Consider the following 57,671-nt stretch of genomic DNA (forward strand, 5'->3'; position numbering starts at 1 on the left):
ACACAGATTTGGCTAAATCGATGCCAATTGCTTTAATTAGTGACATATGGACTCTCCTCAATTGAAGCTCTTTATCAACTTCACTATGGCACATTGATGCCGAGTGGGGAGTCCATATCATTCGTTAGGCATTTAGGTTTAGGCTTTGAATCCACGAATAAAAAGAATTCTCATCGGTTTTGCTTTACCACCATTTATTGGTGCTAGTTGCGTTATTTTGTATTGGATGCTGAAACCAAGCAAAGCCGGCTTCGAGTTTAGTGATCTAATCGAATCTGGCGGTTGGATAATTGCTGTGTCATATTTGTTTATGGGCATACACTCACTTATTTATTCTTTGAGTATGGAGTTTGTGGTAAAGAGGCTTTGCACTGTAAAAATAACATATCTATTAGCAAGCATTTTATTGGGGTTAATATCATCCTTGCTAATACCCATTCCAATGTATTTTCTGAATATCATGACACCAATACCTATAATCGGTTCGTTAACTGGCTTGGTTACTGGTTTGTTTTTGTTTAGGCTTATATACGACAAAATGCCTAAAAAGGCATTTAAAAATCGGACACCGTAACGCTTGCTCGGTTCCGCTTCGCTTCACATTTTAGCAAGCATTACTAATCCGTTTAATGCGGCGTTATGTAGCTTTGGAGAGTTTCTTGATTTTAGAACTCTGATGCAATTCGACAAATAGTAGGTTTTATGAAAAAAGAATTACAAATCGCGATAGTCTTTATCTTTGCTGGAGCTTGGTTCTTAGGTTACGAAATGGCTAAATCTGCAAACCTCGATGAGTATGACTTCTCTTGGTTTTTCGGTACAGTGATAGTTGGTAGTTTTATGTTTGCAATCAAAAATCTGCATAAATATATAAAAAACCTTAATGTGGACACCCATCGTTAATTCGTTAAAATCTGTGTACAGTGAAAAAATAAACAGGGACGGACAACGATTTAATTGCTCTATTTTTTATTTATCGTAAGCTTTGGTATTTAATTGTGGTCTGTCCCCTATTACAGTGGTCTGCCCCCTATTACACAACTACATACGTTTCCCAGCTTTTACAACCTTAACGGGGACATCCATCGTTAACCATTGCATGTGCAACAGTATACATATAGCCTATTGATAGGTTTTAGATCGATTATGCAAAGGAGTTTTTCAGCATAACAAAAAGGAGTTAATTCGATTATGGATAGCAGTAGAGATGAACAATCTAAGTTAATAACTGATTTAAACAGTTTAAAAGAAAACCCCAATAGTCATTTGGTGTTAGTTGTATTTGTCATTGGATTCTTTTTATTGAATTTCTTATATTTTGAGACAGAAATGGATTCAAATTATATCGGGATTTTTTTCGCAATGCTCTTGGTACAGTTAAGTAGGCTGTACAAAGAATCTATAGAACGAAACAAATTGATAGTACGAATTATCGATGAAATAAATTCGAACTACAAAGAACAAGAGTCAAGTGGACACCCATAGTCAACCCACATCAAGCTATAAGTGTATACAGCTAATTATTTGATCTTGTTTACTACAACAAACAGACATTAGATCTCACTTTCCCTAGTGTTAGCGAGAACATACAAAAATAAGCCGTTGAAAGCCTTAAGGTTCAGAAATACTATCGATACAGCTGTTTGAAGGTGTAAGTCTGGTGATAGAAAGACTTTGATTTTTTTAATTACGCTGTTATATGACTAGCAGCATTGGAGGTAATATTAAAATATTGAACAAAATAATAGTTATCTTATGGGTATTGAGCCTTTCGATTGGTTGTAAAGCTTCTAATTTGGAGCTAGACAATAAAAACCAAATCGAAGCCGAAGTAAACAAAGCATTCGAGGGTTTAGTCGAAGCGGCTAAATCTTTAGATTCATCAAGATACTTTGAGTTTTTTGACCGAGAAAATTTTACTGGATTAAATGCAGATGGAAAGGTTTGGCACTCAATTAAGAGCCTAGAGTCAATAATCTTACCTGGATTTCAAATGGTAGAGAAAACTATTTCTCTAGACTTTAGAAACGTAAAAATTACAGTGATAAATCAAACAACGGCGATATTAGTTAATGAGTACGATCAAACTATTCTTTTAAAAAGTGGTGAAATTATTAAACAATCAGGTGGCGGTACTCAAGTTTGGCATCAAATTGACAGTTCTTGGAAGTTGGTAAGTGTTTCATCAAGTAATTCAGCTCATAGTGGCACATAAACACATATGAACCTTATTCCCGTTAATTAACAACATTATTAACGGGGGACACCATCAGTTAACTACCGCTATTGCAGTAACAGAGCATTTAAGAGACATAGAATAAACAGGGACGGACAACGATTTAATTGCTCTATTTTTTATTTATCGTAAGCTTTGGTATTTAATTGTGGTCTGTCCCCTATTACATGTGTTTGGAAGCGTTGTTAACGGTGATGGCATTGAAATCCAAGGAACTTGGAAGCACTTTTATTTTAGTGCAGTCACTCTTACTACTCTAGGTTATGGTAACCTCGTACCTAATGATATATTTGCTGAAGTTATTGCCACTATACAATCAATAATTGGGTTTATGGGGTTTGCTATTTTGGCAGGTGTTGTTGCATCTATTGCTTTAAAAAGAGTTGAGTTGCAAAACAAAAACTAACAAGGCAATTATAAATGGGACGTCTAAAGCTGCTATTAATGTGGACACCCATAGTTAAATATTAAATCAAAAAGAGAAGGAACATCTTAAATGCGAATACTATTTATCTTGTCGTGGCTAGCATTGCTACTAATCCCACTAGGGTTTTATGTAGATTCAACCTATCTCATTTGGTTTTCAGGTATTATTGCAATAATACTCATCATTAAAATTGGACTCACTCCTTGTAACCATTGTGGTGAGCGAGTTCATTTATATATACGAGGTGGTATGTTTGCTAAGTTTAAAATAGGCCTGCCTTTAGGGCGTTGTGATCATTGTGGCGAGTCCTATATTTAGAATAAACGACCCTTATTCCAGAATTCACGCAGAGTTAACAAGAACACCCAACGTTAGTTAACGTTAATAAGGTTGGTTACCTATTATCTTCAATCAAGGAATGTCTATGCAGTTTTCCGTAGTTCAAGCAACAGGAGAACTTTCAGAAGAAATAGCCCAATTGACAAAAGAATTGGGCTATCAAGTTAGTGCCACAGAAACCCAAAATTGGCTAATTGATTTAATCAACTCCCCTTTTCACTTTGTTTTTGTTGCAGTGTCAGATACAAATGTCTGTGGCTGGATAGTAGTCGAGAAGCGTTTATTACTTGAATCAGGCTTAAAAGCTGAAATTACAGGGCTAGTTGTAGGCTCAAAATTTCGCCGTCATGGCATTGCACAAGCATTAGTAAAAGCCGCTGAACTATGGGCGAACGAACAAGGTTTAAAACAAATCTTGGTTAGGTCTAACATATCCCGAAAGGAGTCTCATGTGTTTTACTCATCGATAGGCTTTAATCAGTCAAAAACATCACACGTTTACGTGAAACGCATCATAAATTCGAACTAATTTGGACTGCCTTACTTGGTTTTTAATTAGCGAAATCGATGTTAAACACGAACACATTACTTGCTATCGAGTTTTACTATTAAACGCTAAAAGCAGTGTTAATTTAAAAAGGGTAAAACCCGCTTTCTCACGGCATTTCTCTGCCGTTTTTTGTATTCAGCGTGTGACGCTAATCCATCCCTAGACGCCATGTAGCTGGTACGGTCGAGTAGTTGAATTTCAAAAGGAAAAAAGAAACATAAGTACTTGCCATTAGGTTGTAAAATTTTGATACGTTGTCGACAGGTAATTTGCACTGAATGATAGGAAATTTCGCTAAACTGATTGACCGTTTGATTTTGCTCTTTAGTTGGGTAGGCACTGTGTTGCATCATCTCTTTTATCTGCTCAACAGACATGCCTTGCTGAAAACATTCATCTACCCATTTTAAGTCAATTAACGTGTTTCTAGAGCGTGATGGTTTTAGGTTAGCAAAGGTTAATATGTGCATTTGTCTTAAATAAGACAAAACATCAATGACATCAGAGCGAGTATGGGTGACCAAACGAATACCTATCCAGTCAAAAATATCTGCAGCTACGTTTTCAGCCTTGTGTAATAATTTCATAGCTACCGAGCGCCTGGATTTTACCGTACGAAATTCAACTTCCACAAGGTTAATATCACCGAGAAAACATTCATTACTTGTGTGGTGAATATGTTCTTTAAAACGGCCAAATATTTGCTGACGGATATCGTCATGATATAGATCATTTAAATATGAATGACTATGCGCTAGTGTATGTAACACCCTTAAAATGGCACCACACCATGGGGATAAACGTCTTTCACCATGACCTGATGCACAAAGGATGTAATAAATAACATCATGATGTTCTTTAAGAATTTGCGGAATAACTTCTCCGTCGTTTAGCAACTCCTGCTCAATTAATTCTATGGCCTCCTGACGTAGCTGTTCTATTTCCGCAATATCGGCGGGATCATTAAGATCAAAGCCATAACAAGCTAAAAAAGCATTAGCTTCTTGTTCAGAATGAATATGAATACGTTTAGCATCAATAAAAGAACGCCCTTCTAAAGCGGTACGAATTGATGTACTTCGCCAAGGATTAATATTCATAAAATATCACTTTGGTTTGCTTCCTAAATAAATATTCTTGTTGTTAACTATAGGGCATAAAAAGATAAACTTGTGCAAAATATGACTTGCTTCAGTTATTTTTTACCCAAAAAATATTTTCAAAATAAACTATTCGATCTAGAAACTAATTTCGAAGAATTAACTAAACCCCCAATGTTGTGTTAACTATTTATTTAGAGCGTTATTCACTCACCGTTGACGACTAGGTCTTTAAAGGCTAGATTTGTAAAGTCTAAACGCTTTTTAACAAAGGAATGGTTAATGAAAAAAGTACTTTTATTTGCATTGTGGTTTGCCGTGTTTGCTTTCTCTTTCACATTTATTGGTGGATTAATGAGTGGCCTTTCAAATGGTATGTTATTTACCAATGCAACTATCACAATTTCCATTTCTCTTGTTTTGGCTTTCACAATCGCCCTATTAGGTGTGAATAAACAATTGTTACCTGGCTCAGCAGCTTAAATCAATAATGTGCGAATTAGTTACTTTGCTATGGTAGTTTGTTCGCACAATAATTACCCTGCACCTCTCTATAATCACTTGTAATTATCATAATCTAGTTCTCCTTAGTTCTTATCTTTAAAGCGTAGTATTGCGCGTGAAATATGTTATGTTGTTTGATATCAACAAATATATCGATGCTGTAATATTTTTGCTCTAACTTTTAGTACGAGTAAATCTCAAGTGGCTAGGGAAAACAATGAATCAATGGGTTAATTGGGCAAAAAGAATTCAGGCCATCAGTCAAACTGGTAATGCATATTCCAAAGATAAGTTTGATTTAGAAAGGTTCGAGGAATTGACCAATATATCACACCAAATGTTGGCTCAAATGGCTGACGCTCCGGTGTCAAAAATTAAAAACTTATACATTCCTGAAAGTGGTTATCCCACACCTAAAGTTGATTTGCGTGCTGGGGTGATTAAAGACAACAAAATTTTGTTAGTACGTGAGCGAGAAGACAACCGATGGACATTGCCTGGCGGCTGGGCCGATGTATGCGAAACACCATCTCAAGGTATTGTTAGAGAGGTACATGAAGAATCAGGTTTTCATGTCAGCAATCCAACCTTGGTAGCAATTAAAGATAGAGACTGCCACCCGTATGTTCCTAAATACCCTTATCACGTTTATAAGATGTTTTTTCTCTGTACCTTAGAATCAGGCGCTGCATCAACCAACATAGAAATCTCTGACATCGACTTTTTTGATCGAAATAGCTTACCAGAACTGTCTACAAGTCGTATTTTACCAAAAGACATCGAATTAATGTTTCAACGATATGAAAACCCAACTTCAGATGTATGGGTCGATTAATCAGATCAATCAAACGCTTGTTATTAAAATCACAAATCACTGATGCCAGTATAATTGGCTAAATCGTAAGGTTTAAATAAAAACAAGTGAGAACTTATCTTTGATTAGTTGTACACAAACAAGTAAGGCTATGTTTTTATATATTATTTTAAACAAAGTAAATCATCATTAAATTAATGAAGGAGAATGGATGTCTAAACTAGTAGTAAGTTTGTTTATTTTGGCATTGATTACTGGATGTGCCGTAAACAAGCAAAAAATGTCCACTAAAAATTTAATTCAAGCGCTAGTAGAAAGAGGAAGTGACGTTAATAAGGAACATTTAATTCGATACCATATATATTGCATAACCAAGGAAGATTTAGACCATGTGGTGAAGTTAGCGACTTCTGAAGGCTTTGTGCCAGAAGAGAGCAGTTATTTTAAAACAGATTACAATTGGTATATCGCGTTGAACAAACATTCACCACTTAAATTCAAACCTATTTATTCATCCGTTAAATTGTTAACGAAGTTTCAGGAAAATCGTTCATGTCAAAAAGTTACCTGGGGCAGTTCAGTTGAAAGGTAGTTGATTAAGGGCAATGGATTTTTTTGATCAGGCACTTAAAATCTATCTCAAGTTTGTGACTCTGTAGTGTTAATTTGGCTGTTGCGATGATTAATTTTTACCCTATAATTAATACGGCGTCGACAGGAGAAATAACATGGATTTAAAGACTAAAGAAGGTAAAAACAAAAACGTCGGTCACTTAATGTTGGGCTGTGGTTTATCAATTGGTGCCGGCCTTGGCATTTCTCTAGGGGTAGTTTTTAACAGCATTCCAATCGGTATTTCAATTGGTGCTGGTGTTGGTTTATCAATAGGTTTAGCGTTATCTTCTTATTACAACGCTAAGGCTTGCTAATTTAACCACTTAGCTATTACTAGTATATTTACACATCCTCACTGAATACTCTTATCGCGCCCCTAGTCTTCGGGGGCGGATACTTTGATATCGAGTTACTTTTATTAATTAACATCCCGCTTTAATATTTAATAGAATTGGTATTAAACCAAACCTCAATAAGCGCTATACTGGTAAACGCGCTAGTAACTTTCATCTTTATTAATTAATACAAATAGTTGCTTTTATATGTTTAGTAAAATTCCTCTCGCGGCTCAAATCGTGATCGGGTTGTTTATTGGCCTTACAGTAGGCTTTGTGCATGAACAAGTTTACTCCCCTGTTAGCAGTGCGGCGAGTGGCTTTGTTATGTTGCTACAAATGACAGCCCTTCCCTATATTTCACTTTCATTAATTACCGGTATTGGTGGCCTCACACCTGGAAAAATTTCTTCCGCAGTAAAAACTACCTTAATTACCGCTATTTTACTCACCAGCGTTATGCTGTGTTTTGTTTTTTTGGCTCCGCTAACTTTTCCAGAATGGAAAAATGCTGAATTTTATAGTTTATCCAGTATTAGAGTGGCTGAGCCCGTCAGTTTTATTGATCAATTTATTTCTGCAAACCCTTTTAGCGCTTTTGCCAATGGCGTTATCCCTGCTGTTGTAGTCTTTAGCCTATTTTTAGGCGCGGGATTAATGAAGGTTCAACACAAACGTTACACCTTATTAGTCTTGATAAACTTGCAAAAATCAGTCGCTAACGTAAATAGCTTAGTAATGAAACTGGCACCTTTTGGCGTTGCTTGTATCGGTTGGAATGCTTCGGCGACACTTGAATCAGGTCAATTAGACGGATTAACGGTACTGTTTTTTGCTGCGATATTTGTTTCCTGTACCTTGGCTTTTGTGGTGCTACCAGCATTGGTTGCAGTTTTTACACCATTTCATTACCGACAAGTGTTAGAAACGGCGCGCGCAGCCATGATCACTGCATTTGCTACAGGTAGCTTTTTTGCTGTTATTCCATTAATCGTTGAAAAAACCAGTGAGTTGATTAAATCACAAGACTATAAAGGTAATACGCAAACCAAAATAGCTTCGTTATTAGTTCCGATTACATTTAGCATGCCTGTTGGCGGTAAGTTGCTAGCCTTATTGTTTGTATTGTTTTCCGCATGGTTCTCAGGCGCTTACATTGGCGCTGAACAATATGTAAAGCTTATCTTTTTAGGTATGCCTCAACTGTTTGGCTCACCCACGGCTGCTATTCAGCATTTATTAGAGCTATTTAATGTATCAGGCTCAATGTTTGACATGTATTTAGTTGCCGACAATATGCTGATCGGTCGCCTAAACGCTCTAATGTCGGTTGCTTTTGCTACTTGCTTGCCATTAATTGTCGTGGCAAGTATGAGTAATCAGTTATCTGTTAACTTTCGCAACTTCTTTAAGAAGTCGATGCTTGTTGTTTCAATTTCCGTCATTGCTTTTTATGGCCTACGTCTAGGTTTGGAAAACCTTGCTCACCAATATGAAGGTTATAGCAAGTTTATTGAAAGAGACTTTATCTACCAACAGCCTAAAACACGCTACAAAAAGGAGCCGCAATCAGAGCCTTATAATGAATTAGCCGCTTATGACGTAATTGCACGAGTAAAAGAGCGCGGTTTTATACGTGTTGGGTATTTTCGCGATGACCTACCATTTGCCTTTCATAACAAAGAAGGCAAGTTAGTAGGTTTTGATATCGAGCTAATCAACTTACTTGCATTAGATTTAGGTGTTGAGATTGAATATGTACGTATTTTTCATGACCAAGCAGCGTCTTTACTTGCTGATGGTTATTTAGATATGACTACGGGCATACCATTAATCCCTGACAACCTCACACAATTGACACTGACAGACTCATACGTGCAGCAACATGTTGCATTTTTAGTAAAAGACAATAGACGTGCAGAGTTTACCGACTGGAATAAGATTAAAGCCAATAAAGAGCTCATTATTGGCATTCCTGAAGCATTTTATTACCGACGTGCCGTAGAACAATATTTTACTAAACAAACCGCTTGGGAAATATCTACCCCACGTTTGTTTTTTAAAGAAAAATATCAACATATCGACGCAATGTTATTTGGGGCAGCGGCATCCTCTGGATGGACATTGTTGTACCCTGAATACACAGTAGTGTCACCAAAACCTGCACTGCCTCCTTTGTTTATGGCCTTTCCTATCAATAAAAATGACCATGTATTTAATCGATTTATGGCAAACTGGATAGCGATGAAAAAACAAAGTGGCACCATTGATAAGCTGTTCAATTATTGGATTGAAGGCAAAAAACCTGAAGTTGAAAACAATGACTAAATCAATCATCACCAGTGTGATTTTACTTGGCTTACTCACTAGTTGTGCAAGCCAATATCACGTATCTACCAACTTAGATAAACAAAACTTTAAAGATTACTTTTCACCATCGAAAGTAAAAATTTATCAAACAGAGCAAGACTTTCCAGCACGTTATAAAGCCTTAGGACTTGTAGAAGGAGAGTCTTGCCAGACAAAAGAACACCAAGCACTGCCCAATGAAATTGACGCGAGAACAGATGCAAGAAAAAAAGCTTATGACAAAGGTGCAAATGGCATTATTTTTTCAGGCTGCGCTTTGATTGAAAACGATCAGGCAGACCGCGTATGTTTACGCACTCGTGTATGTTACGGCCGAGCATTTTATCTAGAGCAGCAATAAGCATGAGCGAAACCATCCCTTTTACACCTATTGGTCATGTGATATCGCCTTACAAAGAAAAGTTTGCGATACCACGTCAGCCTGGGTTAGTGAGTGCGGCAAAAGGATTTATTCACTTAACAGAAGAAGTTAATAATCCAGAGGCATTTAGAGGCATTGAATCGTTTAGCCACCTTTGGGTAATTTTTGTTTTTCATGCAACCCAAGAACAAGGTTGGAAGCCATTAGTTAGGCCACCTCGCTTAGGCGGAAATAGTAAAACTGGGGTTTTTGCCACACGGTCAACCTTTAGACCAAACGCCATTGGTATGTCAGTGGTTAAAAATCATGGTTTGGTAAAATCAGGGGAAAACTGGCAATTGGCAATAAGTGAATTAGATTTATTGCATGGCACACCCGTGTTAGATATAAAGCCGTACATTCCTTATTCAGATGCCATTACAAATGTTCAAGCAGGTTTTGCTCAACAAAAACCTGAAAGTTTAATGGACGTTCATTTCACCGAAGCAGTAACACAGGATTTAACTCAATTTGTTCAACAATTTCCTGATCTAAAAGTATTGATCGAACAAGTGTTGGCGCAAGATCCTCGCCCTGCTTATAAAAAAGATAAAATAGATACTAAAAACTACGGCATTAGACTTTATGATTTTAATATTATGTGGCGTCTGATTTCCGCCAGCGAAATTGAAGTTTATCAATTACAATACCAACCAGATCGTTAATTTAAAATAGAAGTACCAATGAATACAAAGCCATTAATCGAATTACCATTGCTCGCCGCAATTTGGGGCGCGTCATTTTTATTTATGAAGGTGGGCGTACCTGAGTTTGGTGCTTTTTTCTACATGGCACTGCGTACATCCATTGCTTTAATTTTTCTATTTTTTATCTTAGCTATAAAAAAACAAGTGCATACGTTAACACAAGACAAATGGCATTTATTTGTTGTTGGTACACTCAACACCGCAATTCCTTTTGTACTGTTTGGCTGGGCTACACTAACATTAACGGCAAGCACAACCTCGGTACTCAATAGTACTGTGCCGATGTTTGGCGCGCTTGTTGCCGTTGTTTGGCTTAAAGATTCTTTATTGAAGTCACAAGTTTTAGGGTTATTGATTGGTTTTATTGGTGTGTATGTTTTGATGATGGATAAACTTCACTATAAACAAGCCACATTTTTACTACCGACACTCGCCGTACTTGGTGCAACCTTGTGTTATGGCATTGGTGCTAACTATTCAAAACGATATTTAAGCCACTTAAAGCCGTTAACCTTAGCAACAGGTAGCCAACTGTCAGCCACCATTACCCTACTACCAATTGGTTTATGCTTTTTACCTGCACACGTACCTAGCCAAGAAGCCATATTATCTGTTTTAGTGATTGGTTTGTTGTGCACTGGGTTTGCTTATTTACTGTTTTTTAGATTGATCAATTCACTAGGGCCAACAAAAGCCGTGTCGGTCACTTATTTAATTCCAGTGTTTGGTATTTTGTGGGGCAACTTATTTTTGCAAGAAGAAATAACCTTTACCATGTTATCTGGTTGTACCTTGATTGCTGTTGGTGTTGCACTGACCACAGGAATGCTTAAACGTTTTACGGCTAAAAAGATTAAACCTGAGATAACTGTTTAGTCATAGTTAGTCTCAGGTTTGTGTATATATTGCAAGTGATTTCAAAATAACTAAATTAAATCGAACCTTGTGAAATAGAGCAACGCTCTATTTCACAATTAAACTTATTTACTTTTCACCACGGCGCCAGATTTCATTACAAAATCAACGTCCATCAATTCTTTAATGTCTTTTAGTGGGCTGCCGTGAGTTGCAATAATATCAGCCAGTTTGCCCTCTTCTATGGTGCCCAACTGCGACGACATACCAATAAGATCTGCCGTATGCACTGTTGCTGACTTTAAAATATCCATTGGTGTCATTTCAGCTTGATACATTAACCAAGCTTCTTTGCCATTGGTTCCGTGCTTTGACACACCACTATCTGTGCCATAAGCAATTTTAACCCCGGCTTTATGTGCACGTTTAAAGTTGGCGATCATGTCACCACCTACTCTGATCGCTTTGGCGCGAATAGCAGGAGACATAAAATCTGTATGTTTTGCAAGTCCAACAACGGTGTCCCCTGCCATTAAAGTCGGCACTAAGTATGCGCCTGATTTTTTAAACAACTTAATACTTTCTTCATCGGCATAGCTACCATGCTCTATGCTATCAACACCTGCACGAAGTGCGGCATTAATACCACCAGCGGCATGCGCATGACTGGCCACTTTACGTCCCAATGAATGCGCAGTTTCTACCACTTCTTTAAGTTCATCGTCATTCATTTGTTGGCCTGTACCCGTGTTTGTGTCTGATAACACCCCTCCGGTCGAGGTTATTTTTATCACATCCGCACCATACTTAATTGCATGACGTGTTGCCCGCCTACAATCATAAGGCCCGTCACAGATAGTCTCTGGCGTGCGCATTTTTAAAATATCAGGGTTCATGCCATCAACATCACCATGGCCACCGGTTACTGCAACACTGCTACCAGCTGCAATAATTCTTGGGCCTTGCACCCAACCTCGATTAATACCATCACGCAATGCAAAACTTTGTTCAGGTGAACTGCCTAAATCACGAACAGTAGTAAAACCCGCCATTAAGGTTTTCTGAGCATTGTCGATGCTTTTCATTAACTTATCAGAGCCTGACCAACGTAAGCTTTGGCTGTCGTTTTTAGGCCCTAACTCACCTTGTAAATGAACATGCATATCCATTAACCCTGGCATAACAAAACTTGAAGATAAATCTACAATTTCAACCTGCTCAGCACCTTGGTGTGTTTTTACAAAGCCTTTTTCAACAGCCTTTATTTTTCCCTCTTCAATGATGACAGAATAGTTATTAAGAGGAGCTTTGCCAGGGTTGGCCAAGAGTTGCCCAGCGTGAATAATGGTAGTTTTTGCTATTGCACTGGTAGATAGTGCGCTGGCAATGACTAAAGTTAAAAGTTTGCGTGAAGCCATAAATATCCCTGTTCGTTTTGGTTTTATAGTAAAAACCATAACAGGGATTAATGATAGGAGCTAATAAAAAACACCAGAAATCACGCTTACTTTGATTAACATTTTACTGTGCATTTACTTGATCAAGTGTAATGACGAACTCTGTGCCTTCATCAAAATCACTTTTACACTCAATGCTTCCCCCTAACTTAGAAGTGATAATGTTATAAACAATACTCATTCCAAGCCCGCTACATCCATTACCTCTGTTGGTCGTAAAAAATGGGTCAAATATCTTATTTTTAACATTTGCATCCATACCTTGCCCGTTGTCTTGGTAGGTAATAATAATGCACTCACCAACTTGTTTGGCTGACAAATCAATTTCACCCAATAATCGACCATTATCAAAGCCATGGACAAATGAATTATTAATCAAGTGAGTAAACACTTGAACAACCGAGCCAACATCAGTATTTAAAGCTAAATATTGAGGAATTCGATTGTTAATGACGATATCTTTGCCTTTAAAAAGGTGCCCTACTGACATTAATATATCTTCCACGTACGCCCTCAATTCAATTTTTCGAACATCACTAACAGACTGATCAACAGACACTTGTTTAAATGCCCTAATGAGCTCTGAAGCTCGTTTTAAACTTTTTGATAATAATCGGGTTGATTCTTTTGAGCTTTCTAAGAAGTTTTGCAATGTAGAGCGCGATAACGTTTCTTCTTGAAGTTGTTTATCAAGGTTTTCCGTTTCTGTAGCAATAAAATCACTTGCAGTGACCGCTATACCCAGAGGGGTATTAACTTCATGTGCAACGCCTGCAACCAAGCCCCCCAAACAGGCCATTTTTTCACTTTGTACTAAATGTTCAAAGCTTTCCTTCATCGCCTTAGCATTTTCTTCTAAGGTTTTGTTTTTATCTTTAAGTGATTGAAATTGCTCATCAACTAAGTCATATAGTTGATTTATCAATCGATGATTATATTTATCTCTAAAATATGCATATAGAGAAACGCTAAATATCAGCAATACAAAACAAACTGAACTTGTAACAACTGCGCTTCTATTTAATGCTTTGCTTTTTTGTGTCGCTAAACTCGTTCTTTGTTCAATCAACTGCATAAAGTGATTCACTTTACTCATGATATTAGCTTTTGCTTGCAAATATTCTTCACTGTAAAGTAAATCAAGTGCTTTTAATCGGTGAGATGTATCTCTATAAGGAACTGTTTGCTGTAAACCTTCAGCCACTATAACAAACGCCTCTTGTTCAATATTAACTAAATTGTCTGACGCTGCTTGTGCTGCTGATAAATTATCCAATTCAACCTCAGAGATACCTACTTGATGCAACATCACTTGCAATGAAATAGGTTTTGTCACGAGATTGGATTCAATGGCATCTTGTGGCATTAAAAAATCCCAATATACTCTGTCATAATTTGCCGGTCTAGGTGCTTTACCATTTCTAATCGCTAATATCTGATTAAAAAATCTTAAATATTTTTCGTTGCCTGTGGAAGCATAAGCTCTGGCCATTAAGGTAAGTTGATCTGAACTTTGGCGAACTTGGTTACTTAATGAAAGGGATTGGAAACGCAGCTTTTCTGTCTGTTCGAGTTGAGATAACGAAGTGAATACAAAATAAACAGATAATCCAGTGATGAAAATAAGTGCAATGATAGTGATAAATAATATCTTTACTCTCAGGAGTAAATTCGAACTGTTTGACTCAACAATTTTATAGATTTCTTCAGCTTTACTATAGGCCATACAATACCATGGTCAAAAAACAGACAATGCTTATTTAAGCCTATTCGAAAAATGGTAATTTTCAAATTTAAGTTGATATCGAAGAGAGTTGACTAAATTTACCGAACTTTCACTACAATAACCTGAGGTTTTGTTGTAAACGAATGGTATTAAGTGACGTTAATTTTAGTGTGTTTACCCTAAATTAGGTTTGGACAAAAGAATGAAAATTGATATGGAGATATAAAACAACAAAATGAAAATCAAGGTTATGTTACACAAAAGTAACAATATAAAAGCCAGCAAATAGATGCTGGCTTAATGAATTAGCATGTTAATACGCTAAATTAGTGATGATGACCACCAACACCATGTGCGTGACCGTGAGAAATTTCTTCTTCCGTGGCATCACGTACATCAACAACTTCTAAATCGAATGTTAACGTTTTACCTGCTAATGGGTGGTTAACATCAACATCAGCCATAAAACGGCCAGCTTTTAGTACAGTAACCTGACGAGCACCTTGCTCTGTATGCACTACAGCTTGCATACCTGGCTTCCATTTTTTAGCACCTTGCAGGTGTTTCACTGGTACACGTTGTACCGCGTTTTCATCACGCTCGCCGTAACCTTCTGCTGGTGCAACGGTCACTGAGAATTTTTCGCCAGCTTCTTTGTCGTTTAACGCATTTTCAACACCCACGATCATATTCTTGTGACCGTGTAGGTAGGCTAAAGGATCGTTACCAATTGATGATTCAATTTGCTCACCTGCTTCGTCTTTTAACGTGTAGTGAAATTGAACAACTTTATTTTCTGTAATTTTCATGTTTTTCCTTAGATGGCACTCGCCAAATTAAATCGCGGCAATTCTACCAGAGCATTAACACTAACACTATGCCCACAATAGCAGAATCACCACACTGGCAATAATTAACGCCATACCCACATATTCTTTCACGGTAATTTTTTCTTTAAATACACGATAAGTTAAAAACAAGGTAATAAAAAACTCAACTTGCCCAAGCGCTTTTACATAAGCGGCATTTTGATAACTCGCACCAGTAAACCAGCCAATAGAACCCAAAACACTGGTCACGCCGACAAATAAACATAAACGCCATTGCACAACCATGGTTTTAATTTGCTTAGGTGTTTTTATATAAACGTAGATTAGCGAAACAACAGATTGCACGGTGATCATAAACACTAAAGTTACCGCGGCACTTATCATTAGGTCAGTATTGAGGGCTAAACTTGCCTCGCGTATAAGTAACGTTGTTACCGCAAGGGCTAATCCAGAGGCTAAACCAAAACCTGCGCCAGGATTTTGCAAAACATCCTTCACGGTAAAAGTGACTTTAGAGACGATAATTACGCCGACGACGCCAATAATGACCGAAAGCCAACCTAAAACACTTAACGTTGCGCCAAACAATACAGCGCCAACAATTGCCACTTGGATGGCCTCTGTTTTAGCAAGACTAGTTGCTACGGCAAAATTTCGATATTGAAAAGCGGCCACTAAACAAGCAGTGCCGATAATTTGCATCACTGACGCAATCAACGCGTATTGCAAAAAGCTGGCGTTGAGTTCAGGTAAAGACTGCTCTCGAAAACCTAACAGCCACCATAGATAACATACGGCAAAAGGCAAAGCATACACATATCGCACACTGGTGGTCGCCATTGCGCCTAAATGTTCGCTGAGTTGTTTTTGCCCTGCAGTTCGAATTGCCTGCATAAAAGCGGCAAGTAAGGTGAAATAAATCCAAGTATGCACGAGTATAAACTTTACGTGTTAAAAGTAATTTGAATTTACCATAACTTTCATCAACTTACTCAGTTTGATTACTTATATCTAATATAGGGTTGATGAATGCGGTTAATTGCTCTGCCAATCATATTCCATTTGCTCGGCGGTCGTTAACGCAATGTCACGATCAGCTATTAGGCTAACTAATTGTAAACTCATGTCGATGCCCGCCGATATACCTGCCGAAGTGATAAAACGACCATCTTCTACCCAGCGGCAATCACTTTTCACGGTTAATTGAGGAAACTTGCTTTTAAGTTCAGCAATGTCTTGCCAGTGGGTCGTCACCTGTTGATGATCTAACACGCCAGCCTTGGCCAACAAGAACGCACCGGTGCAGACTGATGCAACCCAAGTTGCTTGCTGACTTTGTTGAGCAATCCATTGTAATAAACGCTCATTGTCCATTTGCGTGTCATGCACACCACCTGGCACTAATAGCAGTTCTAGCTTAGGGTGTGAGGCAAAACAATAATGTGGCATCACTTGCATGCCGCCACGAGCAATAACTGGCGCTTGGTTTTCGCCAATCAAGCAAACTTGATGTGGTTTGGTTAAAAAACGGTTTGCCGTGGAAAACACTTCAAACGGCCCGGCAAAATCCAGCACTTCTACGTCTTGATAAATTAAAATCCCAATATTCACATCAATCCCCTGCTTCCTTTTGCTTTCTACCCTATTGCTTGGCTTACCTGTATTACAGTTAATTCCGCTGACAACTAACTTACACGATATTGTGCGGCTAGTTCACTGTACCCTAAGCCACTTTTTTTCATGACATTAATTTGCACGTCAATTCGCTCTTTTAACGCATCAATGTGGCTAATCACACCAATCATTTTACCGGTAGCGTTTAAACTGTCTAACGCATCTAGCGCTATTTCTAGGGTATCGTTGTCCAATGTGCCAAAGCCTTCATCTAAAAATAACGAATCAATTTGTGTTTTTGCACTGGCTAAGTCTGATAACGCTAATGCCAACGCCAAACTGACCAGAAAGCTTTCTCCACCAGACAAGGTTTTAGTGTCACGTACTGTGTCAGCCTGCCAAGTATCAACAACTGATAAGGTCAATTTATCTTGTGATTCACACACAAGTTGATAACGCGCATGCAAGCGTACCAAACGTTGATTAGCTAAATACACTAAATGACTTAAGGTTAAGCCTTGAGCAAACTTTCTAAATTTGTCGCCACTGGCAGAGCCTATCAGGCCATTTAGATAGGCTAAGTCGTCTACCCTTGTTTGCAGTGATTCGAGTTGCTTGCTCATGATCTGTTGTTTTTCTAGTTGTGTTTGTTGATGTTGCAATTTTTGCTGATCACGGCCAAGCTCTGTTAACACTTGTTTGATCTTGTCATCTAACTGTTCTAACTGTGTTAAACAATGTGACAATTGCTCTTCTTGAGGTAAATCAATTGCTTCATGACTATCAATAGCCTCGCTTGTTTCTTGCAACTGCAACGCGATTTCTTCCAATTTACTGTTAGCTTTTAACTTTTGTTCTTTAATTTGCTGCTCTATCGCTTTTAGCGCTTTTTTATCATCCGCTGGCATTAACGCCGCTAAAAAAGCCTGCTCATCTGCAAATTGACTTTTTGCCAACTGAGCCTGCCATGTACTTTGCAGCGACGACAGCAGCTGTTGTTTGTTCTCAAGTTGCACAGATTGCGCTTTCATACTGCCTTTAACACTATTTAGCTGTTCAAGTGCTTTATTGCAGGCAGTATCTAATTCAGCTTTCTGCTGTTTACGCGTTTTTTCGTTTGCTGACAACGTTTGACGAATTTGCTCTACCGGTTTATCACCAACTAAGCTTTGGCGCTCTTGCATTAATCGTTTGATTTGCTGCGCTATATTTTCGACCTTGGCTTTAGTTGTTTCTACTGTAGTTTGCGCAAAATTAAACTGACTTTGTACTTGGCTATATTGCACATCAATGTGGTTCAAGTTTTGCGACAATGAACTTAGCGCTTCTTGGTTTTGTTGCCACTGGTGAAGCTGTTGTTTTTTATCCAAGCACCATTGACTAAATCCTTCAATATGGAGCACATCGTTTGCTAAATAAAAGGCCAAAGGTTCACTGTGTGAAATTGGTTCAAGTTCGCGTTTTATTGACAACATTAACTGCTCAATATCACCCGCCACTTTTTCTTTTGTGGTGGTTATTTTCTGGCGCTGTTGTTCATCATTTTGCTGCTGACTTTGTAGCACCGCTAAGGCGCTTTTTGCTTCATGCAATTGCTGTTGTGCATTAACTAATTGCTGATTTGTTTCATTTAGCTGTGCTTTAAGGTTGTGATAGTTATTAAAAACAGCATTAACTCGCTCAAGCCCTACACCATTGTTTTCTATTAATTTTTTAATTACATCCGGTGTTGAAGGATACGGCAAATCATGTAACGCGTAACCAGCATTTTGCCAAAACTGTTGGTTATCTGCTTGTTCATTGGCTAACTGCAATAAGCTCTGTTGTCGATCTTTAAGTTTTGCTTCACTGGTCGCTAAATCTAACGACATCGCTTTGCCCTGAGATTCAATTGCCTCCAGTTGTTTTTTCAACTCGGCAACTCGTTGGCTATATTCATCTTCATTGGGTTCAACAGCATGGTAGTCAGCAACCAACGGATGTTCTGTCGCACCACACAATGGACATGGTGAATTCGGCTGTAAATTATTGCGATGTTCAGTGAGTGATTTAATTGTTTGTTGCTGCGTAAGAATTAGCTCAGCATCAGTTAATTGACGTTTATAGTGTTTATATTGCTCTCTGAATTGGCCAATACTCTGAGCTATTTGGCTCATATGAGTTTCTAGCCCAGTAGACTCTTGCTGGATGTTTTGCTGTTTTAGTAGCAGTTTATTTGCCGTTTCTGAGCAGTGCAAAAGTTGATTTAACTGGTGCTGGGTCTGTTGTAGTTGCTGGCTTTTTTGCTGCAGCTCAGCTTCTTGACCCACATTGACACTGGCAAGTAATTGTTGCTCTTGTTGTGACAATGTTTGAAGTTGTTTTTCATGCTTTGCAACATCAAGTGTTAACTGTTCACATTGGTTTGTCGTTGATGTTAACTGTTGTTGTCGCTGCTGAGCATTTTGTGACAACTGCTCAAGATCTTTGTCTATCGCACTAATATTGGCATTAAGGTTTTGCAATACGCTTATTTGCTGTTGCCATGCAGGCAATTTATCTTGTAACAAGGCAACATGTGTAACAGCGTTTATTTGTGTTTGCATCGCCTGTTGCTTAGCCAGTGCGGCTTCTTTTTCTTGTGTTAATTTCGCCAGTTGCTGCTGCCCAGTAGTTAACTCAAGTTGCTGCTGCTCGAGCTGTTTGTTTGTATCGTTTAACTGCTGCTGTTGAGTCGCGATGTTGCCATCAAGTGGGATCACTTTTTCAACTAATAAGTTATTCAGCGCGCTATCTTCTGTTTCTGCATTGCCGTGCTGCTCAATTAACTGGCTAACTTGTTCCGTTAAACTAAGATGTTGTTGCTCTGCTTGCTCAAGCAAAGTGGACTCTTTAGCAATATTCTCGTTAAGTTCGCTAATGTCCTTGTTCGTTTGTTTAAGGGGGGCGTAGTGCTCGTTGAGCGCTTCTGCTGGCTCTACCAATGACAACTGCGCCAAACCCTCTTGGTGCTGCGCTGTAAGCGCATCTGCCGACGCTAATTGTTGTTCAGCCGTTTTTTTATCTTCAGCCAACTGCGTTTGACGCTTAAACAAATCAACTAATTGTTGCCATGTTTTTCTTTGCTGGTTAAATTGTTTTTCGCTGGCTAAGTTAGTGGCGACCTCTTGCTCTAATACACTTTTTTCTTCATCAGATAAAAGTTCAAGCTGGATAATATTGTCTTTTAAACGCAGCAATTCATCATTGGCTTGTCGATGATTGTCGTACACCTGTTTTGAGATCAGGCTGTAAATTTCAGTACCCGTTAACTGCTCTAATAGCTCAGCGCGCTCTTTATCCGGGGCGTTTAAAAAAGCGGCAAACTGTCCTTGCGACAACATCATAGATTTAGTAAATCGAGCAAAGTTTAATCCGGTTATTTGCTCAATTTGCTGTTTAACTTCTGAAATTTTGTTGGCCAAAATAGTGCCATCAGCATCACTTAATTCAGTAACTTGCTTTTGCAACTTGCCATCAATTTGGTTTTTAGCCCGGCGTTGGCTCCAAAATGCCCGATAACCTGTGCCTTTTACTTCAAACTCAACTTCTGCCATACAATGGGCGGTATGGCGAGTCATTAACTGGTTTTGGCTTTCAGACACCAAAATACGTGGTGTTTGATGATAAAGTGCTAAACAAATCGCGTCTAAAATAGTGGTTTTACCGGCACCGGTATCGCCAGTGATAGCAAACAACGCGCTAGCATCAAACGGCGATTCTCTAAAATCAATAAACCACTGGCCTTTGAGGGAATTAATGTTTTCAAAACGAAGCGATAAAATTCTCATGAGTTTTGCTCCGAATTGTCTTGTTGGCACTGTTCAACCACCTGATTAAACAAAGTCACTAAGCGCTCTTTGCGCTCAGCCTGCCCTTCATCTTCCCATGTTTCTTGCGCCAATCGCGCGGCAAATACATCATGTGTATTGAGTTCGTCTAAGGTAATTTTATCTTCACTTTGCAATGTTTTACTTTGTGTTTTAGCGCGTCGAACCAACAATACTTCAGCGGGTAAATCAGTTAACGCTTCTTGAACCCTTGCTGATAAATCAGTTAAATAATCACTGGTATCAATGGCGATGTCTAACCATAAGGTTTGATCTTCAGTTAACTTTGCGTCACTGACTAATGCAGTTACTTTGTCTTTTAATTGCTCAAGTGCAACAGAAACTGATGCCATTGGCTGAAAAACAGGTACAGCAAGTTGCTCGACCTCAGTTAATATCCCTTGTTCAAAACTGGCAATATTGACCGATTTTTTGCTGGCGTCCTCATCAAAACTTAAAGCAATAGGCGAGCCGCAGTATCGTATATGTTCGGATTTCGCCACCTTTTGCGACTTATGGATATGTCCTAATGCAATGTAATCGACCTCAGGAAAGGCACTAGCGGGAAACGCATCAAGGGTACCAATATAGATATCTCTCACTGATTCAGAAGTTGATGCACCTACCGTAGTTAAATGCCCAGTAGCAACGATTGCTGATGCGCCACTTTCTTCTGCTTTAGCTTGCTCAATCAGCTGTTGATAATGGTCAGCAATAGCTTGTTGCAACGCTTGTTGCTTGTCCGTCGCGCTTTGCCCAGCGGTACTGGCTACAATATCTCTTGGGCGAATAAACGGAATGGCACAGATGATACAGCTGTCCCCAGCCTTATTCTCTAGTTTGACGATCTGATGAGGATCTTCATCAAAGCTCTGCGCTTTGGCAATAACGTGACAACCAAGTTTGGACAACACTGTTTTAGATTCACTGATCATAGCAACTGAATCGTGGTTACCCGCTAACACCACCAAGGGGCAATCAAGCGCGTGCATTTTAACGACAAAATCAAAATATAACTCTCGTGCATAACTTGGTGGCGTTCCAGTATCAAAAATATCCCCAGCCACCACAACAGCATCTATTTGCTGAGTTGCTATTTGCTCAAGTAACCAATCTAAGAACTGTCTATGTTCATTGAGTCGGCTTTTACCGTAAAAATGTTGACCTAAATGCCAATCAGAGGTGTGAAGAAGTCGAAATGCCATGTGTGATAAAACAGTGTTGTTATTTTTTTCTCGAATAACGCGATCTTACCTGACTTTACTAATGATAAGAATCGAATTTGCAATTTTAATCCCTGCAAGCCATAGTGAATGTCCAACAACTATCAATAAGGAAACATATCCATGGACAATACCATTGTATGGGTAGATATACCGGTGATTAATTTAGAGCGTGCGATTGAATTTTATAGCGCAATGTTAGCTCAAGAGGTAAAAAAAGAAGAGTTTGAGCAATTTCGATTTGGTTTATTACCACATTCACATACCAATGTGTCTGGGTGCTTGATTGAATCCCCCGCAGAACATATTGCTGATGTTGGCCCACTTTTATATTTTAATGTTGAAGGTCGCTTAGACGAGGCAGTGAGCAAAGCACAAAGCTTTAATGTTGAGATCATTGAAGCCAAGTTTCAAATGGGCGAACACGGATTTCGTGCTGTGCTTAGAGATACTGAAGGCAATCGAATCGCACTTCATAGTTCGGTAGGCTAATTGTGACACCAGCAGTAAAATTACTAGATAAAGCCAAAGCTGAATATCAGTTGCACCAATATCAACATGAAACAAACGCTGAAAGCTTTGGCTTAGAAGCCTGTGAAAAACTTAATCTTGCACCTGAATGTGTGTTTAAAACGCTAGTGACTGAATCTCAACAAGGCGAACTTGTTGTAGCAATTGTCCCTGTGCATCTCAAACTCAACATGAAACAACTAGCAAAAGCCAGTAAAAGTAAAAGCATGACAATGGCTGAGGCTAAAAAAGTACAAAGTACCACGGGTTATGTACTTGGTGGTGTTAGTCCTTTGGGGCAAAAAAAGCGCTTAAGCACTTTTATTGATGACAGTGCAAAGCAGCAACAAACCATTTATGTCAGTGGCGGTAAGCGAGGTTTAGAAATAGAAATTGCCCCTCACACCTTAGCCAAGTTACTTAATGGACACTTTGCACCGTTAACATCAAGTTAAACTTTCAAAGTTTATCGGTGAACTAACACTTCCTATGTTAAATAAAAGTAGATGGCAATCGTGATGCAGCAAGCGTGTCAGTTGATTGTCATATACTTGTCAGGTGTAAAACATTGCCCGCAGATAACAATTTTTTTATAACTCAAGCCGATACAACTCAAACAATGCTAATTGCAAGGAGCAACTTGTGAACCCAAATATTTGCCATTTATCGAAAGATAGAATTCAACTATTTAGAAAAAACAACGGCTGGTCTCAAGAAGTTTTAGCAAAAGCCGCTGGTGTCAGCGTTAGAACAATTCAACGAGTCGAAAAAGAAGGAAAATGTTCTCTAGAAACACATCTGGCGTTATCGTCTGTTTTTAACCTTGCTCCCAACGAGTTACTTGATAACTACCAAGGAAAATTAACAACGGTTAGTTTTCAACTGTTGATGAAACAATTAATTGGTTTTACACTAGTTGCCTGTCTAATGGCCCTAACCATTTCTATATTTGGACAGTTATCTTGGTTTATTGATGGTGTGGGTTTAGCGTTTATTATTTTATTTGCCTGTTCATGTACAGTAATTACCTTTAGCAGTACTTATTTAGTTAAATCCATTGCTGCTCTTAAATTTCTGTTCGTTCGTGATATACCTAACATGCCTATGATACAGTTTTTAAGGTTTGTCTTAGAACGTCAGATAATATTCGTGTATTTAGGGGCGATCATTTATGGCTTAATCGGCGTAATTGCTATTCATGCAAATTATCCTTGGCCATCAGTCACAACAAATCCAGAGGTATTAATGGTTAACGTCTACGGACAAAAATTAATTCCACTTTTATATGCGACCATCATTGCCGAACTTTTGCTAAGGCCGATTGTAACTAAAATAAAGGCACTTGACGTGGACACTTTTTAACCTGCAATCATTTCAAAGATATAGGAAAAGACAAACGCTCACTATCTGATGATAATAAGCAATTAACAGTATTAATTTAAAACCGCTAAATCTCGATATTTTACCGCTATATCTTCTTCAATTTTACTGATCCGCTGGTCTGTTTGAAAGGTAGTGCTTTTTAATTGTTTGATTTCAGCACCTAAGCTTTTTACTTGATCAGTCAATATTTGATTTTGTTGCGCTAGTTGTTGGTTAACGTAGCCTAGCCAAATAGCAGAGACGACAATAGCTAGAGTTAACACATAATAAAGATGGTGTTTTTTAAACATAGGAATTCCTTTATCATGGTGTACTTTTAAAGACGTAAATAACATTTTAAAAGTTTGAAATGATCAAAAATTTTTCCAATGATTCAACAAACCTTACTTTCGAACTGTTTACAGACTTTCTTTAGACACTGTCATTAAAGCGCCACCAGATCCGATAAACAAGCCACCAAATACCTTATTCATGTACCGATTAGCACCTCGTGTTAATCGCGTTTTAGCCCGTTGAGCTGCTAGCGAATAACAAAGCAGACAAGTGAATGACAGCAACATAAATGACACCACTAGGATAGAAAATTGCGTCAATAGATTCGTGTGCTGCGTAATAAACTGTGGGAACAAGGCTGTTGTAAAAGCAATAGCTTTTGGGTTGCTTAAGGCGATCGCCAACCCTTGCAGGTATGCTTTAGTTTTGCTCGCTTTAATCGGCGCAATAGTGTCAGCTTGATGGATCTTAGTAAGGCCACTACGCCACAGCTTTATGCCTAGATAAATCAAGTAACAAGCGCCCATCGTTTTGATCACAGTGAAAGCTAGTGCTGAGCTTAAAATGATCGCACTCAAACCCAGTATGGACATCGCAGACATCAAAAAAAGCCCTGAGACATTGCCTAAAATAGTCAACAACGAATGTTTCCATCCGTAAACAGTACTATGAGACGTCACCAATATCACTGCAGGCCCTGGGGTGATTGTTGCCACCGAGGCAATTGATACAAATAGCAACCATGATTGAAATTCCATTAACTGTTCCTTGTATTAATTAAAGCTTGATTACGAGCGATAAATGTTTGTTTCTATATGTTCTCTGGTAGCATTTTTATCGGGTTTGCTTTTTACAGAACGAATTTTCTCTTCGATATAATGATGTGGCAATTGATGTTCTAATGCACCAGTTAACACGTGGTTGTGATACCAATCATAAGGCTTCTTTGTTTCATCTATTTCTGTTGCAACATATAAAAACGCTGACAACATTTCTTGGGTAGCGGTTGTCACATTAACCGTTTTAACGTTATACCCCTTACCTACACCTTCAATCTGATCTAACACTTGTTTTTCATCTTGATGAAGTTGATAAAGTACACCAAAAATACTGTGTGTTTCACCGGTAAAATACGCATCACATTTAGCTGAATCATCATCACCTGTTTTATGAAATCGTAAATCATACTCAGCTAATGATGCTGGCCCTATTAATTTAGCATTGGGTAAACGGTGTAAGATCCGTTTAACCGACATATTTGAACCATAAGCAAAATAGTAAAAATGTGACTGAGTCATTATAAATCCTTACACTGTTGGCATAAGCAAAGAGCCCGCTAGCGACAATGCAAAACCAAACACTGCGCCAAGTGGAGGCGCCCAATGTTTGTTTAATCTAGACTGCGGCGCAATATCCTGAAAAATGAGATACAAGATACCACCAGAGGCAAACAACATAATTGCCCCTAAAAGAAAGTGGTATTGTGCTAGCAGAAAATACCCAAATATACCTGCAGCAGGTCCCAAAGGTACAAGCAATGCCATGACTAAAAAAGTACGTTTAGTTGAGTGGTGTTTACCCTGCGAAAGTTCTCTAAACGCGTTAAACCCTTCAGGCAGGTTCTGCAAACCGATGAGAAATGCCATTAAATAAGCACCATTTGAACCCATAGCGATCAAACCACCAAGTGCCATTGCTTCTGGCACATAATCAAGTACCAGGCCAGTTAGTTGAGGGCTTTCTCGACGACGCAACCCCAATAGTCTTTCAAAGGCAAAAAAGGCAACACCCCCCGCAAGTAAAAACAAAATACTGGTGAGTGACTTTTCTGTCGCTGCTAAACCTTCTGGTACTAAAACAAGCGCTACCGCGCCCAACATAACACCGCCACCAAATGCGACAATAAAATGTCTCAGCTCTTTTTCCAACCATTGCGGTCTTAAGTGTTCAATATTTGCAAGCAAGCCCCCAAGAGGAATACACGCACCAGCCAGACCTGTTAATATCACTATGGTAATAATGGTTTCCATCATTAACGTCCTTCATCGGCATTGGGTTTTAAAATCACTTTACCGTCACTTTTATTATTAGCGTAATGATCCAAAGCCTGAGCAAAATCTTTAAAATCAACAACCTTGTGAATATCTGTTTTAAATACCCCCGATGTAAAAAGTCGCTGAACTTTTTGACTTAGTCGATAAACTTGCCAAATACTGGCATCACCAATATATTTTGCCAGCCAAAATCCTTCAATTTTAATATCTCTAAAAATCACGTCTGCAACGGGAAATATTCCACCAAAAGGATCATGTGTTTCGGTTAAACGCCCATAAATTATTGCCGTACTTCCGTTAGGCATTGCCTTTAAACTGCGCGCGGTATCTTCAGCAGCAACAGCATCGAGCAAGACCTTGGCCTGATATTTTTGACAAGCATCCTGCAAAATTTGCTGGTAATTTTCATCACCTGTTACTAATACTTGCGTGGCACCCAATTCAATTAACTGCTCAGCATGTTGCTTATTTCGAATGCATGCTATGGTTGAAATCCCCTTAGATGTAGCATAGCGAATTACCCCTTTACCTACCTGACTGGCAGCAGCATTTAAAACAATGGCTTTTGCTCCAAGCGCTATCGCTCTTTCAACCAAACAGACCGAAGTGCAAGGGTTTACAATTAAGGTAGAGGCTTGCTCATCTGATATAGCGTCAGTGACAGGTAAACAATAGTTTGCTTTAGTGATAGCGTATTGTGCCCACAAGCCATCGTGACCAGGTTGAGCCGATAACGCTACCCGCTTGCCCACTAGGTATTTTCCATAAAAACCTGCGTTTGCGTGAACGACAATGCCACAAGCTTCAAACCCAACAAAAAGACCTGACTCAGCCTTTAAACCATACTTACCAAGTAAATGAACCAAATCAGACGGATTGACAGGGCTGGCCAAAATTTTTACTAACACTTGCCCCTTTCTCAATTCAGGAAGTTTCTTGCTTATTAACTCGATACGTTGTGAACTTGTTAACGAAGCATCGTCACTAAGCTTTAAACTAAAGCCTTTGATACTAATCGGCATTTGCTCTATTGGTTTCATAAATTGTACTTAGTGTTTTTCTTCTAGCTTAACAGTTGCATAATATGCTGCAAGTGTGATTATCAATAACAACATAATCTAATCAATAACATAGTTCCCAATACTATGTTCATGTTAATCTGATTAAAAAGATAAGGTTTTTTCATGAAATATACTCGCATATCAGCCCCAGCTGGCAAATCAATCGCGCTTGTTGCTCACGATCACATGAAAGATGACTTGATCACTTGGTGTAAAACACACAAAGAAAAGCTTCAATCACATACTTTATACGCAACTGGTACAACCGGTTTAAAATTAGAAAAAAACACCGGGCTTTCAATTCATAAGTTGATTAGTGGCCCACTTGGTGGAGATCAACAAATCGGCGCTTTGATCACGGAACAAAAAGTCGATGTAATGATATTTTTTTGGGATCCATTAGAAGCGCAGCCGCACGATCCTGACGTGAAAGCACTATTGAGATTGGCAGCCGTTTGGAACATACCAGTAGCTTGTAATGTAGCAACTGCAGACTTTTTAGTATCCTCGCCACTGTTTGATAATAGTTACACTAAAACGATTCCAGACTACCAAACATACATTGCAGAGCGCTCACAGTAAGGTTTTTACAATATAAATTTAATAAAAAAATTTATTGTTAAAACCTTGTAATTGATAGGCAATGTAGCAAGTTTTTCTAGATTGACTAAACCATAGGTGTTGTTCTGCTTATAACAACGCCTATTTTTTTGGTAACTCAAGGAAGACTTTATGAAAACTTTAACTACGCTACTTATAGCTGCAATTGTCAGTTGCACCGCATTAATTGCACACAGCAAAGACAACGAAACACCAACCTCGCTAGAGCAAGCTCAGCTGCAAACACAACAAAGCAGTGTTAACGTTAACACTGCGGATGTTGATACACTAAGCACGCTTAAAGGTGTAGGTAAAAAGAAAGCCTTAGCGATCATTGAGTATCGTGATACTTATGGTGGTTTTTTGTCAAAAGACGACTTGCTTAACGTGCAAGGTATTGGCAAAAAGATTTTAACTGATAATGCCGCTCGAATAGTTTTATAGTCAATCACGAAAAAAATAAAAGTCATTTTAACAATGTAGGTGCATTGCTATAATGGCTTTTTTTATTTGCGCCAAGAAATAATGAGTTATTTACCCTTAGAAGAATTTAAGCACGCTTGGATATTTCGCCATCAAAGTATGCCAGCCAGCTCAGAGCAACAAGCATTAATCAAACCCATGACAGCAGAACGCTCCAACGTATTATGGGACACTTTTATTAGCAAAAACGCTATTCATAGTGACGATTTTGGTAAAAACGACTGGCCAGCTAACAATGAAAATTTTTCTAGCACTATTAACTGGGAAGCTAGATGGGAAAGTGACGACAATGACCTACCGCTAGAAATTCTCGACCATATTGATTGGCAGGATAATACCACTGTGTATTATTGTTTAAATCGCAACCAAATTTTAGAAACAACTTGGGCAAACTTTAAGCAGTGTTGGAAAAACTTTTTGTTTCTTGATGATGGCACTATTTTACTGGGTAAAAAACGCGATCAAGTACTGCAATTTCATTCCACCGGTGATTGCAAATTAGGCATAAAACCTTAATTATCCCTCTTTTTGTAAATAATGCCCTGATGCTGTCATCAAGGCATTAATCTATTTGCTTAAATAGTACAAGACTTACCAGTTGTAGCTATAAGAAACCGTTAAATTAGTACCTCTTGCCGGTATATAACTGGTGTTATTGTTGTTGCGCAGTAATTGACTGTATAGCGGGAAATAATCTTTATTGGTCAAGTTTTCAACGCCAGCACTAATACTACCCCAAGGTTTTTCAACTTGAGCCATTAAATCAATAGTGGTGTATGACTTAGTTTGATGGCGGCCAAAGCCGTCTTTACCTGCTAAACGATAATCTTCACTTGCTACATGGTTAACACGCGTTTGCAACATCCAGTCATCCGCTTGATAGCTTAGTGTAATCGCCGCTTTAAATGGCGGGATCCTAAAGCCATTCATGTCTTGCCATTTTTGTGTCCCTTCAGGTTTTTCTTCACCAACAATTTTTGATGCCATCAGCGCCAAATTAAATTGATTAGTAAAGGCATGTGACGCTTCTAATTCAATTCCTTGAATTTCCTCCTCATCACGACGTAATGTCCAACCAAAGTTTTCGTTTTTCACTCGGCCTTGATCCGATGTAGATTGAAAAACTGATACATCGATTTGAGAATTATTGCCGTAATAACGCATACCAAGTTCTATATTGTCAGACGTTACTGGTTTTAGTGTACTGCTCGCAATATTAAATGCTTCATTAGCGTAACGTAATTGCAATCCAACATCAGGTAATTCAAAGCCTTGATTAAACGCTAAGTATGTACCAAAGCCATGGTCAAAATCATAATCTAGCGTTAGGTTAAGTAACGTATCTGAATAGCTAAGATCACCGCCATCAACGTTAAACCCTTGACCTAAGGTAATAAAATTATCAAATGAGACGTCAACCTTTTCACGTCGAATTCCGGCATCTAAAGTCAACCCAAACATACTGTTGTATGTATACTGCGCAAAAAAGGCATGACTATTTGTATCGGTTTCAGGCATAAATGTACGTTCGCCTTCACTAACAAAGTTTAAACCTGCTGATTTATCGTAAGCGTCAGAGTTATATACAATTACTGGCATTGCAGTTTGTTCAAGATTGACATCAATACCATAATTAAATCGATGTTGACTGACTTCTTTTGTTAACAAGGTGCGTAAGCCATAAACCTTAGTATCTAAGAAGCTTTGGGCGATATGGCCCCAACCGCCATAAGGACGGCCATCAAATGGATAAAAGTATGTTTCGTATTGACGAGCATAAGCCTGCGCAGACAAAGCATGGCCATAAACGTCTTGATCGTACCAAGCAAGGTTTACCATCAAGTTTTTCGCTTCATTTTGCTGATCTAAGCCAATACCACGAATAGCCTTAGCAGCTGATTGATAAATAGGTAATGCCGCCACTGAAGGATCTGAGGCGAAGTCTGTGTCTTGCCATGAGCGGAACGAAACCATGCCTAGCTCAAATACTTGTTCCTCACTTGGTTGATAACGAGCTTTTGCTTGAATACTAAGCTGTTTACTATCGAATAAATCCCCCTGACTTGGCTCAGGAGCTAATCGATAGCCATTGGCGTCGTAATAGCCACCAGTTACCTGACTGTCCACATCTAAACTAAATGCAAAGTTATCTTTAACCAGACCAACACTTTGACCTAAGTGATAGCCAAAACCATCAGCTTGAACTTGGCTTAAACTTGAGCCAAAACCAAAGCGCGTTTGCACGACATCAGTGGCTTTTCGAGTAGTGATATACATCACACCACCGGTAGCGCCAGAGCCATAAATCGCATTACCACCGCGAACTACTTCTATAGTCTCAATCTGCGCAGCATGAATATTAAACAGATCTCTAGAAACATTGCGATTAGTGTTCATCGGAACACCATCAATTAAAACGAGTAAGTTTCTGCCACGCATAGTTAAACCAAAATTAGTCATGGTTTGGCCACTTGGTGCCATACCAGGAACAAACTTAGCAATAATTTGTGCTAAATTTGCACTAGCACCTAATTCGCGGTTTAACATGTCATTGTCAATAATTGTTGTTTGACGCGACAGGCTTGATAGACCTTGCTGGGTACGAGAGCCATTGACTTCGATAACCTCAACCGTCGCTTTTTCTCTTACTGCACTTTGTTTGCTTTTTGTTTCAGAAATCTGAGTTAGTGATTTTTTAATCACCACCGCCTGTTCATTTTTCCAAATCGCTTTTAATGCTGCATTGCCCAATAGCAGGTTTAATGCCTCTTTAGCTGAATAATTACCGGTTAAAGGCTCAGCTTTAATACCACTAACTAAGCGATCAGAGACAAAAATTTGTACGCCAGAAACTTTAGAATATTCAGCTAAAGCTTGTTTTAAAGTACTCGCTGAAAGCTGATATTGTTTAACATCAATATACTGTTGCTGAGGGATTGTATCGGCTTGAACTTGTGAAGGAGATAACGCGAGAAAAATACTACTCGCTAATACTAATTTAGGGAAAGACTTCATAACACCTCTAATGGTAATAACAATCATTTTTATTAATACCAACGGAGTAAAACCTAAAACCCGTAACTTTATTTTAACTTTTTACTTCAATATACAATATCTCTTTGTTTTATATAGCTTTATATAAATTAAAATAGTTATAAAATCTACTTTTACTGTGACAGTAGAACGACTTTCAAGTTGTTTACGGTTAAAATAAGAGGATCTTTTTATCGAGTAATGGCTTTTGTTTTAAACCCATCCCCTCACAAATCATTTCTAATGCTAGATTGGCATTGTTGGTATTAAAACGCCCTGTTACTGGTTCGTCATGAGCTATTGGTGCAACTAACTCAATGTCTTTACCTAAATAAAGCGATATCTCTTCTAATGCTAACGACAATGGTGTTGCGTCAAAAATAATAAGTTGCTCTCGCCAGGCTAATGCCGTATTTAGCTCTTTTGCTGTTTGTTCTCGCCAGTTGCTATGGTCTTTGATGATCCCTTCCCCTTGCTCCACTACCCTAATTTGGTTTGTGACCTTATCTTTCACCTCAACACTATGTTCAGTTACTTGCACTTGAAGGTTTTGATGAGTTTTTACCGCAAAAGAGGTTCCTAATGCTTTTACTTCAACAGACAAATGTTTAACGATAAATGGCCTAGTTTTATCTGCCTTTACATCAAACCACGCATCGCCTTTTGTTAAAGTGATTAATCTTTGCTCAGATGTGTACTGCACCAAAATGTTGCTGTTTACGTTTAATTCCACACGTGAACCATCCGGCAAAACATGTGTTTTGCTTTGAATAGAAGTAAGCTCAAGTGGTACAGCAGGCGATTCCAACACCATATTTGGCATCAAAATAAACAACATGATACTCGCTGCCATTGCAAAACCTGCTGCAACCACTCGCCTATAAGGTTTTTGTTTAGCAATTAACTGCTGACGATATTGGAAAAACGCTTGTTTATGTGCTTTGTCCTGTTCAAGCCATAATGCAAGTTCGCGTTGCTCTGTAGTACTTACCTGAGCATTAACCATGATTTTTGCCCAGCGTTTTGCCGTTTTATTTATATCAAACTGTTTATTTGGCGAGTTCATAACACATCCTTGGCGATTGCTCGCTTGCTTTGGTTAATCACTTTAGCTAAAGACTTTTCTACCCAGCTAACCGAACGCCCTTTTTCTTGTGCAATTTGCTGATAAGACTGACCGGCAATTTTAGAACGATAAATTAAATCTTGTGCTATTTCAGGCTGCGAATGAATCACTTGTGAGATACTTGCTAATGACTCTTCATGTTCAAACTGCACCTCTAACGAGTATACATCTAGCTCTGGTGCTTGGCTTTCAATAGACGACATCTGTTTTTGTCGTCGAAAAAAATCGGTCACAAGGTTATTCATAATGGTTTGAATATACCCTCCCTGATTTTCTATTTCTTGCCAATTTTCAACACGCAATAATCGAATATACAAATCTTGCATCAAATCTTCCTGAACATCAGGAGACAAGTGTTTACCTGCTAGATTACGCAAAATATCTTGGTAGTGAGTTTGGTATAGGTATTCGATTGTATTTGTAGACTTTTTAAATAGAGGCACAACTAAACAGAAACAATACAGGAGAATGGCGCAATATTACTAGCGAGTTAATGCAAATGCAAAGCATTTGCATATAGAAAGGTAAAATTACATCATTACTAAAAAAACACCCAGCAAAAGCTAGGTGTTTCATAATTAAAATTGTTCAGTAAGCGCTTAATAGTTAACTGAATACTCAAGCACTACACGTCGGCCATAGCCAGAAAACTGATAGCGATAGGCTGGTAAATAAACTTCTTTGTTCATTTGTGACACCAATGGCTGATAATCTTCGTTAAGTAAGTTATCAACGCCAAAACTAAAATGACCAAACTCAGTATCTAGGTTTGCCACTAAATCGACCAGCGTATATCCATCGTACGGTGACTCATAAAAGTTGTAACCATCTTCACCACGTGGTGAAAGTTTGTCACGATCACCAACGTAGTTTGCTTGCAATCTAATTGCACCATTTTCGTTAAATTGGTAATTGGCATAGGCTGACACTTTAACTGGCGTGATCTTTGCGCTATTCATCCAATACTCAGTGTCAGTTAACTCGTTACGACGTTGACCTTCTGATTGAGAAATAGCACCGCCAAAAGTTAATTGCTCATTGATGTCATAATCGATGGTTAATTCATAACCCCAAATATTTTCATCGGCAACGATCATGCCTGCCACTTTTTTACCATTATTAGCTTTAACGTTGTAATCGTAGGCATAGCCATCTTTTACATCCGAGTAGAAAACAGCAACACTCGCTCTTAGCGCATTGTCATTAAATCTTAAACCCGTTTCATAATACTTGGTTGATGTTGCAGGAATTTCGTCGGCAAATTCTGCAACCGTATCTACAGGCATATCTCTTAGCATTCTCATATCACCGTGAGAATAACCTTGCGAGTAACTAGCAAACAATTCACTACTATCAGACAGGCTGTAAACTAAACCAAAGTTAATTAGTGGCTTATCAAAGTCAATGGTGTCACCTTCTTTCGCCACTAAAGTCTTAGTTTTACGCATGTATCGGTTATAATCGGGCACTTCAATGTCAAAGTTTTCATATCGTAAGCCCGCCTGAATCGTTAATTGATCAGTAACTTGTTGCCAATATTGCACAAATGGACTTAATTTGGTTTCCGTTATATCACAAATTGAACATACCTTTTGCGATACCAAAATGTCATTTCCTGCGTCATCAGTGCCTGTAATTACATCACGTTGACTCGCTTGTTCAGTATTATCGGTGGCAAATTCAACACCATAAACTAAACGGCTTAATTCATTTATCCGCCATTGAAGCGCAGCTTTAATACCTGCTCGTTCCGAGGTGATTCTAGAGCCTGCTTCATAATCGATATCTACTTTACTTTTATAAGCAGAAAGACTTAACTCTTGACCAAATAAATCTTGATGTTGATACGTAAACTGCACCGTAGTGAGTTTTGTACCAGGATTAGTGCCTTCGAAAGGCTTACTGGTGTCAATTGCAACAAGGCCGTTTTCATGATTAACAATACGGGCATACTGCAACTTGTTCTCAATATTGTAGTGATGCGCTAAAAAGGCAAAACTAGAGTCTTCAAACTCTTTGTCTAACTTAACTAATACATCGTATTCGTCAGCATTACCCATACCGCCTTGACTGTTTGGCGCACCAGGTAATCGATCGCCATTAGCATCGTACAAATTTCCGCGGTCTTTACCGGCTAAGTTAATTAAAAAACCAACATCAGATTTACTGCGGCCAGAAATAGTTTGAGAAAAACTATACCCCGTATCTGAAAGCTCATCCATAAAGGCTTCAGCGCCAACGCGTGTAGTAAAGGATATTTCACTTGAAGCTTTTTTAGTGATGACATTAATAATTGCACCTGCTTCACCGTTGCCGTATAGCGCGCTAGCACCTTTAATCACTTCGATGGATTCTATTGCGTCTACGGAAATTGACTGTAAATCGCGACCACCTGCCCTAAGCGTAGTAGAAACAAGGACACCGTCGATCATAACAATCGCTTTACCACCTCTGAAATTTTGTCCAAACGTTGACATTGTCTCAGTGCTCGGTGAAAAGCCAGGTACAACATTTGAAATAATTTCACTTAAGTTACGAGCAACCGCTTTTTGAATTTCTAAATCTTTGGCAGAAACAATAAATACTGAATTTGCGGTGTCGCTGAGCTTTTGCTCAAAAGGAGATGCCGAAACGGTTAGTCTTTCAATGTTTTTGTCATTGGCGAAGGAGACACTGGCATGTGATGCCAGTAAAGTAGTAATAACAGAACTTAAAATACGTTTTTTCATAAAATACAAATAAATACAAACCAATACAATTGAGAGTGGTTATTATTTACATTTTTATTATTAATACAAGGTTAATTTAAAAAAATTTAATTAATTTATTTTCTAGCCAACATGTTTGGAAATTTATAAAGGCAATTTTGGCAGAAAAACCACGTATCGAAGGGTTTAAATTGTCCAAGAAGCGCCATTAATTGCAAAAATTAAAAGCACTCAATAGCTTATGATTCACTAAAAAAACACTACTTATTTATAGAATTTATCGGGTTTAATTCATCAATCTGTCACCAAAGTGTCAATTATTTTTCTCAATGATGTCATTAAAAAAGATAAAAATACATCTGGTCTAGACCAGTTTACATTTATCAATTTTGAGGATATTTTTTCATGTTTAATAAAAAGAATTTTCATCTTTCACTTGCAACTCTGTGCAGTATTTCAGCGCTAGCACTAAGCGGGTGTAACGACAATGGCAAAAAAGCAATCGTCGTAGACCAAACTCCCCCACCAGTCGCTGATGCGCCTACTAAAAAAGTACTGATCATAGGTATTGATGGGTTAATGTACGATTACATTGACGATATTGATACACCAGAGCTCAATGAACCAACATTATTGCACTTTCCTCGTTTAACGTTATCTAAGGCGCTCACTGGTGGCTATATCGGCACTCAAAGTCACCAAGTTAGCTCTTCGGGACCTGCTTGGTCATCAATTTTAACGGGAACTTGGATTGATGGTCATACTATTGCTTCCAATAATAATCAGCCAGCTGCAACTACAACCATCTTTGAACATTTGTACAATGCTGATAACAACATCGACATGGCAAGTTTTGCCGCTTGGACGCCTATAAACGCTGGGCATGCTAAACACGGCATGCAAGCAGTAAAGCAACGTGTTGATGGAAACACTCGACCTGAAAATGTCTCTGTTGATGATTTTATCACTGACAAACTAGTCCAAGAGCTAATGGATGACGATTCCAACTTAGACTTTATTTTTACCCATTTAGATGAAGTCGATGGTGCAGGACATGCTTGTGGTTGGTGTGTACCTTACGAGGAAACTCTTAAAGAGACAGATGTTCGTCTTGGCAAGATCCTTGATGCCATCGAAAATAGAGAATCGAAGTTTAATGAACAGTGGTTAGTCATGATTGTATCGGATCATGGTCACGTAAAAACCGGTGGTCATGGCGGAGACTCGATTGCAGAACGTACTTCTGTTATTGGCACAAATAAACCAGATCAAATGAACGCTTTATTTGGCCAAAGTACCGCAGCCTTTGATTTAGCATCAGAAGAGCAAAATAAGTTGATGGGATACCCAGGCATCACATCAATTGTGCCTACGGTTTTAAACTACCTAGGCCAAAAATTTGACCAGTCACATCAATTTTCAAGCCCTGCACTTATTGGTGAATTTGGAATAACTCACAGTTATACCCAAGTAGAACAAAGCCAATCATCAACTGCGATAGTTTCCGTACATTGGTTTGCCGATTCAAGCATAGATAAAATCACCCTATTAAGAGATGGTCAGGAAATTGCCCAAGTATCGGCTGCTGATGGTGTATTTAAAGATGAACTTTCAATCAACACACTAGGTGCTGGCAACCACAAAGTTGCTTATAGCTTAGTGGCAACAAAAGGAAGCAACCTAACCTCTTGGGCAACAGTTAGTTTAGGGGAAGATGTTGCAATTGATACTGTATTGGCCAGTGTGACTTCGCATGTGACATTTGACAACAGCATCACACCTTTTGAATTTATTGCCGGTTCAGAGCCTTCTGCAGTATTTGAAGCTGGCCCTTTTAATACCGGCAACGCTGTTCGCTTAAATCGTGAGAAAGGTTACTTAACCATGCCATTATCTTTTGAAGATAAATTACAAGGCGCTATTGGTTTTTGGTTAAAAGTAAACGGTAATATCACGAGTGACCCAAATATTATCGCTAATAAAGACTGGAACAGCGGTGGCAACCCTGGCTTTACCATAGCTGCCACCAATTCATCACTTAAGTTTAACGTTGGTGATGGAAGTGGCCGAGCCGACGCAGCTTTATCTTATAGCCGTGATAATTGGATATTTGTCATCGCCTCTTTTGATTTAACTCAAGGTGAAATTGCCTTGTACATTAACGATCCAAACTTTGGCTTTCAAGAAGCAAAAGTTGCAGCACCGGATGTGTCGAGTTTAGCTACAAGTTTCCCGTTGAATTTAGCCGAAGGTGGGGACGGACAATATAATCTCAACAAAGCGCTTGATTTTAGTGTTGCTGACTTACTGTTTTTTAACCGAGCCTTAAAAAGCAACGAAGCTAGAGCACTTGCCAATATGTCGAAAAGAGTGGAATTACCATAAATTTAATCGATTACACTCAGGATAAATAAGCAATAAAAAAGCGACCCTACTGGTCGCTTTTTTTAATGAGTTAAGCTTGTTCTAATTCTTCAGCAAGCTGTTTGGTTTCATCAGCTCGTGGTTTAGTAAAACGCGCCAACCCTAAATAAATAACTGGGGTTAAGTATAAGGTGAATAAAACGGCTAACGCTAAACCGCCAAATACTACCCAACCAATGGCATTTCTTGCTTCAGCACCTGCACCACTCGATAAAATAAGTGGTAATGCTCCAAGTAAGGTTGACACTAGTGTCATGGTGATTGGACGCAAGCGAACTAATGATGCTTCTTCGACTGCTTTACGCACTGATAGCCCCTGATCTCTAAGTTGGTCGGCGAATTCCACCAACAAAATAGCATTTTTTGCGATCAAACCAATTAACATCACCAGACCAATTTGTGAATACACATTAAGCGAAGTGCCGGTTAAGTATAAAGCTAATATCGCGGAGCTTAGACCAAAAGGTACAGTGATCATCACCACAATGGCACTATTAACACTCTCAAATTGTGCAGCTAAAACTAACAATACAATCAAAAAGGCTAAAACATAGGTTAACAATACCTCATTGGCCGTTTCTTCAAAAGTTAAGGCCTCACCTTTAAATGCCAAAGTAATACCGTTGGGTAAACTTGTTTGTGATAAATCTCGAATTTGCGTCACTAAATCAGCTATGGTCATGTTAGCTGGCAGTTCCATACTAAGCTGTATTGCTCTTCGCTGTGCATGACGCTCTAGTTCAGCGGCTACGCCTTCTTCCGTAATACTAGCAACACTGCTTAACGGTACCATTTCACCATTTTTGGCTCCAACATAAAGGTTGGCTAAATCATTTGGATCTTTAATGGTTTGATTTTGAGCCTGTAACATAATTGGGATTGACTGATCACCAATATTTAAATCGGCAATATCATCACCATTAATCGCAGCGCGTAGAGTCGTAGAAATATCACTTAACGAAACGCCAAGCTCTTCAGCACGTCGTCTATCAATATTAATTCGTAATTGTGGCTGTGACGGCTGATAAGAAATACGCACCTGTTCAATGGCTGGAACCGCGTTTTCGATATCAGCGGCAAATTGCTGCGCTGCTTTAAAGATTTCTAAATAGTCATTACCCAGTAACGCTAGTTCAATACCACCGCCGCGACCACGTAAATTTAAACTATTTGACCCGCCTGCAAAACCAGATGCTCCGGGAATATTTCTTAACGGCTCACGGATTTTATCGATAATTTCTTGTTGGCTGAAATGTCTCTCGTCCCAATGTTTTAAAGGCACAGTAATAAACACGATATTAGGATCCCATTGCCCCACTACCGTATAAATTGATTCTATTTCACCATTTTCAAAATACGGTAAAAGAATATCTTCCATTTGCATTGCTTGTCTGTCCATGAAATTTAAACCAACGCCATCAGGACCCCTAGCAAAAATGCGGATTTTACCTCTATCTTCAGTAGGCAATAACTCGTTATCAAGGTTCGCGTAAAGTGCACCTGAGCCAGTTGCCACTATGATACAAACAATCAATGTTAACCATGCATGATCTAACACTTTGTGAATTGATTTTGTGTAGATAGCTGCCAATTTATGGCCTAGCATGGCAAATGGGTGGAAACCGCCCTGCTTTAATTTAAGTTTTGACGTTAGTGCGGGAACTAATGACAAAGCAACAAAGCTAGAAATAATCACAGCACCAGCCAGTACACCACCAAACTCTCTAAACAGTTTGCCTGCCGTTGAAGGTAAAAAGGCAATGGGAACAAATACCGCGGCTAATACTGCTGTAGTGGCAATAACGGCAAAAAATACTTCACGAGTACCAATAACGGCGGCTGCCCTTCTGCCAAGGCCTAAGCCACGATGGCGTTGGATATTTTCACTAACGACAATTGCATCATCTACTATTAAACCTGTCGCTAATACTAAGGCTAATAGCGTGAGGATATTAATAGAAAAGCCTAGCACCCAAATAAGTGCTAAAGAGCCAACTAAAGCGACAGGAATGGCAAACGCTGGTACTAAGGTAGCGCGCCACGAACCGATAAAAACCCACAAGGTTACAATAACCAATAGTACCGTTATAACCAGCGATTGAATCACTTCATCAACGGAGCTACGAATAAACTGAGCGTCGTCGGATGTTAAGGTAAACTCAAGCTCAGGAAATCGCTCTTTCATACGTTCAATCAACACCAGTACTTCATCTGAGATTTCAATAGTGTTTGATTGCGCTTGTCGAATAACCTCCAAGCCTATTACTGGTGTTCCGTTTAATCTCACCATGGAGCGCGGATCAGCTGGGCCAAAATAAACGGCTGCCACATCACCTACTCGAGTGTCGCCTCGAACAATAATGTCGGCAACTTGCTCAGCTGAAATGGAAGTAGCATCAGCACGAACAATCACCATTTGATCTTCAGATTTTAAACTGCCCGCTGGTACGTCAAATGGAGCTTGTCTTAATACGCTGGCAATATCAGGAACGGTTAAATTAAAACTGCTTAACTTTAAAGGGTCGATTCGTACACGTAATACACGTTCGCGGTCACCATTTAAACGTACATCAGCAACACCAGGAATAGTTAAAAACTGAGGTGCTAAGTCAACCTCTACTCGCTCAGTTAGCGCTTCTAATGATAACGATTCACTAGAAACTGTTAATGATACAACAGCTTCAGCATCGTTATCTGCTTTGATAATGGAAACACGCTCAACTTCTTTTGGTAATTGGCGTTGAACCCTAGCCACTGATTCTCGGGTTTCATTTGCAGCATCTTCTAAGTTAATGCCCGGTCGAAATTCAACGACGATCCGCGCATTATTTTCTTCACTTTGTGCTCTTATCGATTTTACACCGCTTACGCGAGCCACAGCCCCTTCAAGTTTGCTGGTAACTTCGGTATCTACAGTTTCCGGAGAGCCACCAGGAAATGAAGCTGAAACGGTAATGCGAGGCGTATCTACATCTGGTAGTTCTCGCACTTCAATCCCCGCTAAAGCTGCAATACCGGCGATAATAATTAATAAATTTAAAACGACGATTAATACAGGACGGCGGATTGCCATTGACGGCAAATCTTGCATCATAGGTTGTTGATTCATCGCTTAATCCTTGGCAGTTGCAACTTGATTGACAAAGTTAAGCGCTTGGCCAGGGCGCAATCGTTGCACACCTTCAGTAATAAGCACATCACCTTCTTGTACACTGCCTGACACTAATAATCGTCCAGCTAGTCGCTGTTCAATTTTCACATCAACACGCGTCGCCTTTTTATCAACGCTTTTCCATATGTAAGGACCTGTGGCTCCCCACATTAACGCCGCTTCTGGCACCACAGCAAATGGTTCACCTAACACGTTCATATAAACGCGAAAACTCATGCCCGGCATAAAGCTTTGTTGAGCGTTATCTAACGTTGCTTTAGCGCGTAGTGTACGTGTTTGTCTGTCAATTCTTGAATCTAAATACGTAATATCGGCTTGAAATGTTTGTTCACCTTGCCAAGCAACCACGTCAACTTTGCCTTGTTGTTTTAATAAATTAACCACAGACTCAGGTGCATTAAAATTAATATACAACTTGCTGACATCATCAATAGTTGCAATCGCGGTTTGTGTTGTGATCCTATCGCCAACTTCAACATCGGTAAGCCCCATTACACCGCTAAAAGGTGCTATTACACGACGATCTTCCAGTTCAGTTTGTGCTTGTGTTAACGCTACTTTAGCTAATTCAAGTAGCGTTTTGGCATCATCAAGATCACTTTGTGGAACTGCGCCACGTGCTTGGCTTTCTGTTAAGCGACTAACTTTTCGCTGTGCATCTTTTAAAGTGATTTTGGCTTTATCTGAGGCCGCACGTTGTCGGCGAGAATCTAACTCGACAAGCAAATCACCTTTATTGACATAGTTACCTGGCTTAAAATGCACAGCAACAACTCTATCCCCTACCGCAGGAAATAAGGTTACTGAATGAATAGCTTCGGCATTACCTACAACTTTAACTTGTTGTTTGGTTCTTTCTAAAGAAACCTCTTCAACCACAACATTGGCAGCAAAAGCCGGCATTGAAATAGCAATATAACCGCATAATAAAATGCTAAATAAGACACGACCTAACAATTGAACACCTGAATAAATATTAACTAAATTTTGTATATTCAAATTGTATCACCGCAAATATCAATGCCTATTTATGTTCGACTAACACGCCAAAGTTCGCGTTAAACGGAAATAATTAGCATTTAATTTACAGTACACACACCACTTTGCTGATGTTTTATACAACCTTCGATTTTCGACTGGTTACAAAGCCAGCAAACAGTTTGCAAAAGCCACTCGTCAGACCAGTGTATTTCGACTGTTCTCACCTGTTCAAAGACTAACCAGAGCAGAAAACATACCGTGCAGGCAATACGACCTAAATAGTCAATAGGGATCAAAGAATTAACTTTGGTGATAATTTCCAGTTTAGCTTTTGCAACAAACTACCATTGGGCAGTTATTGCGCAACTTAGTGAAAGTTCATCCAATTTTCACAATGTAACCTTTTATCGATAAGTGTAACTTTTAGTAAACCAATGATGAAAAATGAAACCATTTTTGGTACATTGCCGCCCGTCTCAGTCTAGGGTCAATATTTTCAAAGACTAAAAGAGCTCGAAAACGTCAAGGAAGAGCTTTTCATAAAACGGAGATTTTTTCAGCAGAGCCTACTTTCCCAGTCAAGACATAGTCGTAACCAATATCAAGAGAGATATGAATGCAAAAGTCTAATAAGTTTTATTCTTTAACAAAATTATCAATAGCAGTTGCTGCAAGTTTATCAATCGCTTCTTCAGTACATGCAGAAACAGAAAAAACAGAAAAAATAACGGTTACAGGTAGCCGTATCGCCAGCATTGGCGCAGAGTCACCTTCACCTGTCACAGTTATCGATGCAAGTGAAATCAAAGCAAGTGGTGTTACTAACATCACTCAACTTTTAAATAAATTACCATCAATGGCGCCAGGTTTAACAGCCACTTCAGGTGCGGTATGGGGTAACGCGGGTATCACCACGCAAAACTTACGTGGTCAAGGTTCTAAGCGCACATTAACACTTGTTAATGGTCGCCGTCATGTAGGCTCAATCCCTGGTGAGTCAACTGTAGACATGAATACCATCCCTGTTGCGTTAATTGAACGCATTGAAATTTTAACTGGTGGTGCTTCTTCTATTTATGGTGCTGATGCGGTAGCTGGTGTTGTAAACATCATTACTAAAAAAGACTTTGAAGGTTCAGAGCTAACATTAAACACAGGTATTACTGATCGCAACGACGGTGAGAACTATGGTTTTAACTTTACTCACGGTTTTAACTTTGACAATGATAAAGGCAACCTAGTTTTCCACGTAACTTATGACGAATCTAAAAGAGCAAGAGCTGCAGACCGCCGTTTTGCTAGCCGCGAGCTAGTATGGATTGATAACCCAGCTGAAGCAGGCCTAAGTGACGACGATAAAAAAGACAATGGTATTCCTGATCGCATCGTTGACGAAAGATACCGTTTATTATCAACACCTGTAGCTTCAACCTTTATTGGTGACCGCCCTGTTGCATTTAACCCTGATGGTTCAATTCGCGATATCATTTTAGGTGAAGGCGAACTTTACGACGCACACAAAGGCTTTGGTTTAGCATACACAGGTGCTGGTGGTGAGCAACTTAGCCAAAACGCTAACCAGTTAGTACAAGCGCCAGTAGAGAAATTCGTTTTTAACTCAACTTTAAACTATGAGATTAATGACGATCTATATTTATATACTGACGTTAAATATACTCAATCAGAAGCAAGCACTACTTACGGTTACGCTAAAGCTAACTACGGTGGTTCAGCAAATAACTCTCAAATTTTCATCGACAACCCATACTTAGCGCAAAGCTCTGTTGATTACATGCAAGCGAACAACTTAAACAACGTTGAGTTTGCAAAAATTTACACTGACTTAGGTCGCGCTGGTACAAAGTACGAACGTGATTTATTCCAAGTTGTTACTGCGCTTGAAGGTTTTATTTTTGAAGACTACCAATGGCAAACTTACGTACAATACGGTAAATCTACTTCTGATAACACTAGCTTAAACAGCTACTATCAAGCTCATTGGGATGCTTCAATTGATCCAGTGAGAAATGCAGCTGGTAATATCGTTTGTTCAGTTGCTTTATCTGATGCGGAACTAGAGCAATTAACCACTCGCTCTGCATATAACATTGCTCACATCAAACATACTCGTGAACAACTAATTGCTTCTGGTGCTTCACCTCAAGACTGTGTACCACATAACGTATTTGCTACCGACAGTGCAGCATTGCAAAATTACATGCAATACGATACCACTAGTTCTCAAGAGCAAAGCCAATTTGTTGCTCATGCTAACATCAGTGGCGACATTTATGAATTACCAGCAGGTCCACTAGCGTTCTCTGCAGGTGTAGAATACCGTAAAGAGAAAAGTGAAACTGAGCCATCTGACATTCAAAAATCAGGTTTAGGCTCTGGTTATGCAATTTCACAAGCAGTTGTTGGTGAATACTCAGTAAGAGAAGCGTTTGTTGAATTATCAGTACCTGTACTTGAAGGTGTTGAATTTGCAGAAGCTTTAGACTTATCTTTATCTGCTCGTCTTTCTGACTACTCAGAAGCTGGCACTAGCACTAGCTGGAACGTTGGTTTAACTTACCAACCAATCGAAGATATCAAATTACGTATCTCTCGCTCTAAATCAGCTCGTGCGCCGAACATCAACGAACAATTTACTGACGTAAGCACAAAAGGTGACTGGGCTTACCAGCCGTGTGGCGTTCGTAACATTGAACGTTTAGATGAAAAGTACTTAGACAACTGTCGTGCGCTAGGTTTAGACGTTACAACTACACCTGATGGCAAGCCAACATCAAATATTAACTGGTACACTTGGGCAACATTACGTTCTTCAGGTAACAAAGAGCTAGACGTTGAAACGGCAAATACCTTAACTGCTGGTTTAGTGTTTACACCTTCATTTATTGACGGTTTAACAGTTACTGTAGATTACTGGGATATAAAACTAGATCAGTTAATTGGCACTTTTAGCCACGCTGCAGTATTGAAAAACTGTGTTGAAAGTGAATCAATCGACAATCAATTCTGTAAATTGATCGAAAGACGTGAAAACGGTGAAGTAATTTCAGTAGATTTGAAAACGCTTAACTTGAACCAACGTCGTACTAAAGGTATCGATTTTGAAACTGTTTATAAGTTCGATGGTAGCACATTCGGCTTAGACGCAGTGCCAGGTGAATTTAGATTTAAAACGCTTGTTCAACACTTAATCCGTCGTGACGTACAAACCGATCCTAACTTACCGTTAGAGCCAACTCGCGGTTTGTTTGCTTACCCGATGAAGCGTGCAACACTTGGTTTAACCTACACACTTGATAACTTCGAATTCCAGTGGAATAGTCGTTACATTGGTGAGCAAAAACGTAGCAACCGTTACACTGCGGAAAAATATGCTCCGCACCACACAGGTGGTTTATGGTACACAGATGTTAGCGTTTCTTACAGCTTCACTGATGATTTAACGATGTCAGCAGGTATAAACAACCTAACAGACCGTGGTACACCACAAATGCCTGACGCAAACGTTGGTGGTGCAAGTGTTTACATCGAAAATGACACCGGCTTGTATGATGTACTTGGTAAGTCATACTTTGCTAACTTAACGTACCGTTTCTAACATCGGCATTACGTTTAGTTTATATTTAAATCATTGATGAAAACGAGTAGATATAATTATCTACTCGTTTTTTTTAACCTAATTTTTTACACCAAACAGCCAATCTAAACCGAGAACCAAAGTCGTTGGAAAAGCTGTTGCATGAGTTGCATCATCAAGTAACTTAAACTTCACCAACACATTTTCACCAAACTGCTGTTCAATATGTTTTACCAGTAATTGCGCGCCATCTACCATATCTTGTTGCTCGCCATGTTCAGGCTTTTCTAATTCACCTACAGCAAGATAAACATTTGCTTTAATCGCTTTGTTTGTGGCTGGAACAGATAAAATATAATGGTTATTAAACCAAACGGAAGGACTACCAATAATGTAGTTATTAAATAACTCTGGTTTTTTCAAAAGTAAATAAGCGCCAAATAAACCTCCCAGTGAATTTCCTACATATGTGCGCTCTGATGGGGTTACTCGGTAGTTGCTTTCTATATAGGGAATAATTTGTTTTTCAAGAAAGCGAGCATGACCCTGTGCATTACCAGTGTCCAATTTCCAACTGCTTGCCTTATTTGGGGTATAGTCCCTGATCCGGCTCGACGCACCTTTTGATCCTTTCTCATATGAAATAGCGACAATAATCGCTTCTTCCATTTTTCCTATGTTCATCGGGTAACGAGTGATCCCCGATGCTAATTGGAATGCGTAAGAACCATCAGTTAAATAAATAACAGGATAATGTTTGTTTTTATTTTTATGATATGAACGAGGCAATTTAACAAAAACAGGATAAACCCTGTTGCTATCAAGCTCAGTTAATTCAATAATCGAACTTCTTGGTATTTGAAATTGGCTAGCGGCATTAACGGCTGTACAACATATAACAAAAACCAAACCTGCAATAAATTTCAATATTGTCTCTCCTTTAGCGCAAAACCTAACTAACAATGTTTGAATCTAGAAAAACATCTACATCTAGGTTGCAAAGTTTTACACTACATACCGCTGAAACCAACAAATTCAATGTAACAAAAAATGGTTTTGTATATTTTAAAATCAATTACTTATCACCGGCACACGTTTAATTCGTTTGTTTTGATTTAAGTGATATAACTGCTGCTGTATTAGTTGAAGCTTTTTCTTAGTTGTTGTTTGTTTTATTGCGCCATTTAATATTGATGAGTTCAGCAGATATTCTGTTGCAAAGCCTGCAGATATTGCTTTATTTAAAGCATCAATAAATGCTGACTCACCTTCTTTTGAAAAAATGCTTAACCCTTGTGTGAACTGGCTTAATGAGGTTTCATTGCTCTGTTGAAAAACTTTGTTGTGGTTAATTGTGCTATGCAAGGTGATTATGCTTGCCGACACTGCGGCTTCTGCCAGCCCTGTGGATGCAACTTCGTTATATAGGCTTAAAGCTTGTTCTTGTTTTCCTTGAACATCATTTAACACAGCCTGATAGAACTTAGCTTGTGCTGCGTTAGGAAAACTTGATAGCAAGGTATTTAATAACGTATCAGCCTCTTCATATCGACTTGTCGCAATATACAATTCGGCGAGAGCAAGCTGTGAAAACACCTTTAGCTCATCTTTTACTAACAAAGTTTTCAATATGCGTTCACTTCGACTAAACATATTTTTTAAGCGTAATACTTTTGCAAATTCGAACTGTACTTTCGTGTTCTCAGGTTGGCTATCGTGCGCAATAGTTATCGTTTGCCATGCCTCATTAATATGGCCGAGTTCACGCAATGCATTGGCTTTAATCACATAACCATCAACCCAAGAGCTTGCTAACGATATCGCAATATCAGCATGTTTTATCGATTCTGTTAACTTCCCTTGATTTAGCTTAGCTTGAGCCAGCACGACGTGAGCCCAGGGTTGTTTAGCATGAAACTTTACCGCTGTTTCTGCATAACTCAGAGCTCGCTCTAAAGTTTCAACTGACGGTTGGTGCAATTGATAACGCGTTAAATAAATCGTACTTAAGGTACTTAATATGGCAATGTCTTTTGGTGTTTTATCTAACTGCTGCTGAAGTTTATCTACACCGGTTAATAAACTTTTTTCATCCGTCAGCCCCATATACATTGAGACGTCAAAATGATTAGCTGATTCGAGATTGACCATAGTGTCATGGGCAAGGTCAACATCAGTAACAAAGTAATTATTAATAAGTATCAATAAAACAGCAGCTGCTAACACTATGCTCGGTAACAGCCACTGAATGCTTTTGTTTTGCTTTTGTGATTTTTGAACTTGTGTTTGAGCTGAACAAGTTGTGCTACTTGTCACTGAAACGCCTAGTCTATAGCCAATTCCACGTTCAGCGATGATAAAAGTCTCACCCAGCCCAATGGCCTCTCTTAACCTAGAAACACGTTTTTTAATGGTATCATCTGAGACAATTTTGCCCTGCCAAACCTGTTCCAGTAAGACTTGTTGAGAAACAACCTCAGGTGCACTTTGTACTAAACATAACAATAATCGATACGAGAGTTCAGGTAATAATATCTCTTTATTATTTTTCAACACCTGACGTTTTACACGATCAACACTTAAGTTTTCACCTACTTGAAAACTAGATACTTCTATTTTATCCACTAACTAACCCAATGTTTTTATTATTAATATTCATAAACGTCACCTTACGTCACCCTACTTCTAGAAATGTCACTTAGTAAATAATCAAACAATCGTTACTTTGTTTAACGAATTACTCAATGCGTTAAACAGGAATATTATGAAATTATTCAGACAATCTAAACAGCAGTTTTTTAGCCGCATGTTAACCGTATCTTTACTCATGTTAATATCATCTTCTCTTTATGCTTCACCACTAACAACAGAACAAAGAATTGACGATTTACTACAAGGTTACTTTTCTTTAAATCAATTTAATGGTGTGGCACTAGTTGCTCATCACGATAAGGTATTACTTCACAAAGGATTTGGTTATGCCAACTTTGAGTGGGATGTTAAACACGTTACCACAGGCCAATTTAAAATTGCTTCAGTGACTAAGCAATTTACCGCGTTACTTATTTTACAACTGGTTGAACAAAATAAGCTACAACTCGACCAAACCATCAGCCATTATTTGCCAAGCTATCGCCAAGACACTGGCAATAAAATTACTATCAGGCAGCTACTGAACCATACATCAGGCCTAGGAAACTTTTTTCATCTGCAAGAATATCAGGCAACAGAAGCTAGAAACCCTTATTCTAGAGAAGAGTTTATACAGATCTTTTGTAGTGAAGATTTACTTTTTGAGCCTGGTACAAAATTTAGATACAGCAACGCTGGCTACACCATTTTAGGGCACCTAATTGAACAAATAACGGGCAAAACTTATCAACAAGTGTTACAGGAAAATATATTTAACCCAGCGGGCATGACAAAAAGTGGCTTTAATAATCAACAACAGGTTGTTAAACAGCGCGTTGAAGGTTATGAACGTACGTTAAATTCATTCAAACGCCCTACACATGTTGATATGTCTGTTCCATATTCAGCAGGCGCTATATATTCGACCAGTCACGATTTACAGTTGTGGCACCAAGCGTTGCAGAAAAATTTATTGTTATCAAAAGCATTAACAAAAGTACTGTATCAAGTATCGGCACATAGAAATTATGCAGCTGGCTGGTTAGTGGACGATGTCAAAACTAATAACAACCTCACATACACTAAAGTGCATCATGGTGGTGGTATACAAGGGTTTAATGCCAGCATCGCTCGAATTTTGGAAGATGACTTATTGGTTGTTTTACTCAATAATACCGGCGGCGCCCCGATGACTGAAATGACCAACAACATCATTAACATCGTTTACAATATGCCGGTAAACGAACCCAAGTTGCGATTTAGCCAGCAACTGTTTCAACAAATCAGCAAAAATGGCCTAGAACAAGCAAAAGCGTGGTATTTATCGCAAGTTTCACAAGACAACGGCTTTAGCGAACGTGGTTTAAACAACTTTGGCTATGAACTTATTGAAGCTGGTGAAATTGAAGCGGCAATTACGTTTTTTGAAATTAACAGCAAAGCCCACCCTAAATCGGCTAATGTTTACCATAGTTTGGCTGAAGCTTATGAACAAAAAGCAGAATTAGCACTTGCATTAACCAATTACCAACTTGCGTTAAATCTCACCACAGATGACAAAAGTGCCCTAATTAACAAAATAAAACAGTTAAAAACACAAATACAATAATCTAAAGCGCCTAACAGTAGTTTAATTTTGCCTTATATTGCTGTTAGGCGTAATAAAAACCAAGGTTTTCATAACAAGTTAAGCGTTGTAAAAATATACAGACAAGAAGATAATATGCACAGTTCCTACCAACTGATTGAATCAATAAAAACAATATCAATCCATAACATCTGAAGTTGCTATATGGAGGCAATAAAACGCCAATGTTGTTACTCAAAATTGTATTTACCTGCATAGTTATTTTTTGGGGTTTTATTATTTCCCCTTTATCAGCAAAAACCTATACCGCCGATGAATTTGAGCAAGTTCGCCAACAACTTAGGCAAACTTTTGCCAATAGCCCCAAAGAAGCTTTGAAGCTAGTTAATAGCTATTTATCAGATCCTGAATTGCTCACCGAACAACAACTAATTTGTTTAAATTACAAAAGCTGGTTTTTAATTGAAACGGATCAACTAAAAGAAGCAACACAAACATTAGTACAGTATCAATCACTTGCTGATAAATTTGGCTTACCTGTGTTTAAATACGGCTATCACAATATGTATGCAGGTTTGTATACCCGTATTGAAAACTATGAAGCAGCTCTTGAACACCATTTAAAAGCTCAAGCGTTAACTGACACGTTAAAACCACAACTCGCCCATCAAACTAACAATAATATCGCCATGCTTTACACCAATGTTGGTCGATATGAAGAAGCCATAGAAATGTTTGAACAATACATCGCTTACCTTAAACAAGGTGATCGCCCTTTAAGTTTAAGTTTGGTGCTAGTTAACTTGGCAGAAACTCAGGCTGATATAGGTGATTTTAAAAAGGCGCGTGAAACCATAAACGAAGCAATGGCAATTCAAAAAAAGCATGACTATAAACGTTATTTGGCAAGCAGCCATTTCATTTTAGGCATGATTGAACGCGAAGAAAAAAACTTTGATCAATCTATTAACTACCTTGAACACGCAATAAAAGAATTTAATGAGCTGTCAATTGCCGAAGAAGCCACACAAGCACAAATATCACTTGCCAAAACCTACCTAGAAACAGGCGACAATGACAAAATAGATAGTTTAATTACTTCCGCTTTGCTTAACGCAGAACAACATCATCTTCCCGCTTTACAGTCACAAATACATAAATTTGCAGCAAACGTATATGAACAAAGACATGATTTGCCACAAGCACTAATGCATTTTAAAACGTATCAAGAACTGCACGATCAATTATTGCTACAACGTGCTGACATCAATTTGGCAAAAGCAATCGCTGAAAGTGATGTAACAAGTAAAGAATTAGAAATATTAGAGCTGACAAAAAGCAAACAATTGAAGTTAGAAAAAGCCAAGTTATTTCAATACATTGCCCTAACAATCATTTGCGGTTTAATTATTTTTATTACTGGGGCAATTTTTGCGTTAAGGAGTATTAATAAAAGTAACCTAAGACTGCGCAGATCATTAAACGAATTAGCGGCAACACAAAACAAATTAATAGAAACCGAAAAAGTTGCTTCGCTTACTTCCCTTTCGTCAGGTATGGCGCATCAATTAAATACTCCTATAGGCACCATAGTGACAGCAAACTCTTTAATTAACGAAAAATTAGTTAATTTAGAGCAACAATTTGAAAATAAAACCTTAAGTCAATCTGCATTACGACAATTTATCAATATCGCAAAAGACACCAAAGAAATCGTTAACAAAAGTACACAACGATTAACCACTATGGTGGAGCAATTTAAAGCACTTAAAGTATCATTAGACTCAACACAGAAAGTATCAACCTTTAGCCTTCATGAGTTGGTTGTGGAGTGCACCACTAAATTTAACAGTTACTTAGGCAAAGAGGTTAAATTTACTATCGACACTAACAACATTGAAATATGCTCTATCTACCCAGTTTTAGCCGATGTATTTGTCAATTTAATCACCAACTCCTTTGAACACGGTTTTAAACACCAAGACAGTGGTACTATCTGTATCAATTCAGAGCTTAATGACGATAAAATTACCATTACATTTGAAGATGACGGCGCAGGTATAAAACCTGAGTTATTAAAAGAGATTTTTACACCATTTTTCTCGACAAACTTAGGTGGAAATCATCTAGGTTTAGGCTTAAACGTTGTATTTAATGCCGTTAAACACCAATTACATGGTGATATAACAGCATTACCTTATGAACGTGGTGCTTGCTTTGTTATTACGCTGCCTAAGAGCTTTGAGCAATCATAGTTGGCGATTTAACGTTCTGATTTAAGCTACCTGAAAAAATAAGCACAATTTATTTTTATCTAGGTCTCTAACATAGGCGGAATAATAAGGCCCTTTGAGCTTTGGCTCCCCTTCACAAGAGCCGCCCAAAGCAATTGCTTTTTGGTATAAATTATCTACCTCTTCCGTTGAATTTAAGTTGAGGCCGATCATTGTACCATTACCGTTGGTCGCCGCTTCTTTATTATATGGAGAGGCGACAGCAAACATCATCCAATCACAGCCCCAATAAGTCATGCGTTCATCCGCTATCACGCGCTTAAACTCTGTTTCTTGAAAAAGTGCGTCATAGTATTTTGTCGCATTTGCTAAATTATTAGTTCCCACTACCGTGTAACTTTGTTTCATGTTGTTCTCCTTTTGTTGGAGAACTCACTATATATTCCCCCTACTGACAGCTGTGTGTCAGTAGTCTTTTAGCAATAGAAACAAAAAAGCCAGCAGAATAAATCCACTGGCCTTTGAAAACTGTCAACCTAGTTTAGGAAGCCAATTCTGTTAGCTATGCACGTTTGCAGCTTTTATTCGGTGATTGATATAAAGGCTGAGCTTTACCCAAATGTTTAGACAAGTCATTAATGCGCGTTTGGTTTGATGGATGAGTTGATAGAAACTCAGGTGGTGCACCTTTTGAAACTTTGGCCATATTACGCCACAAATCAATTGCGGCAGCTGGATCAAATCCAGATTTGGCCATTAGGTTTTGACCAACAATGTCTGCTTCACTTTCATGTAAACGGCTATATGGCATTAACGCACCATATTGTATTGCGCCTAAACCCAATGCCATCCATAGCTCTTTATTTTCGGTACCTTGCTGACTAAGCCAAGCATCTGCTCCTACGGCACCAATTTGCACGATTTGATTCGCTGATAAACGTTCATTGGAATGTTGCTCTATCACATGGGCAACTTCATGCCCGATAATAGCAGCTAACTGATCTGGTGTTTGAGCAACATTTAAAATACCGGTATAAACGCCAATTTTTCCACCAGGTAATGCAAACGCGTTAACTTGTTCAGAATCAAACACCACAACTTCCCAAGTACCATTATGAGCTGATTTTGGTACGTTGGCTGTAATAGCGTTTGCCACACATTGAACATATTGATTAGTCGCTTTGTTCTGGCTAATTTTTTCTTTTTGCTTTAACTCTTCGAATGATGCCGCGCCCATTTTGCTCAATTCACCGTTTGAGAAAAGTGTCACTTGATTGCGACCTGTTGAAGATTTTGCGCAGGCGGTTAACACAAGAACGGCTGCTAAAACAGCAAGTTTAGATTTCATGAAGTATCCCGTTTCTTTGAAGCTTAAGGCATTAGTTTAAGAAAAATTTATCCTTACTGCGAGTTAAATTTCTATGTCGTAGCGCACCAAAAACCAAATTTACATCACTGAAGAAGACTTAATTAACCGATACTTTTTTTAGGGCGAAGCTAAATGCTGCACCTTGGCCAATATCGCTAGAAACCGCTATTTCACTATGCATTAGCTCAAGTAATTTTTTAGTAATCGCCAAGCCTAATCCCGCATGTTTTTCCCCGGCGTTTACCGCATTACTCGCGCGATATCGGGTGTCAAAAATATACGATAATTCTTCTTTTTTAATGCCGGTGCCAGTGTCTTTAACCGTCACTTGACACTGATTACCTTTAATTTCATCTACCTGCAAATAAATATGCCCTTGTGCAGGTGTATGTCTAATAGCATTTTCAATTAAATTGGTTAATACCCGCTCTAATTTGGCAATATCACCCAATATTAAGGTTTCAGAGTGGCTAGGAACGATAGACATTTCAATGCCTTTTGCCTGGCACTTAAGAGAAAACTTTGCCAACACATCGTATAACAGCTCAGTAATGTTAAAACTTTCTAATTGAATCGACACTTGGCCACCTTCAAGGTGCGCTAACTCGAAAATTTGATCGATTAGCGACTTCAAATCTTTGGCATTTTTTAATGCTGTTTGTAAATATTTATCTTTTTGCTCAGGTGATAGGCTATCTAGCCCTAATGCCACTGTTTCAACATAACCTTGCAATGATGCAAGCGGTGTACGTAAATCATGAGAGATATCAGCTAACAGCTCTCTTCGCTGAACATCGGCGAGTTTTAGTTGGTTTAATTGCTCACTGATTTGTTTGGCCATCTCTTCAAAAACAATGCCTAATTGATGCACTTCATTTGAGGTATTTCTTTTCCATGGCGCCAATGCCACTTTATCTTGTGCAAACCCTGCGGCCTTTAATGCGTGAATATCACTATTTAACTGACGTAGCGGCTTAGTAAAGTATCGGAATAACCCCAACATAACAATGAACAAAAATAGTATAGCACCAACAAAAGCCATTAACGATAACTTAGCCTGTTGATTAAGCTGTGGCGTGGCAAACGCTGATTCGTATTGTTCACCCGCAACAATGACATACAAATACCCCTGCAACGACTCTCCGTTATACACTGGCGCTACCGAAAAAACCTTTTGTCTTAATTCATTTTTGGGATCATCACCATAAATCGGCAAAGCAGCGTTGTTTTCTATTAAATTTAACAAAGGCGCTAAACTTACCTGTTTGCGCTTGATTAAATGTTTATCAATGGAATGGGTTAGAATTTTTCCTGTTGGATCTAATAAATAAAACTCAAACGCTGGCCCCAACACCATTAAGGTATGAAACAAATTTTTTAAGGCCTCATAGTCGTAAACACCTTGTTTTAGTATCGGGTTATCATTCACTAAGTTTTCGGCCAAAGATAGATGTAACCCTTGCTGCGCTTCATATCTTGCTTGTTTTTCTAGTGAATTTGCCCAGTAAAAAAAGACAATTAATATCGCAACAAACACTGAGAGCAAAGACAATGACAAGCGTTGATATAGGCTCAGCTTCACGCTGCAACTCCTTGTTTAGATAGTTTATAGCCAACACCCCAAACCGTTTGCACTATTTCTGGTTTAGCGGCATTTTTTTCAACTTTGGTACGCAGGCGATTGATATGAGAATTGACTGTGTGTTCATAACCTAAATGATGATAGCCCCAAACAGAGCTTAACAATTGTTCTCGGGAAAACACTTGTTCGGGATGTGAAGCTAAAAAATACAACAAATCGAATTCGGTTGAGGTCAGTGGTATTTCTTTACCTTTGAGATAAGTTTTATGACTGAGATTATCTATTTGCAGTGCGCCAAGCGTTAGTCTCGTCGCCTTTGATTCTTGTTGACAGGCTTTGGTGCGCTCTGCAATTAAGTGAACTTTACGTAACTGCGCTCTGATCCTCGCTTGAAGTTCTCGAATGCTAAATGGCTTTGTCATATAGTCATCCGCCCCTAGCTCTAACCCCAAAACTCGGTCAATTTCACTATCGCGAGAGGTTAACATTAAAATAGATTGTTCAGGATATTTTTCCCGTGCTTGACGACAAACGTCTAAGCCTGAAATGCCCGGCAACATGACGTCGAGTATGATTAAGTCAAAATGGCTGTTTTCTAACAAGGCTAACGCCGTTTCGCCAGTTGATTGATGAATGATTTCAAGCGACATATCTTGCAAATTAACCTGTATTAACTCAGCGATATCTAAATCATCTTCTACTAAAAGCACTCTATCCATTTTGTTTCCCCAATTAAGATCAAAGAGAAACGGATAACATAGCGAGGGCTAATGCCCTCGCTAACGTGCACTGAAGCTTATTTATTCCGTTCTTGCAATGGTGATGCGCAAGGTAGGATTATCGAACTTGTGTCCAGCGCTTAATGCCGACGTTGACAGGCCATCATCACTACTCACTACACCTGGGTGCATTGTTACATGATCGGCAATGTCATCTCTGGCTTCGTTATAACCTTCTCCGGCACCACCTGAAGCGGGACCAGGAATAGACGCTGCAGTTTCAGTGTTAAACTCCGTTCCTGCATCATAAGAACGGGCAGTAAAAGAAATACTTTCGCCAGCCATTAAATTTGAGATATCCATTGCGCTGACACCAGTAAATGCATCATTGGTGTTAACCAACATGGTGGCTACCGACAACATCATTGGCATGGTATCGGTCAACGTCACGTCAATTGATTCGTGCATACCAGGCATCAATAAGCCCGCACCACTTTCACCAGCAAGTACCATATCTTGAGCAAGCACTTGAGTGTTGTCACCCCCTTCAGCCATGACCTCTAACGCACCACTTGCTGCTTCGCCAATTTGCCACAAACTGCCTTCGTTATGCAGTACAACAGCAACTGGAGACATTGGTTGCGCGTGGGTTAAGTTTGTTACCGTCACCTGATAACTATAATTGACAGGTGTTGGCGCAGGCGGCTCAACTACCATAGGGTCTTTTGAAGATTTACTATCGCCACAAGCCGATAACAATAACAAAGGCGCTAGTGCGATAGTGCTAATTTTTAAAAACGTTTTATTCATAAGGCCCCCTAGTTCACAGTTACAGTGATACGCGCTACAGGGTTTAACCAACGATGAACCGTATTATTTAAATCGCTTTTACCACCTGTTGCATCGTCATCACCAAGGCTGCCACGGTGAATGTGAATAGTAGTATTTTGTTCCATGTCAGTAACCCCCATACCACCTGTGCCGCCATGACCACTTGGATCAACAGGAATACCTGGTGCACCTGGTGCGCCACCACCATTGACGATCTCATCATTAGCTTCCGTTCCTGCGTCATACGCATTAAGGTCAATAGTATATGTGCCTGGCTCTGTTGGGATCATCCAGCTGTTTAGGCCAACAAAACCATCATTGGTTGGTAATAACATCGAAACAATTGATAAGTAGTTGTTGCCATCAGTTGTGTCTAACATCAAGCTAGTACTCATTGCAGGAGCTAATAAACCTTCAGCGGGGTTTTCTTTGATATCTGCACTTAACGCGCTTAAATCTGCCGACAATCCTGAGACATTGCCGCCTTCTGCCATCATTTGTAAGTTAGCTGATGCTTCTTCACCAACAGAAAACAACTTACCATCGGCATTATGAGCAGCAACCAAAAATGGCGTAAAGTAGATACCTTGAGTCAGGTTGGTTATTTTGATGTCTAACTGTTGTGCTTGAACTTGAATTGACGATGCGGCAATGGCAGCGCCTAGAATAGAATATTTTAACTTCATGTTTATTTCCTTCTCATTATCGTGAAATGTTAAATTCATCGATAGTATGTGAAGAAAATTTCTCGAGACTTTCACAAAATAATCACAAAAGTCTCACAAAAAAATCAAGCCAATGTTAGGAAATTAAATGCGGTTTATTAAGGTCTTGGTACAGTTATACGCAAATTACTTCGCTTTAATTAATGTTGATTTGTCTTTTTTAACACCATAAATATCACTTGGGTCAAACGCTAAGGTGACGTGAAAATCCTTTTTAGGTAACAATAACTTATCTCGGTAAAAATCACCGTCGCTTGAGTTTGCCACAACAAAATAACTGGTTTTATCACCTTGGCTTACACGCCCTAAACCTTGCAAACTAACTCTGATCGATTTGATTCCTGCTAGCTTTGTTTTATTAATATTTTGAAATTCTGGCGGTGAAACAAGCGTAACGTGAAAAGCATTATGATCACGAGCAATTTGATTTTGACGATATTGTTTATAATCGTTTCCTAAAATTAATTTAAGTTGCTCAAGGTACTTGTTAAGTTCTGCTTTACTGATAATACCACCCAAGTATTTATTACCTTGGTTATCAGTTAATTGACGTATTTTAGTAATGACCACTTTATGTGTATCATTTTGATAATCACTATTGGCTAGCGACTTAAGCGCTTTAGCATGACCGGGCCTGAT

General features: G+C 38.8%; 52 protein-coding genes (1 of these 52 running past the window's edge). 24 read left to right on the top strand and 28 right to left on the bottom strand.

Features of this window, described 5'->3' with window-relative positions:
- Positions 1-702: 702 nt before the first annotated feature.
- From IE199_RS19880 to IE199_RS19905, 6 genes are all read left to right on the top strand, one after another.
- Positions 703-903, top strand: a complete 201-nt coding sequence (locus IE199_RS19880; RefSeq protein WP_189774230.1) for a hypothetical protein — start codon at positions 703-705, stop codon at positions 901-903.
- Between the two features lie 288 nt (positions 904-1,191).
- Positions 1,192-1,485, top strand: coding sequence for a hypothetical protein (locus IE199_RS19885; protein ID WP_189774231.1), 294 nt, complete (start codon positions 1,192-1,194; stop codon positions 1,483-1,485).
- A gap of 214 nt (positions 1,486-1,699) precedes the next feature.
- On the top strand, positions 1,700-2,215 hold the full coding sequence (locus tag IE199_RS19890) for a nuclear transport factor 2 family protein (RefSeq protein WP_189774233.1): 516 nt from the start codon (positions 1,700-1,702) through the stop codon (positions 2,213-2,215).
- 169 nt (positions 2,216-2,384) lie between these two features.
- Positions 2,385-2,642, top strand: coding sequence for a potassium channel family protein (locus IE199_RS19895; protein ID WP_189774235.1), 258 nt, complete (start codon positions 2,385-2,387; stop codon positions 2,640-2,642).
- Positions 2,643-2,732: 90 nt separating this feature from the next.
- Entirely contained in the window at positions 2,733-2,981 is a 249-nt protein-coding gene (locus tag IE199_RS19900) for a hypothetical protein (RefSeq protein WP_189774237.1), read from the top strand.
- Between the two features lie 106 nt (positions 2,982-3,087).
- Entirely contained in the window at positions 3,088-3,531 is a 444-nt protein-coding gene (locus IE199_RS19905; protein WP_189774239.1) for a GNAT family N-acetyltransferase, read from the top strand.
- A gap of 98 nt (positions 3,532-3,629) precedes the next feature.
- Here IE199_RS19905 and IE199_RS19910 read toward each other — a convergent pair whose 3' ends face one another.
- Positions 3,630-4,652 (bottom strand): TIGR04552 family protein, encoded by a 1,023-nt coding sequence (locus IE199_RS19910; protein ID WP_189774241.1) that lies wholly within the window; start codon positions 4,650-4,652, stop codon positions 3,630-3,632.
- A 282-nt stretch (positions 4,653-4,934) separates the two neighbouring features.
- Between IE199_RS19910 and IE199_RS19915 the strand changes: the two genes are divergently transcribed.
- The 8 genes from IE199_RS19915 (at position 4,935) to IE199_RS19950 (ending at position 11,273) form a co-directional block, all read left to right on the top strand.
- Positions 4,935-5,135, top strand: a complete 201-nt coding sequence (locus IE199_RS19915) for a hypothetical protein (protein ID WP_189774243.1) — start codon at positions 4,935-4,937, stop codon at positions 5,133-5,135.
- 238 nt (positions 5,136-5,373) lie between these two features.
- Positions 5,374-5,991: an NUDIX hydrolase gene (locus IE199_RS19920; RefSeq protein WP_189774245.1), complete on the top strand. Its 618-nt coding sequence runs from the start codon at positions 5,374-5,376 to the stop codon at positions 5,989-5,991.
- A gap of 190 nt (positions 5,992-6,181) precedes the next feature.
- Entirely contained in the window at positions 6,182-6,562 is a 381-nt protein-coding gene (locus IE199_RS19925) for a ribonuclease E inhibitor RraB (protein ID WP_189774252.1), read from the top strand.
- A 136-nt stretch (positions 6,563-6,698) separates the two neighbouring features.
- Positions 6,699-6,899 carry a hypothetical protein gene (locus tag IE199_RS19930; RefSeq protein WP_189774381.1) on the top strand — a complete coding sequence of 67 codons (201 nt, stop codon included), beginning with the start codon at positions 6,699-6,701 and terminating at the stop codon, positions 6,897-6,899.
- Between the two features lie 228 nt (positions 6,900-7,127).
- Positions 7,128-9,248, top strand: coding sequence for a cation:dicarboxylate symporter family transporter (locus IE199_RS19935; protein WP_189774254.1), 2,121 nt, complete (start codon positions 7,128-7,130; stop codon positions 9,246-9,248).
- Positions 9,241-9,630, top strand: coding sequence for an Rcs stress response system protein RcsF (gene rcsF / locus IE199_RS19940; RefSeq protein ID WP_189774255.1), 390 nt, complete (start codon positions 9,241-9,243; stop codon positions 9,628-9,630). The genes IE199_RS19935 and rcsF overlap by 8 nt, the downstream gene beginning before the upstream one ends.
- 2 nt (positions 9,631-9,632) lie before the next feature.
- Positions 9,633-10,355 (top strand): tRNA (N6-threonylcarbamoyladenosine(37)-N6)-methyltransferase TrmO, encoded by a 723-nt coding sequence (gene tsaA / locus IE199_RS19945; protein WP_189774257.1) that lies wholly within the window; start codon positions 9,633-9,635, stop codon positions 10,353-10,355.
- A gap of 18 nt (positions 10,356-10,373) precedes the next feature.
- On the top strand, positions 10,374-11,273 hold the full coding sequence (locus IE199_RS19950; RefSeq protein WP_189774259.1) for a DMT family transporter: 900 nt from the start codon (positions 10,374-10,376) through the stop codon (positions 11,271-11,273).
- Positions 11,274-11,377: 104 nt separating this feature from the next.
- On the opposite strand, the gene IE199_RS19955 is transcribed toward IE199_RS19950, so the two are convergent.
- The 7 genes from IE199_RS19955 to sbcD form a co-directional block, all read right to left on the bottom strand.
- Positions 11,378-12,670, bottom strand: coding sequence for a metal-dependent hydrolase family protein (locus IE199_RS19955; RefSeq protein WP_189774261.1), 1,293 nt, complete (start codon positions 12,668-12,670; stop codon positions 11,378-11,380).
- 103 nt (positions 12,671-12,773) lie between these two features.
- On the bottom strand, positions 12,774-14,435 hold the full coding sequence (locus IE199_RS19960) for a sensor histidine kinase (RefSeq protein WP_189774262.1): 1,662 nt from the start codon (positions 14,433-14,435) through the stop codon (positions 12,774-12,776).
- A gap of 326 nt (positions 14,436-14,761) precedes the next feature.
- Entirely contained in the window at positions 14,762-15,244 is a 483-nt protein-coding gene (locus tag IE199_RS19965; RefSeq protein ID WP_189774264.1) for an FKBP-type peptidyl-prolyl cis-trans isomerase, read from the bottom strand.
- Positions 15,245-15,310: 66 nt separating this feature from the next.
- Positions 15,311-16,198: a DMT family transporter gene (locus IE199_RS19970; protein ID WP_189774266.1), complete on the bottom strand. Its 888-nt coding sequence runs from the start codon at positions 16,196-16,198 to the stop codon at positions 15,311-15,313.
- A gap of 102 nt (positions 16,199-16,300) precedes the next feature.
- Complete coding sequence (locus tag IE199_RS19975; RefSeq protein ID WP_189774268.1) at positions 16,301-16,876, bottom strand: DJ-1/PfpI family protein; 576 nt, start codon at positions 16,874-16,876, stop codon at positions 16,301-16,303.
- Positions 16,877-16,950: 74 nt separating this feature from the next.
- Positions 16,951-20,688: an SbcC/MukB-like Walker B domain-containing protein gene (locus IE199_RS19980; protein ID WP_189774270.1), complete on the bottom strand. Its 3,738-nt coding sequence runs from the start codon at positions 20,686-20,688 to the stop codon at positions 16,951-16,953.
- The gene (sbcD, locus tag IE199_RS19985; RefSeq protein ID WP_189774272.1) at positions 20,685-21,932 is read right to left on the bottom strand and encodes an exonuclease subunit SbcD; all 1,248 of its coding nucleotides are present in this window, start codon (positions 21,930-21,932) and stop codon (positions 20,685-20,687) included. Before sbcD ends, IE199_RS19980 begins: the two co-directional genes overlap by 4 nt.
- Positions 21,933-22,073: 141 nt before the next feature.
- Here sbcD and IE199_RS19990 point away from each other — a divergent pair, with 141 nt between their 5' ends.
- From IE199_RS19990 to IE199_RS20000, 3 genes are all read left to right on the top strand, one after another.
- A complete protein-coding gene (locus tag IE199_RS19990) occupies positions 22,074-22,442 on the top strand; it encodes a VOC family protein (protein WP_229854868.1) in 369 nt (122 codons plus the stop codon).
- 2 nt (positions 22,443-22,444) lie between these two features.
- Positions 22,445-22,915, top strand: a complete 471-nt coding sequence (gene ybaK / locus IE199_RS19995; protein WP_189774281.1) for a Cys-tRNA(Pro) deacylase — start codon at positions 22,445-22,447, stop codon at positions 22,913-22,915.
- A 187-nt stretch (positions 22,916-23,102) separates the two neighbouring features.
- Positions 23,103-23,822 (top strand): helix-turn-helix domain-containing protein, encoded by a 720-nt coding sequence (locus IE199_RS20000; protein WP_229854869.1) that lies wholly within the window; start codon positions 23,103-23,105, stop codon positions 23,820-23,822.
- Between the two features lie 71 nt (positions 23,823-23,893).
- On the opposite strand, the gene IE199_RS20005 is transcribed toward IE199_RS20000, so the two are convergent.
- The 5 genes from IE199_RS20005 to IE199_RS20025 all read right to left on the bottom strand — a co-directional run bounded on the left by IE199_RS20005 (position 23,894) and on the right by IE199_RS20025 (position 27,210).
- Positions 23,894-24,133, bottom strand: a complete 240-nt coding sequence (locus IE199_RS20005) for a hypothetical protein (RefSeq protein WP_189774283.1) — start codon at positions 24,131-24,133, stop codon at positions 23,894-23,896.
- A gap of 108 nt (positions 24,134-24,241) precedes the next feature.
- Positions 24,242-24,874, bottom strand: a complete 633-nt coding sequence (locus tag IE199_RS20010) for a LysE family translocator (protein WP_189774285.1) — start codon at positions 24,872-24,874, stop codon at positions 24,242-24,244.
- Between the two features lie 30 nt (positions 24,875-24,904).
- A complete protein-coding gene (locus IE199_RS20015) occupies positions 24,905-25,414 on the bottom strand; it encodes a gamma-glutamylcyclotransferase family protein (protein ID WP_189774287.1) in 510 nt (169 codons plus the stop codon).
- Between the two features lie 9 nt (positions 25,415-25,423).
- Positions 25,424-26,149 (bottom strand): ZIP family metal transporter, encoded by a 726-nt coding sequence (locus IE199_RS20020; protein ID WP_229854870.1) that lies wholly within the window; start codon positions 26,147-26,149, stop codon positions 25,424-25,426.
- Entirely contained in the window at positions 26,149-27,210 is a 1,062-nt protein-coding gene (locus IE199_RS20025; RefSeq protein ID WP_189774289.1) for a zinc-binding dehydrogenase, read from the bottom strand. The genes IE199_RS20020 and IE199_RS20025 overlap by 1 nt, the downstream gene beginning before the upstream one ends.
- A gap of 144 nt (positions 27,211-27,354) precedes the next feature.
- On the opposite strand from IE199_RS20025, the gene IE199_RS20030 reads away from it, so the two are divergent.
- The 3 genes from IE199_RS20030 to IE199_RS20040 all read left to right on the top strand — a co-directional run bounded on the left by IE199_RS20030 (position 27,355) and on the right by IE199_RS20040 (position 28,830).
- Positions 27,355-27,813 carry a methylglyoxal synthase gene (locus IE199_RS20030; protein ID WP_189774291.1) on the top strand — a complete coding sequence of 153 codons (459 nt, stop codon included), beginning with the start codon at positions 27,355-27,357 and terminating at the stop codon, positions 27,811-27,813.
- 150 nt (positions 27,814-27,963) lie between these two features.
- The gene (locus tag IE199_RS20035; RefSeq protein ID WP_189774293.1) at positions 27,964-28,275 is read left to right on the top strand and encodes a ComEA family DNA-binding protein; all 312 of its coding nucleotides are present in this window, start codon (positions 27,964-27,966) and stop codon (positions 28,273-28,275) included.
- Between the two features lie 81 nt (positions 28,276-28,356).
- The gene (locus tag IE199_RS20040; protein ID WP_189774295.1) at positions 28,357-28,830 is read left to right on the top strand and encodes a DUF2947 domain-containing protein; all 474 of its coding nucleotides are present in this window, start codon (positions 28,357-28,359) and stop codon (positions 28,828-28,830) included.
- A 75-nt stretch (positions 28,831-28,905) separates the two neighbouring features.
- On the opposite strand, the gene IE199_RS20045 is transcribed toward IE199_RS20040, so the two are convergent.
- The 4 genes from IE199_RS20045 to IE199_RS20060 all read right to left on the bottom strand — a co-directional run bounded on the left by IE199_RS20045 (position 28,906) and on the right by IE199_RS20060 (position 35,202).
- Complete coding sequence (locus IE199_RS20045) at positions 28,906-31,329, bottom strand: TonB-dependent receptor (RefSeq protein WP_189774297.1); 2,424 nt, start codon at positions 31,327-31,329, stop codon at positions 28,906-28,908.
- A gap of 190 nt (positions 31,330-31,519) precedes the next feature.
- Positions 31,520-32,413 (bottom strand): FecR family protein, encoded by an 894-nt coding sequence (locus IE199_RS20050; RefSeq protein WP_189774299.1) that lies wholly within the window; start codon positions 32,411-32,413, stop codon positions 31,520-31,522.
- On the bottom strand, positions 32,410-32,916 hold the full coding sequence (locus IE199_RS20055; RefSeq protein ID WP_189774301.1) for an RNA polymerase sigma factor: 507 nt from the start codon (positions 32,914-32,916) through the stop codon (positions 32,410-32,412). Before IE199_RS20055 ends, IE199_RS20050 begins: the two co-directional genes overlap by 4 nt.
- A 156-nt stretch (positions 32,917-33,072) precedes the next feature.
- Positions 33,073-35,202 carry a TonB-dependent receptor gene (locus tag IE199_RS20060; RefSeq protein ID WP_189774303.1) on the bottom strand — a complete coding sequence of 710 codons (2,130 nt, stop codon included), beginning with the start codon at positions 35,200-35,202 and terminating at the stop codon, positions 33,073-33,075.
- 384 nt (positions 35,203-35,586) lie between these two features.
- Here IE199_RS20060 and IE199_RS20065 point away from each other — a divergent pair, with 384 nt between their 5' ends.
- On the top strand, positions 35,587-37,566 hold the full coding sequence (locus IE199_RS20065; protein ID WP_189774305.1) for an alkaline phosphatase family protein: 1,980 nt from the start codon (positions 35,587-35,589) through the stop codon (positions 37,564-37,566).
- Positions 37,567-37,636: 70 nt separating this feature from the next.
- Here the strand turns inward: IE199_RS20065 and IE199_RS20070 are convergent, their stop codons facing one another.
- Together IE199_RS20070 and IE199_RS20075 are read right to left on the bottom strand one after the other, a co-directional pair.
- Positions 37,637-40,714: an efflux RND transporter permease subunit gene (locus IE199_RS20070; protein WP_189774307.1), complete on the bottom strand. Its 3,078-nt coding sequence runs from the start codon at positions 40,712-40,714 to the stop codon at positions 37,637-37,639.
- Between the two features lie 3 nt (positions 40,715-40,717).
- Positions 40,718-41,680 carry an efflux RND transporter periplasmic adaptor subunit gene (locus IE199_RS20075; RefSeq protein ID WP_189774373.1) on the bottom strand — a complete coding sequence of 321 codons (963 nt, stop codon included), beginning with the start codon at positions 41,678-41,680 and terminating at the stop codon, positions 40,718-40,720.
- Between the two features lie 694 nt (positions 41,681-42,374).
- On the opposite strand from IE199_RS20075, the gene IE199_RS22160 reads away from it, so the two are divergent.
- On the top strand, positions 42,375-45,374 hold the full coding sequence (locus IE199_RS22160) for a TonB-dependent receptor domain-containing protein (protein WP_189774309.1): 3,000 nt from the start codon (positions 42,375-42,377) through the stop codon (positions 45,372-45,374).
- 78 nt (positions 45,375-45,452) lie between these two features.
- Here the strand turns inward: IE199_RS22160 and IE199_RS20085 are convergent, their stop codons facing one another.
- Positions 45,453-46,280 carry an alpha/beta hydrolase gene (locus IE199_RS20085; RefSeq protein WP_229854871.1) on the bottom strand — a complete coding sequence of 276 codons (828 nt, stop codon included), beginning with the start codon at positions 46,278-46,280 and terminating at the stop codon, positions 45,453-45,455.
- Between the two features lie 144 nt (positions 46,281-46,424).
- Positions 46,425-47,978, bottom strand: coding sequence for a winged helix-turn-helix domain-containing protein (locus IE199_RS20090; RefSeq protein ID WP_189774311.1), 1,554 nt, complete (start codon positions 47,976-47,978; stop codon positions 46,425-46,427).
- Positions 47,979-48,117: 139 nt separating this feature from the next.
- Between IE199_RS20090 and IE199_RS20095 the strand changes: the two genes are divergently transcribed.
- Both IE199_RS20095 and IE199_RS20100 read left to right on the top strand, forming a co-directional pair.
- Positions 48,118-49,593, top strand: coding sequence for a serine hydrolase (locus IE199_RS20095; protein WP_189774313.1), 1,476 nt, complete (start codon positions 48,118-48,120; stop codon positions 49,591-49,593).
- 203 nt (positions 49,594-49,796) lie between these two features.
- Positions 49,797-51,827, top strand: a complete 2,031-nt coding sequence (locus IE199_RS20100; RefSeq protein ID WP_189774315.1) for a tetratricopeptide repeat-containing sensor histidine kinase — start codon at positions 49,797-49,799, stop codon at positions 51,825-51,827.
- A gap of 21 nt (positions 51,828-51,848) precedes the next feature.
- Here the strand turns inward: IE199_RS20100 and IE199_RS20105 are convergent, their stop codons facing one another.
- The 7 genes from IE199_RS20105 to IE199_RS20135 form a co-directional block, all read right to left on the bottom strand.
- Positions 51,849-52,214, bottom strand: coding sequence for a VOC family protein (locus IE199_RS20105; protein ID WP_189774317.1), 366 nt, complete (start codon positions 52,212-52,214; stop codon positions 51,849-51,851).
- A gap of 154 nt (positions 52,215-52,368) precedes the next feature.
- The gene (locus IE199_RS20110) at positions 52,369-53,154 is read right to left on the bottom strand and encodes a M48 family metallopeptidase (RefSeq protein WP_189774319.1); all 786 of its coding nucleotides are present in this window, start codon (positions 53,152-53,154) and stop codon (positions 52,369-52,371) included.
- Between the two features lie 118 nt (positions 53,155-53,272).
- Positions 53,273-54,757, bottom strand: coding sequence for a sensor histidine kinase (locus IE199_RS20115; RefSeq protein WP_189774321.1), 1,485 nt, complete (start codon positions 54,755-54,757; stop codon positions 53,273-53,275).
- Complete coding sequence (locus IE199_RS20120; RefSeq protein ID WP_189774323.1) at positions 54,754-55,476, bottom strand: winged helix-turn-helix domain-containing protein; 723 nt, start codon at positions 55,474-55,476, stop codon at positions 54,754-54,756. Before IE199_RS20120 ends, IE199_RS20115 begins: the two co-directional genes overlap by 4 nt.
- Before the next feature lie 81 nt (positions 55,477-55,557).
- Positions 55,558-56,286: a spondin domain-containing protein gene (locus IE199_RS20125; protein ID WP_189774325.1), complete on the bottom strand. Its 729-nt coding sequence runs from the start codon at positions 56,284-56,286 to the stop codon at positions 55,558-55,560.
- An 8-nt stretch (positions 56,287-56,294) separates the two neighbouring features.
- The gene (locus IE199_RS20130; RefSeq protein ID WP_189774327.1) at positions 56,295-56,993 is read right to left on the bottom strand and encodes a spondin domain-containing protein; all 699 of its coding nucleotides are present in this window, start codon (positions 56,991-56,993) and stop codon (positions 56,295-56,297) included.
- A 165-nt stretch (positions 56,994-57,158) separates the two neighbouring features.
- Positions 57,159-57,671, bottom strand: the 3' portion of a protein-coding gene (locus tag IE199_RS20135) for a hypothetical protein (protein WP_189774329.1). The gene runs 153 nt beyond the window's last position; 513 of the gene's 666 nt are visible here — the last part of the coding sequence; its start codon lies off the right edge, out of view; it ends in the stop codon at positions 57,159-57,161.

Source organism: Thalassotalea marina, assembly GCF_014656435.1.
Classification (GTDB): Bacteria; Pseudomonadota; Gammaproteobacteria; order Enterobacterales; family Alteromonadaceae; genus Thalassotalea_C; species Thalassotalea_C marina.

Coding starts and splice junctions, on each gene's coding strand:
- IE199_RS19880 (WP_189774230.1), top strand. CDS start 703: ATGAAAAAAGAATTACAAATCGCGATAGTCTTTATCTTTGCTGGAGCT.
- IE199_RS19885 (WP_189774231.1), top strand. CDS start 1,192: ATGGATAGCAGTAGAGATGAACAATCTAAGTTAATAACTGATTTAAAC.
- IE199_RS19890 (WP_189774233.1), top strand. CDS start 1,700: ATGACTAGCAGCATTGGAGGTAATATTAAAATATTGAACAAAATAATA.
- IE199_RS19900 (WP_189774237.1), top strand. CDS start 2,733: ATGCGAATACTATTTATCTTGTCGTGGCTAGCATTGCTACTAATCCCA.
- IE199_RS19905 (WP_189774239.1), top strand. CDS start 3,088: ATGCAGTTTTCCGTAGTTCAAGCAACAGGAGAACTTTCAGAAGAAATA.
- IE199_RS19910 (WP_189774241.1), bottom strand. CDS start 4,652: ATGAATATTAATCCTTGGCGAAGTACATCAATTCGTACCGCTTTAGAA.
- IE199_RS19915 (WP_189774243.1), top strand. CDS start 4,935: ATGAAAAAAGTACTTTTATTTGCATTGTGGTTTGCCGTGTTTGCTTTC.
- IE199_RS19920 (WP_189774245.1), top strand. CDS start 5,374: ATGAATCAATGGGTTAATTGGGCAAAAAGAATTCAGGCCATCAGTCAA.
- IE199_RS19925 (WP_189774252.1), top strand. CDS start 6,182: ATGTCTAAACTAGTAGTAAGTTTGTTTATTTTGGCATTGATTACTGGA.
- IE199_RS19930 (WP_189774381.1), top strand. CDS start 6,699: ATGGATTTAAAGACTAAAGAAGGTAAAAACAAAAACGTCGGTCACTTA.
- IE199_RS19935 (WP_189774254.1), top strand. CDS start 7,128: ATGTTTAGTAAAATTCCTCTCGCGGCTCAAATCGTGATCGGGTTGTTT.
- rcsF (WP_189774255.1), top strand. CDS start 9,241: ATGACTAAATCAATCATCACCAGTGTGATTTTACTTGGCTTACTCACT.
- tsaA (WP_189774257.1), top strand. CDS start 9,633: ATGAGCGAAACCATCCCTTTTACACCTATTGGTCATGTGATATCGCCT.
- IE199_RS19950 (WP_189774259.1), top strand. CDS start 10,374: ATGAATACAAAGCCATTAATCGAATTACCATTGCTCGCCGCAATTTGG.
- IE199_RS19955 (WP_189774261.1), bottom strand. CDS start 12,670: ATGGCTTCACGCAAACTTTTAACTTTAGTCATTGCCAGCGCACTATCT.
- IE199_RS19960 (WP_189774262.1), bottom strand. CDS start 14,435: ATGGCCTATAGTAAAGCTGAAGAAATCTATAAAATTGTTGAGTCAAAC.
- IE199_RS19965 (WP_189774264.1), bottom strand. CDS start 15,244: ATGAAAATTACAGAAAATAAAGTTGTTCAATTTCACTACACGTTAAAA.
- IE199_RS19980 (WP_189774270.1), bottom strand. CDS start 20,688: ATGAGAATTTTATCGCTTCGTTTTGAAAACATTAATTCCCTCAAAGGC.
- sbcD (WP_189774272.1), bottom strand. CDS start 21,932: ATGGCATTTCGACTTCTTCACACCTCTGATTGGCATTTAGGTCAACAT.
- IE199_RS19990 (WP_229854868.1), top strand. CDS start 22,074: ATGGACAATACCATTGTATGGGTAGATATACCGGTGATTAATTTAGAG.
- IE199_RS20005 (WP_189774283.1), bottom strand. CDS start 24,133: ATGTTTAAAAAACACCATCTTTATTATGTGTTAACTCTAGCTATTGTC.
- IE199_RS20010 (WP_189774285.1), bottom strand. CDS start 24,874: ATGGAATTTCAATCATGGTTGCTATTTGTATCAATTGCCTCGGTGGCA.
- IE199_RS20015 (WP_189774287.1), bottom strand. CDS start 25,414: ATGACTCAGTCACATTTTTACTATTTTGCTTATGGTTCAAATATGTCG.
- IE199_RS20020 (WP_229854870.1), bottom strand. CDS start 26,149: ATGATGGAAACCATTATTACCATAGTGATATTAACAGGTCTGGCTGGT.
- IE199_RS20025 (WP_189774289.1), bottom strand. CDS start 27,210: ATGAAACCAATAGAGCAAATGCCGATTAGTATCAAAGGCTTTAGTTTA.
- IE199_RS20030 (WP_189774291.1), top strand. CDS start 27,355: ATGAAATATACTCGCATATCAGCCCCAGCTGGCAAATCAATCGCGCTT.
- IE199_RS20035 (WP_189774293.1), top strand. CDS start 27,964: ATGAAAACTTTAACTACGCTACTTATAGCTGCAATTGTCAGTTGCACC.
- IE199_RS20040 (WP_189774295.1), top strand. CDS start 28,357: ATGAGTTATTTACCCTTAGAAGAATTTAAGCACGCTTGGATATTTCGC.
- IE199_RS20045 (WP_189774297.1), bottom strand. CDS start 31,329: ATGAAGTCTTTCCCTAAATTAGTATTAGCGAGTAGTATTTTTCTCGCG.
- IE199_RS20050 (WP_189774299.1), bottom strand. CDS start 32,413: ATGAACTCGCCAAATAAACAGTTTGATATAAATAAAACGGCAAAACGC.
- IE199_RS20060 (WP_189774303.1), bottom strand. CDS start 35,202: ATGAAAAAACGTATTTTAAGTTCTGTTATTACTACTTTACTGGCATCA.
- IE199_RS20065 (WP_189774305.1), top strand. CDS start 35,587: ATGTTTAATAAAAAGAATTTTCATCTTTCACTTGCAACTCTGTGCAGT.
- IE199_RS20070 (WP_189774307.1), bottom strand. CDS start 40,714: ATGAATCAACAACCTATGATGCAAGATTTGCCGTCAATGGCAATCCGC.
- IE199_RS20075 (WP_189774373.1), bottom strand. CDS start 41,680: ATGCCGGCTTTTGCTGCCAATGTTGTGGTTGAAGAGGTTTCTTTAGAA.
- IE199_RS22160 (WP_189774309.1), top strand. CDS start 42,375: ATGCAAAAGTCTAATAAGTTTTATTCTTTAACAAAATTATCAATAGCA.
- IE199_RS20095 (WP_189774313.1), top strand. CDS start 48,118: ATGAAATTATTCAGACAATCTAAACAGCAGTTTTTTAGCCGCATGTTA.
- IE199_RS20100 (WP_189774315.1), top strand. CDS start 49,797: ATGTTGTTACTCAAAATTGTATTTACCTGCATAGTTATTTTTTGGGGT.
- IE199_RS20105 (WP_189774317.1), bottom strand. CDS start 52,214: ATGAAACAAAGTTACACGGTAGTGGGAACTAATAATTTAGCAAATGCG.
- IE199_RS20110 (WP_189774319.1), bottom strand. CDS start 53,154: ATGAAATCTAAACTTGCTGTTTTAGCAGCCGTTCTTGTGTTAACCGCC.
- IE199_RS20120 (WP_189774323.1), bottom strand. CDS start 55,476: ATGGATAGAGTGCTTTTAGTAGAAGATGATTTAGATATCGCTGAGTTA.
- IE199_RS20125 (WP_189774325.1), bottom strand. CDS start 56,286: ATGAATAAAACGTTTTTAAAAATTAGCACTATCGCACTAGCGCCTTTG.
- IE199_RS20130 (WP_189774327.1), bottom strand. CDS start 56,993: ATGAAGTTAAAATATTCTATTCTAGGCGCTGCCATTGCCGCATCGTCA.